Raw genomic sequence first — 57,671 nt, forward strand, 5'->3', positions numbered from 1 at the left:
CGTGGCATGCGTCGCAGCCACGACGCCCTGACCGTCGAGGCGCACGCAGAGTGCTCGAACTGTGGCGAACTGAAGCGTCCGCACCACGTTTGCAGCCATTGCGGTCACTATGACGGCCGTGAAGTGGTCGCTGCTGGCAACAGCGGCAAGGGCCTGAAGACCGCCGTCCGCGCCTGATCCCTACCTGCGGGTCCGTCGCCTCCCAGGAGCGCGGCCCCGCATCTGTGATGCTGTCCGGGAAACTGTCTCAATGACCAATGCGCCTGTCACGCCCGAACGTGACGTCGCGGCCTCCGGGCCTTATGCCCTCGCCGTTGATGCAATGGGTGGTGACAGGGCCCCGGATATCGTCCTTGCCGGACTTGATCTGGCAGCCGACCGGCACCCGAAGGCCCGCATTCTCCTGATCGGAGATGAAGCCGTTCTCAGGGCCGCTCTGGCCAAACACCCCAAAGCCGCAAGCCTGTGTGATATCCGTCACTCAGACGCCAGCATTCCCATGGAAATGAAGCCGACATCCGCGTTGCGTGTGCGGGGTTCGTCCATGCGTATGGCCATGGAAGCCGTGGCGGCAGGCGAAGCCCGCGGCGTTGTTTCTGCGGGCAACAGCGGTGCCATGCTGGCGCTTGCGAAAATCATCGTCAAAGCTCTCCCGGGAATTTCCCGACCTGCCATGGCTGCGGTTCAGCCGTCTGCGCGTGGTGATGTCGTGATGCTTGATCTCGGTGCGAACATCGCCTGCGATGCGCGCAATCTGGTTGAGTTTGCGATCATGGGCGAGGCTTTCGCTCAGGCCGCGCTCGGCCTGCCGTCTCCGACAATCGGCCTTCTTAATGTCGGCTCGGAAGAGCTGAAAGGGGATGACCGTTTGCGAGAAGCTTCTGAGCGCCTGAGAGCCAGCCCTCTGGCACCGCAGTTTCATGGCTTTGTCGAAGGACATGATATTACCGCCGGCACGACCGACGTGATCGTGACGGATGGATTTACCGGCAATATCGCGCTGAAAACCGGCGAAGGCGCGCTGAAACTTGCCTTTGGCCTCCTGCGGCGCGTTTTTGAAACCAATCTCCTGACCCGCCTTGGATATCTGCTGGTTAAGCCCGGACTGGAGCGGATGCGGGAATGGATTGACCCGCGTCGCTACAACGGAGCCCTGTTCGTCGGTTTGAATGGCATTGTCGTGAAATCGCATGGTGGGGCGGACGGCGAGAGCTTTGCCGCAGCCGTCGATGTTGCCATGGATGCCGTTACGCACCATCTGAACGACAAGATCCGTGATCGTCTGGAGCAGTTGGGCATGGGAACGTCCGAACCGACTGAGGCCGTGTCCACCAAGGCTGTTCCTGAACCTGTGAGCTGAAAAAATATGTCCGATCCCATTCGTGTCCGTCTGACGGGTGTCGGGGGCTATCTGCCGCGCGACGTCGTAAGCAATGACGATCTTGCCCTGAAATACGGCATCGAGACTTCGGACGAATGGATCAGGACCCGAACCGGTATTGCCCAGCGGCATATTGCTTCCGGTGACGAAACCACGGCCAGCATGGCGGCTGAAGCAGCCCGACAGGCGCTAGACTACGCTGGCGTTGACGCTTCCGAAGTCGATGCGGTTCTGGTCGCCACAGCCACGCCGGATCAGGTTTTCCCTGCTGTGGCTGTGCAGGTTCAGGCTTTGCTCGGCATGACGACGGGTTTCGGCTTCGACCTTAGCGCCGCGTGCTCAGGTTTTGTCTATGCGCTGGCAACGGCACGCGCGTTGATGCAGGCAGGTCAGGCGAAGAAAATCCTTGTGATCGGGAGCGAGGTGTTCTCGCGTCTGCTGGACTGGACAGACCGTTCCACCTGCGTCCTTTTCGGGGATGGTGCGGGTGCGGTTCTGTTGGAAGCCAGTCATGAAGGCGAGGAGGGCATTCTCTCCACTCATCTGCACTCCGATGGCCGGACGGGCGATATTCTTTATGTGGACGGTGCCGCAGGCTGTGTGTCCGCAACGCAGAAACTGCGCATGCAGGGACGGGAGGTGTTCCGCCATGCCGTGGTCAAGCTCTCGCAGGCCGTGGATGAGGCGCTGGCGGCCAATAATCTGACGGGTCAGGATATTCAGTGGATGGTGCCGCATCAGGCTAATCTGCGGATTATCGAAGGTATGGCGAAGAAATTGGCGCTGCCGTCGGATCGGGTCGTCGTGACCGTGGACCGTCATGCCAACACGTCTGCGGCCTCCATTCCGTTGGCCCTGAACGAGGCCGTGCGGGATGGACGGATCCGGAAGGGCGATCTCGTCCTTATGGAGGCATTGGGCGGTGGTCTGACATGGGGATCCGCTCTCGTCCGGATGTAGTCAGTTTCCTGTTTAGAGCAGGTTAATGATTGATTCCTTTGACTGTTCTGAACGTCATGATACGCAAGTGACATGAGCACAGTCACGCGCGCGAATCTTGTCGAGCATCTCTATAGTCGTGTCGGTCTTTCCCGGCACGATTCCTCCATGATTCTCGAGAGCCTTCTGGATGCGATCTCCAACCGGCTCGAGGCGGGCGAATCCGTGAAGCTGAGCGGGTTCGGAACTTTTTCCGTCCGCCAGAAGGGAGAGCGCATCGGACGCAATCCCAAAACGGGCGTGGAAGTCCCCATCCTCCCCAGAGCCGTACTGGTGTTCAGGCCCTCCCAACTGTTGAGGGATCGCATGAACGGCTCCGAGACGGTCGCTGCCGAGGCGTCGTCCCATGACAGGTAAGTCTATGTCCGAAGCCGTCGTGTTGCCGCCGAATGACGATATTCCGGCTGGCGCTGAAAAGGTCAGGAAGGCTCCGGATGCGTACCGGACCATCAGCGAGGTTGCCGAGGAACTGCATATTCCCCAGCACCGTCTGCGCTCATGGGAAACCATCTATCCGGGTGTAAAGCCGTTTCGTGGGGAAAGTGGACGACGCTATTACAGCCCCGAGCATATCGAGACGCTTCGGCTGATTTCAGACCTGCTTTATGTGCAGGGATACAAGGGGCAGGGGGTTCTGCGCGTGCTGCGGGAACGCCGTGCGCAGAAAGCACGGGCGGGTCAGAAGACTGTTGAAGAGGTAGTTCCAGAAGCAGTACCTGAAATTTCAGCAGACTCCGCAGAATGGGTTTCTATGCCCGTCGTTATCGCCGAGCCGACTGAGGACGAGCAGCCATCTGCGGAAGAATCGCTGCTTACGGAGGCTGTCCGCGATGAGAACTTGGATATCGCATCTGCAACCGAAGCTGACGACGAAATCATTTTCCCGGAACTTCCCGCTGAAGCTCACACTGTCATCGTGACTGAGGTTGTTGACATTCCGGCAGAAGAGCAGACGCCCGAAGCCGAAGCCGAAGCCGAAGCCGAAGCCGAAGCCGAAGCCGAAGCCGAAGCTCACGATTCTGCTCTTCTCATAACCCTGCGTGACGAGAACGAGCTTCTGTTCAGCACCCTAGAAAAGACAGAAGCCGAGAACGGTCTGTTGCGGGCGGAACTGCGCGAAATTCTCGAAGAGCTTCAGAATTTGCGAAATCTTCTGCCAGTTTAGTCACAATCCCCCATTGCGGTGAGGGTGGGACACTGCTAAACCACCGCCACCGCAGGACGACGGGCAGTAGCGCAGCCTGGTAGCGCACCAGTCTGGGGGACTGGGGGTCGTGGGTTCGAATCCCGCCTGCCCGACCAGTCCTGCGGTAATAATTCTTCCTTAATATTCAGTGTCTTTTGCATAGATCCCTTTGCGGGGATTTGTCTCTGTCCAGATCGTCCACAGCAGATGCAGGGCGGACATGATGGCCGGACCAAGGAAGAGACCCAGCAGACCCCAGGTCTCAGCACCCCCAAGAATTCCCAGCAGAACCCACAGGAACGGCATTTTTGTGCTGCCACCAATCAGGGCGGGGCGGATAAAATGGTCCGCGATGAAGATCACGACGGAGCCGATGGCGGCTACGACGATCGCTCCGATCATGCTGCTTTTTGCTAGCAGCAGCAGCGCCACCAGCCCAACCGTCGGCCATGCCAGAAACGGGATCATGGCGGCGACAGCCGTCACCATTGCAAACAGCAGGGGCTGGGGTGCGCCCGTCGACATATAGACGATGCCCATGATTGCCCCTTCACCCAGACCGACCAGAACAAGTCCAGCCAGTGTTCCGTGAACTGACGAAATCATCTGTTTGGCGAGGCTTTCTCCCTGCTCACCGAACAGACGCTGTGATCCCAGAAGGCATTTGCGGATGACGCTGTCGCCATCTTTCAGCAGGAAAAACAGTGTCAGGAGCGAAAAGGCGAACAGCGTGCCCCGGCGGGCGAGCTGAGTGCCCACCTGTCTGGTCATCTGCATTCCGTGTCCGACATCGACGGAATGAAGCAGATGGGAAAGGCGTTGGGGGCTGGTCATGTGGTTCTGCCACCAGTTGGTGGCCTGAGTGGCCATAAAGGGCAGACGAGGCACCCATTCCGGCATCGGAATGCCGTTATTGCGGACGTCATCAATCCATTCCAGCGCGCTTCGTGCCTCATCCGCGACTTTCACGCCAACCAGCGAGACAGGCACTAGAAAGATCAGTGCTACGGCCAGGGTGAAGATCATGGGCAGCCAGTCGCTGCGACCGAAGCGCAGTTCAGCGCGGCGGTAGAGCGGCCAGATCGAAATTGCGAACACGCAGCCCCATAGAAGCGCTGGCAGGAAGCCCTTGAGAGTGTAAAGCCCTATCGCCACGAAAAAGAATGCCAGAAAGCCCCGTGCGCGCCGCTGGATCGTTCCCGTGGAGTCTGAGGCCTCTATCGTGATGGTGTCGGGTGCTGAGGGAGAAGAAAGATCTGTCATGGGACTTCCGGAAGAAAAACATGCCTGAACTGTCGTCCCGTGCAGAGCGATCTGCCTTGACGAGAAAAGTCCGGATGAAGAAGGCGTCAAAAGGACCGGGAAACGCTGTTCCGTAGTGCGGAACTATTCCACGGGAAGGCTTTCAAATGAAGAGCAGCCAGACTGTATGCTGAGTCCAACAGCCTGCTGGTTGAAACGTTTTTGATAGATCTGACGAATGGCTCTCAGATGAGCCTGAAGGCTGCGGTCTGAGGAAGGCGCAACGATCCAGACGATTCGTGATCCTTCTTGAATGACCTTGTGACCAGCAGCATCATACCACTGCCCCTGAGCGTCGATCACGGTAAAACCCGCAGGGAAACGCGGCGTGATTTCGCTGTCCACAAACTGCTGCCAGTCCTGCCTTTCGATGACACTGCCATCAGGGCGGGCCAGGCCGAATGCCAGACGGATCTGCAATCCGTCTTTCGCGCCGATTTCCCGACACAGATTGGGTGTGACGCTGACAGGAACAATGCATCCACCCAGCAGAGGCGTCGTCAGAATCAAGGACGCGACTGCTTTTCTCACGCGGCCTGTCCGGAGAGGGCGCGGCGTAAAATGGCGGCGTCGGCGGGATCGAAAAGACCGCGGCGGAGGAAGAGATCGATCAGGACGAGATTGACGTTGAACTTGAAGTCGTCGGTGTCGCGGACCAGTGCCATGACCTCCTGAATGGGCAGAAGGTGGAAGCTTTCCACTTCTCCGTCCTCCGCTATGGGCACGAAGCCCTCGGGGAGCAGCAGATCGTAACAGTGCAGGACGTCGCGCCGTAACCCTTCAGGTCGCTCAAGAGCATAGTGGATCCGACCGACGGCCTGCGCTTTTGCAGCGAGTTCGGCCGGGATCCCGGCTTCCTCCTGCGCTTCCTTGATCACGGTCGTTTGCGGGTCGAGGCCGGCGCTCATGCCCCCCGCGACCAGATGGTCCAGCTTGCCCGGATCGAGGCGCTTGCTCATGCTGCGCCGTGCGACCCAGAGGAAAAGTCCGTCTGCACGCTCGACCAGTCCGTTCAGATGCACGCCCTCCGCCGCAAGCCCCAGAACCGGAATGGCGCCCCGGTCCACCTGTCCGAGAACCACGCCACTGTCGTCGCGCACGTCAAAGGCTTCGTGATGGGAGGCGTAGAGGCCCATCTCGCAGAGCGTGTGGGACAGCGGAAAGAGCTCTGCTCCGGCGCTGACGCCGAATTTTTCCCCTTCGCGAACACCAAGGGTTTCAAGAGCCTGCACCGTGGGCGGACTGAGCCAGCCGATCTGTGAGTCAGCACAAAAGAACGGAGTGCGACCGCCCGGCAGGACAGCGCTGTTGCAGGCTGCGATATGCCGCAGAAACGGCTCAAGGGTGCGGGAGAAAGATTTATTCGACACAGTACGATATGTCGCATGCAGGACAGTTATTTGCAAAGCGCCGTCAGCACTTCCACATACTCAATCCATGCTCAAAAAAACCGATTCGACGTCTGAAGCGCTTTCCCTTCGTGTTTTATGGCCCCTGATCCGACCGGAGAAGCTCTGGCCGGACGCGACGCGCATCGGGTTTGCGCTGCTCATTCTTCTGGTGGAGAGCGCGACTGCAGTTGCAACGCCCTGGCTTTTCAGTCGCATGGTCAGCAGCCTTTCGCGTCCCGAAACTCTTCTGGCCGTCCCGGTCTGGCTGATCGCCCAGTATGCGGTCATCCGCATTATTTCCGGGCTGGCGAGCCCATTGCGGGAATTTCTGGTCAAGCCGGTCGAAACCGATCTTGAACGTCGTGTCGCCGTCCTTGGCTTGCGGCATCTGCATGATCTGAGCGTCCGGTTCCATCTGGACCGGCAAACAGGCTCCCTGACCCGAACGCTCGATCGTGGGGCCGATGCTGTCGGAACACTGCTCTCACTGGCGCTGTTCAACGTTTTGCCCAACGTCATCGAACTCATTATGACTCTGACTGTCATTCTGAAAATCTTCGACTGGCGTTATGTGGCACTGCTTCTGGTGGCGCTGGGGCTGTATTCCACCGTTTCCTATATTTTTACCCGTTTGAGGATGACGGCCCGTCGGGCGCGGAACCGTGCCAGCAATCAGGCCCAGCACCAGCTTGTGGACAGCATTCTCAACTTCGAGACAGTGCGCAGCTTTGCCAATGAAAGCCACGAGATCGAGCGTTACGACGCGGCGCGCAAGGATCTTCGGAAGGCGGAAATCAGCCTTCAGCGTTATGTCAGCCTGTCCCAGATCAGTCGGGGCTTCCTGATAGCCGCGACGACCACCACGCTTCTGGCTATGGCCGCGCATGATATCGTGTTGCATCGTCTCGCGGTGGCCCAGTTTGTTCTGATCGGCAGTTATCTGAGCGGGCTTTATTCATCCGTCGGTGCCCTGAATTATGTCAGTGCAGGCTGGCGCAATGCCCGCGTTGATCTGGAAAACTATCTCGAACTGCTCGCGATCCGGTCCGAAATTCTTCAGGTTCCACACCCTGTGCATCTTGCTGGAAAACTGTCGGAAGCCGGAGCGGCAGCGGTTGCGTTCCGCCATGTCTCTTTCGGCTACAGCCCCGCACGGCAGATCCTGCATGATGTTTCCATCACCGTGCCTGCAGGGACGTCTCTGGCCATTGTCGGCCATACAGGCTCTGGGAAATCTACGCTCGGGCGTCTGCTGACCCGCGCCTATGATCCCACGGAGGGCTCGGTCTGCATTGATGGGCACGACCTGCGTGAGATCGCGCCGACCGACATTCAGAACATTATCGGGACGGTCCCGCAGGATACAGTGCTCTTCAATTCCAGCATTGGCGACAATATTGCCTATGGCGATCTGTCGGCCTCCCGCGAAGACATTGAAAACGCGGCCCGCAGCGCGCAGATCGACGCCTTCATCCGGGAACTGCCTGACGGGTATGAGACTGTTGTCGGGGAGCGTGGGCTGAAGCTCTCAGGGGGCGAGAAACAGCGTGTCGCTATTGCCCGCGTTATCCTCAAAGACCCGCGTATCCTGCTGCTGGACGAGGCCACAAGTGCGCTTGATACCCGCACCGAGGTCGCCATTCAGAAGGAGCTGGCGATCCTCTCTCAGGCGCGCACGACGATCATTGTCGCGCATCGTCTGTCCACCGTGCAGGATGCCGATCTCATCGTCGTGCTTGACGCAGGGCGCGTGGTGGAGCAGGGAAGCCATCTGGAACTGCTGTCCGCAGGTGGCCATTATGCCGCAATGTGGGCCGCGCAGGCCGGGGAAAACGCCGCTTGAACGTCTCCGGGGGTTGACGAAGCCCCCAACCATACGTCATAAGCCGCGCCTGATTTACGGAACACGCCGGGCCTCGCTGTCCTGCGTCATCCAGCATCGAGGAAAGTATCACCATGTCTCGCCGTTGCCAGATCACGGGCAAGGGCGTGCTGACGGGCAACAACGTCAGCCACGCCAATAACAAGTCCCGCCGTCGTTTTCTCCCGAACCTGCAGGAGACCACGCTGATCTCCGATATTCTCGGTGCTTCGGTGCGTATGCGCCTGTCCACCAACGGTATCCGCACGGTTGAGCACAACGGTGGACTGGATTCGTTCCTGCTGGGTACGCCGAACCGCAAGCTTCCGACGGAAGCCCAGGTCATCAAGCGCCGTATCCTGCGCGTTCAGGAACGCAAGGCTGCCCAGACCGCCTGAGGAATCTTTGCCGAACTTTGTTTGGTAATAAGATTGCTCTTGAAAACCATGGCGGTCTGGGTCATTCAGCCGCCACTGGGATAAATCAGGTTCGGTCCTTTCACAGGGCCGCAGCGGAGGTGTTTCGGTCCAGGCTGAAACACCTTTCATTGTATTTTGGAGGTTCTCCGTGTCCGAAAGCGTTCAGGAAGCCAAGTCGGCTCTCTCGAAGATTCGCAACATCGGTATTACCGCGCACATCGATGCCGGTAAGACCACGACGACCGAGCGTATCCTGTATTACACGGGTGTCTCTCACAAGATCGGTGAGGTCCACGAAGGCAACACCACCACCGACTACATGGCGCAGGAGCGTGAGCGTGGCATCACGATCACCTCGGCTGCCGTGACGTGTGAGTGGAACGACCACCGCATCAACATCATCGACACCCCGGGCCACATTGACTTCAACATCGAAGTCAACCGTTCGCTCCGCGTGCTCGATGGCGCGATCTTCGTGATCGAAGGCGTGGCTGGCGTGCAGCCGCAGTCCGAAACGAACTGGCGCCTTGCTGACCGTTACAACGTTCCGCGCGTCATCTTCATCAACAAGCTCGACCGTACCGGCGCCGACTTCTACTACGCTTTCAGCACGCTGAAAGAGAAGCTGGATATCGTGGCCGTTCCGCTGCAGCTCCCGATCGGCGCCGAAGAAAACTTCGTTGGCGTGGTCGATCTGGTCGAGATGCGCGCCATCGTGTGGGAAGGCGGCGAACTCGGCGCCAAGTTCCACTACGAAGAGATCCCGGCTGACCTGAAGGAAAAGGCTGACGAAGCCCGCCAGGTCCTGCTCGACACGGCTCTCGCCGTCGACGACGCAGCCATGGAAGAGTACTTCGAGAAGGGCGACGTGGATGTCGCAACCCTGAAGAAGTGCATCAAGAAGGGTGCGATCTCCGGTGAATTCCGTCCCGTCATGTGCGGTACGGCGTTCAAGAACAAGGGCGTGCAGCCCCTGCTCGACGCGGTCATCGACTACCTGCCGGCTCCTGACGAAGTCGAAGGCATCCGTATTGCTCCGCCGGAAGGTGAAGAAGTCGACGAAGACTTCCTGCCGATCGTTCCGGTCGATCCGGATGGCAAGTTCGCTGGCCTTGCGTTCAAGATCATCTCCGACAAGTACGGCACGCTGACCTTCGTTCGCGTTTATCGTGGCGTCCTGAACTCCGGTGACACCATCCTGAACACGACGAAGGGTCACAAGGAACGCGTCGGCCGCATGTTCCAGATGCACGCCGACAAGCGTCAGGAAGTGAAGTCCGTTGGTGCCGGTGACATCGCCGCATTCGTGGGCCTTAAGGACACCGTCACGGGTGACACGCTTGCCGATGCCTCCGATCCGGTGGTTCTGGAGCGTATGCAGTTCCCGGTTCCGGTGATCGACATCTCCGTCGAGCCGAAGACCAAGGACGGCGTCGAGAAGATGACGCTGGCGCTGCAGAAGCTGACGGCTGAAGATCCGTCCCTGCATCTCAAGACCGATCAGGAAACGGGTCAGACCATCCTGTCCGGCATGGGCGAGCTTCACCTGGACATCATCGTTGACCGTCTGCGTCGTGAATACGGCGTCGATGCCAACATCGGCGCACCGCAGGTGGCTTATCGTGAGACGATCACGCGGCCGCATGTCGAGACCTACACCCACAAGAAGCAGTCTGGTGGTTCGGGTCAGTACGCTGAGGTCAAGATCGAGTTTGCTCCGTCCGACAAGCCGGATGAGATCATCTTCGAGAACAAGGTCGTCGGTGGTACGGTTCCGAAGGAATACATCCCGGCTGTCGAAAAGGGCATCCGCATGCAGAGCACCACGGGTGTTCTCGCCGGCTTCCCGACGGTGGACTTCAAGTTCACGTTGCTCGACGGTAAGTACCATGACGTTGACTCGTCGGCTCTGGCCTTCGAAATTGCCGCCAAGGCCTGCTTCCGTGAAGGCATGAAGAACGCTGGTCCGGTGATCCTCGAGCCGATCATGGACGTGGAAGTCACGACCCCGAACGACCATGTTGGTGACGTTGTGGGCGATCTCAACCGTCGTCGCGGCATCATCCAGAACCAGGAAACCTCTGGTTCGACCGTGATGATCCGTGCACAGGTGCCGCTGAAGGAAATGTTCGGCTACATCTCGCACCTGCGTTCTGCCACGAAGGGCCGTGCGTCCTTCACCATGCAGTTCCACCACTACGAAGCCGTTCCCCGGAACGTGGCCGACGAAATCATCGCGAAGTCCGCCTGATTTTTTCAGCCTGGCTGAAACATCGAACCCCGCCAGAGCAATCTGGCGGGGTTTTTTTGTGTCTGATCTGTTGTCGGGTGAGATCGCTTTCCCGGTTCCTGCGTCTCAGTAACGCATAAAAAAAGCGGCGGAAGGTTTCCCTTCCGCCGCCTTTTCCGCTCCTCCCGTCAGGGATCAGTGCAGATTGTCTGTCCGGCGAATGAAGGCCGCGACATTGTCGTGCAACTGCTGGAGGGTTGCCGGGTCCACATAGACCATGTGGCCGGAAGGATACTGTGCGTATTCAATGTTCTTTTGCAGGCTCTTGGCCATCGGCAGGTGCTTCATCTCGTAAATGCCTTCAAAGTACGGCGTTGCGAGATCGTAGTAGCCCGCGTTGAGCATCACATGCAGGTTCGGGTTGGTCTTCATTGCCATGGCCAGATCGGTCATGACGTTAGGCTCGCCCTTGGGCTGGTAGCCGTGACCGGGCTGACGGTGGTGATTGTCCCAGTGCCCTTGGCTGTTATAGAGGCGATAATCCTCGTCCGTGCCGTATTTGAGCGTATTGCGGACATAGTCGTTGAAGGCTGTAACATAGGCCGAGCTGATGGCGCTGGACTGCGGATCGTAATCCACTTCCTGGCTCATCGGATCGATCGTCGGGCTTGAATAGCGTGTATCCAGACGGCCCGTCGCCATGCCGGTCTTGGCCTGAAGCTGTTGGTCGAACTCGCCGCCATTGACGCGCAGATCCGCCCGCAGGATGTAATCGACGGGCAGGCCCGTATAGTCATGCAGCTTTGCCGCAATCGCCTGACGCTGGTCTTCCGGCAGATCAGCACCCTGACGCAGGGCCAGTGTGTAGTCGGTCATCGCAAAATGCTCGACTTCGTGCAGGAACGCCTTCAGGTCCGGATGTTCGGCGGGCAGGCAGTGGTGATACCACGCTGTTGCCGCATAGGTTGGCAGCGCCAGCACATACGGGTCGTCCATGCCAGCGTTGAACTCCGGGCCATCATCGCTGTTGTCGTAGTTCAGGATCTGCGACAGCAGGATCACGCCGTTGAAGTCGATGTTCTCGTCCTGCTCAAGGTCGTTGATGACCACAGCCGAGCGCATCGTGCCGTAGCTCTCGCCGAACAGGTATTTGGGCGAGTTGTAGCGGTGATATTTGGCGAGGAACTTTGAGATGAAATGCGTGAACGCCTCGCCGTCGCCATCAACGCCCAGAAATTCCTTGGCGGCATCCTTGCCCGCGATCCGCGAAAAACCTGTTCCTGGTGCATCGACGAACACCACGTCCGACACGTCCATCAGAGATTGCGGGTTGTTGATGAGCGCATAAGGGGCAGCGGGCAGATGGGTGTCGCCCGGCGTATTGACGCGACGTGGACCGAACGTGCCCATATGGACCCAGACCGAAGCTGATCCCGGACCGCCATTATACAGGAACGTGATCGGACGCTTTTCCGACGGAACGCCTTCCTTGAAATAGGCGGTGTAGAACATGGACGCGACCGGCGCGTTCTTGCTGTCATCGTCCTTGCCAGCATCAATCTTCGTGCCGCGTTTGGCCAGAACATCGCTGGAATCGTTATAGTCGGCGCCATGAACCAGAATGGTTCCCGCAACGGCCCGGTAAGGGATTGTGGCGCCATTGACCGTCACGGTCCCGTTCGTCACGCTGTCAGCATTGGGTGCCGGTGTGGCGGGACCTGCGGCCAAAGCAGGCACAGCCATCATGGCTGCACCCAGAAGAAGGGCCTTGCGAAGCATGCAGAGGAACTTTCTGTTAAGGTTTGTTACGAGAGCTTTCTAAACGGACGAGGCCGTTACCGACAAGGGTTGCGGCCGCGTATCATTCCTCAGCCGAACGCCCGGTTGGCATGCATGATCGCGATCCCGACCTCCCGCAGTAGCGCAAAACAGTGCGATAGCGGCTCGAAAATCTCCTGATGTTCCCGTGCAAAGCCGCCAGCTTCCGCCGCATCGCCCGGCTCTGCGAAATCGAGATTGGCAACGCTGGGAACGGTGAGGGGGAACAGGTCGTCCAGAAGATGAAGTGCGCGCGGTACATCCAGACAGAGGATGAGGTTCGTGATCGATTCCCGTGTCAGGCTGTTGCGAGGGCCAAAATAGGGAATGCGCGTCGAGAGGCCCCACAGACGGTCGATGAGGGCAAAGCGGATCGCATGGAGCAGCTTTTCACGCGCCGCCATACGCGGTGCATCGGGCCATGCGGCGCGCAGGGCGATGTGGTCCGCCTGAATACGCCGGAACATCGCGGGTCCGCTGGTCCAGAAGCGCAGCAGTTCCAGCCCGTGCGAAATGCTCAGCAGGCTCTGCCGTTCTTCGTCGCTTTGGGCGTTGGCTGCACGATCCAGCCAGGTTCCGGGGTCGAGTTGATGGATCGTTGTCCGCAAAACATCCAGATCGGAATGAGCCAGTGCCTGACGGGCAAAATCCATGGCTTCGCGGAAGCGCGATGATTCTGTTGCGAACTGCTCGAACGTCTCGGGATGGCGTTGCGCCGCATTGCCCAGCCCGTGCAGAACATTCGCCCACCAGCCAAGCTGCTGGAGGATCGCATTGTTGGGGATGGCCCGAAGTTGGCCGGGATGGGTGATGCGCGTCACGGTCGCCGCGTCAGACTGACGGGCGGAGGGGCGGGAGCCCGTCTTGTCGATCAGTGACGGCCCGAATGCGCTGAGCAGGGCCGCATAGCCCGGGTCATCGACCAGCGCACCCATGTCGAGCGCGATGGTGGAGAAGAAGTCCGCTGCGAAGTCCGGGCGCGTATAGACCGGATCTTTCGTGTCCTGCGGAATTTCAGCCGTATGCTCGGCAAGAGTGGCAATCGTGGAGGCCGCAAGAGCCTTCGTTCCGAACAGCGTGTAGCCGTCGCCACCCTGAAACGCGGTTTCAACGCGGCAGCCGATCCCGGCTTCGCGCATGGCCAGTCGTGTGCGGGCCGGGGAGAAATAATCCAGACGCTGACGCAGGCTGAAAGGATGGGCCCCACGTCCGATGCTTTCGCCATGCGTATCGAACAGGGTGAGGGAAACATCCTCCAGCCCATGTTCTGCTAGCAGAGAGAGAGTCCGCATCCGCAGACGCTCGACCAGATTGGTGGCGGCAAGCTGTCCGACATAGCGTCCCGAATCGGAGTAGCCGAACTGAAGCGACAGCCGTCCGTTTGCCTTCAGGTAATCACGCCAGTGGCTTGAACGAAACGCTTCTTCCAGAATGGTCTCGCCATTTTCCAGCGCGCTTTCCGTCTCAAAGAGCGGCGAAATCTCGATCTGGTGGTCTTTGATTCCGAACAGTCGTGCCAGCCAGAGCGTCGCCAGCAGCGTGTAGCCACTTTCCGTCTCGGCGATGAGGAAGCGGATGGGCGATCCTGAATCGATGTGTTTCAGGATCTGCGCCATGGTCATCATTAGCCGCGCGGCTGATGCAGGTTCCACCAGCAGCGACCCGAAATCCACGGCGCGGGGCGTCAGGTCCGACAGAGCCTCGTCGATTTTCGTCAACAGGACGCGTCGGCGCGAGGGAAGGGCGGGGTCATCCGTCAGGCCAAGTCGTGTGCGCGCCACATTATAGATCTGTGCCGCATTCAGTCGGGTATGGATACGCGCGATCCCGAGGCCGTGGCTCATGAAGCCAGCGCGGAGCGTCCGTAGATGCAGCAGACTGTCTTCATCCAGACCGGCGGCGGCATCCTGAAAGAGCGGCAGAAGTTCAGCCGCGTCCAGAAGTGCTTTGTCACGGTGCGAAATCAGCGTCTGGGCAAAATCGCGGATCGTTTCGGGTGCCGCATCCCGTCCGGTCGGGCAGGCGGCGTGCTGTGTTTTGACGGCTTCGATGGCCCGGCGGGTACGCATGGCCAGCGCACTTTCCTGTAGCCCCAGCCGCTCCAGCCCGTCCGTCAGGCGGTGAAGCTGGGAGGACTTCAGCTCAAGCCGGATACGAAGAGTGTCCCACCAGCCGATATCGTTGCGTCCATCCGTATCGAAACCGACCCAGCTTGCCAGAACGACAGGGGCAGGATCGACATGGCTGTTCTCTCCCGACCAGCGCTGGGACATTTCCCGCAGGAGCGCTGTTGTGAGGTCATCAAGCGCATCACGGCCCCGCAGAATGGCTGCCAGTGCGAGAGCCTGCTCCTGTGCCAGTGTCGGCGGACCTGGACGACGATGCGTTTTGAGGCACGGGATCGGCATGTCGGGATTTTCGGCCCGTTGCGTCAGGATGTCATACACACCGTCTGCCAGTGCGAAGGTCGGATGCGCGGTGAAAACCGCGGCAATCTTCGGCACGGTCAGGGACACCGCATCAGGAGCCTGATCCACCAGACGCTTTGCAACGGCTTCGAGACGCTCCTGCGGGGCCGCGTCATCAAGGCCGACATAGGCGCGCAGATGGGCGGCGCGATCGACGAAATGCTCGTCACGCAGGGCACGTACGACATTCCCGATCTCGGTCAGCCGCGTCTTGCACGTCTCCGGATCGTCGTTGGACAGATCCTGCCCGATGGACGCAATCAGGTCTTCAAGACCGTCGCGTTCGTGGAGCAGCCGGGACGTCATCGCGTCAATACGGTCGTGGAGAGACGGATCGAGCCGGGAGGCGCAGTCAGACATCGGGAGCAGTCTCGCTTCTGCGAAAAAAGAAAAATGGACCGAAAAACGGGCCGTAATACTTTTCACGCCCTGCCGCCAAGCGCAACCTTGCTCTGGACGCGACAGCCCGTCAGGATGATGCTATCCGTGTGCGGATGCACGCGGACACGCCTCATCCCGTTTCACGAAAATCCGGCCCTTCAGGTCTGTCGCCACGGTTCATGGCCGGGGGGCTGCTTGTGGGCATGGGGGTGCTTGCCGCAGGCACGACGCTGGCGGCGGCCCATCATATCGGCGACAGTAGTCTGGCGTTTGGGCTTCTGAGAGCGGGCTCAAGAGCAGGCGTCGTTGGTGGTCTGGCCGACTGGTTTGCCGTGACCGCGCTATTTCGCCATCCGCTGGGCCTCCCCATTCCGCACACGGCCATTCTGCCGCGTCAGAAAGAGCGCCTCGGACAGGCGCTGGGCCGTTTCATTTCTGGGCAGTTCTTCACCGAAGACGACGTTCGACGCGCTTTGTCAAAAATCGATCTCTCCAGCCTGATCGCCGATATGCTGAGCGAGCCCGCGACGCGCCAGACCCTCGTCAACAGCATGCGCTCCGCCATTCCCCTGATGTTCGACCATCTTGAAGACGGGCGGGCCAAAGCTGCCATTTCACGCGCCCTTCCGGTCCTGCTCAATGGAGAGGAAATGGCGCCTCTCGTCTCCCGTGGCATGCGTGCCATGGTGGATAGTGAGATGCATCAGGAGGTCCTGTCCTTCCTGCTTGAGCGCATCAAGACCACCGTAACGTCCCGGGAGTCGGACCTGCGACATTTTGTTGAGGAGCGTGTGCGGGAACAGGGCGGTCGTTTTCTGGGGTGGGCGATTGGGGGTTCCGTCGCCAGTCGTGTTCTTATGGCGCTTCATGCCGAGTTCGAACGGGTCGACCCGATGGACTCGGACCTGCGGCACGGCTTCACGACATGGGTTCGCGGCGAAATCGACCGGATCGAACATGATCCCGTCCGCCGCAAGGATATGGCCGACACCATCACCTCCGTCCTGACCCATACCAGTCTCAAGGGATGGAGTTCGGAGCTGTGGGACCGTCTACGGCGCATGGTGGAGGAAGACAGTAATCGGGAAGAAGGCTGGAGTGCCACGGTCATTGATGCGGCGATCGTCCAGCTCGCGACGGCCCTGCGCTCCAACGATGTTCTGCGTCTGAAAGTCAATCAGGCTGTGGAAAGTACGGTCCAGCGGATCCTGCCGGGGCTGCGCGAGAAGCTGTCCGGGTTCATCGCCGCCGTCATGGCAGGATGGGACGGAAACGATCTGGCAATGCGGCTGGAGTCGCGTGTCGGGCGTGACCTCGCATACATCCGTATCAATGGCACGGTGGTCGGTTTTCTCGCTGGAGCGGCGCTTGACGGCGTTTCCCGACTGTTTTTTGGTGTGTGACATTCCATGTCAAGCAAAGGTCGGGCACAGAAGCCTTGACCTTTGCATCGGTATGGGTCATTTGGAACAAATCAGGACTTAGCAAGTCTTGAATTAGAATAAGATGCGAGTGTGCAAGCGATGCTGAGGCTCTCCAAACTGGCCGACTACGCCACTGTCCTTCTGGTCCATCTCGGTCGTCATGAAGGACTGGCAACAGCCGCAGCCCTTGCAGTAGAAACCGGCGTTCCCGAACCCACCGTGGCCAAGCTCCTCAAGGGGTTGGCCTCCAGCGGTCTGGTTCTGTCCCATCGCGGCGCACGGGGCGGCTATCGTCTCGCGGGCGAGCTTGAAAAGATAACCGTTGCCGCCGTTATCGCAGCCGTGGACGGCCCAATCGCCATTACCGCCTGTTGTGACGGACGCGAGTGCGAACATAGCTCTCTGTGCGGCCTGTCGGGTCAATGGGACGTTGTGAACGACGCCATCCTCAGCACACTCAACAACATTACACTGGCCGATATGGGCCGACATGCGGAGCGCCTGACAAGGCGCGGTCCCGCTCGGGCTCCTGTCGCCACCGTTGGAGCGGAGGCCCCCTCCGTGACCGAAGCGGTCAGTTAAGGACAACACACCATGCCAGCCGTGACGGAAACCCGCGAGACAGTCGAAAAACTCGCGAAATCCAGCTACGAATGGGGCTTTGAGACCGATATCGAAATGGATATCGCGCCCAAGGGTCTCAATGAGGAAACGGTCCGCCTGATCTCCGAACGCAAGGGCGAGCCGCAATGGATGCTGGACTGGCGTCTCAAGGCTTTTCGTGCGTGGCTGGAAATGGAAGAGCCGACCTGGGCTCATATCCATCATCCGCCGATCGATTATCAGGACGCGCATTACTTCGCCCAGCCGAAAAAGAAGCCCGGCCCCAAAAGTCTTGACGAAGTCGATCCCGAACTTCTCAAAACCTACGCCAAACTGGGCATTCCCCTGCACGAGCAGGCTCTTCTGGCCGGTGTGGAAGGTGCTGAAGAAGCGCGCCTGCCGGTTGCCGTGGATGCCGTTTTTGACAGCGTGTCCGTCGCGACGACCTTCCGCAAGACGCTTGCGGAGGCTGGCGTCATTTTCTGCCCGATCTCCGAAGCCATCCGCGAACATCCCGAACTGGTCCGGAAATATCTGGGTACGGTCGTGCCGGTGTCTGACAACTTCTTCGGGGCGCTGAATTCCGCTGTCTTTACCGATGGCTCGTTCGTCTACATCCCTGAAGGCGTTCGTTGCCCGATGGAGCTGTCCACCTATTTCCGCATCAATGCGCGTAATACGGGGCAGTTCGAACGCACACTCATCATTGCTGAAGACCGCGCCACCGTCTCCTATCTGGAAGGCTGCACGGCGCCGCAGCGTGATGAGAACCAGCTTCATGCGGCGGTGGTCGAACTGATCGCGATGGAAGATGCCTCGATCAAGTATTCCACCGTCCAGAACTGGTATCCGGGCGATGATGAAGGCCGGGGTGGCATCTACAACTTCGTCACCAAGCGTGGCATCTGCCGTGGCGCACGGTCCAAGATTTCGTGGACGCAGGTTGAAACCGGCTCTGCGATCACATGGAAATATCCGTCCTGCGTGCTGGCGGGTGAGGGATCGGTCGGTGAGTTCTACTCGGTTGCGGTGACGAACAACCACCAGCAGGCCGATACCGGCACAAAAATGATCCATCTGGCGCCGAACACGCGCTCGACGATCATCGCCAAAACGATCTCGGCCGGTCAGTCGGACAGCACCTATCGCGGTCTGGTTCGTATGCAGCCGAAGGCTCGCAATGCGCGCAATTTCACGCAGTGCGACAGTCTTCTGATCGGCGATCAGTGCGGCGCGCATACGGTACCCTATATCGAAAGCCGTAACATGACTGCGCGCGTGGAGCATGAAGCGACCACGTCAAAAATCTCTGAAGACCAGCTCTTCTACTGCCGTTCGCGCGGCCTTTCGGAAGAAGATGCAGTCGGTCTGATCGTCAATGGTTTCTGCCGCGAGGTGCTCAAAGAGCTGCCGATGGAATTCGCGGTCGAGGCGCAGAAGCTTCTGCAGATCAGCCTCGAAGGAAGTGTGGGTTAATATGAGCGATTTTCTGAAAATTCAGGGTCTTCAGGCCCGCATCGACGCCGACGGCACGCCCAAGGATATCCTCAAGGGGCTCGATCTCGAAGTTCCCAAGGGCGAAGTCCACGCTATCATGGGGCCGAACGGCTCGGGCAAATCCACGCTGTCTTATGTGCTTGCCGGTCGTGACGACTACGAAGTCACGGGGGGGGCGGCCACGTTCAAGGGGCAGGATCTGCTGGCTCTTGAACCCGAAGAACGCGCTGCTCTGGGCCTGTTCCTGGCATTCCAGTCGCCCGTCGAACTGCCGGGTGTGAACAACGCGAATTTCCTGCGGACGGCCGTCAACGCGGTTCGCCGGGCGCGTGGTGAAGCTGAACTGGATGCCGTGGCCTTCCTCAAGACTGTCCGTGCCGAGACCAAACACCTGTCCATGTCCGACGACATGCTCAAGCGTGCGGTCAATGTTGGTTTTTCGGGTGGTGAGAAGAAGCGCAACGAAGTGCTCCAGATGCGTCTGCTCCAGCCGTCCTTCGCCATCCTCGACGAAACGGATAGCGGTCTGGACATCGACGCTCTGCGCATCGTCGCGGAAGGCGTGAACTCCCTGCGTAGCCCGGATTTTTCTGCTCTGGTCATCACGCATCATCAGCGTCTGCTCGACTATATCGTGCCGGACCGCGTGCATGTCATGGCGCATGGCCGTATCATCCATAGTGGCGGCCCTGATATTGCCAAGACGCTTGAAAAGCAGGGCTATACCCAGTTTCTCGAGGCGGCAGCGTGAGCGTACAGTCCTCCGTAGCGTCAGACGCTCCAGCTCTGGAGGCGTTCGTCCAGCGCTCGGCTGCGCATGGGGCCGCTCTTGCTGAAATCGGCCTGCCGACACGCCGCGTCGAAGCATGGCGCTATACGCCGCTGCGGGCGATCGCGGACACGGCATGGACACAGGCTGCTCCTCTGGCGGCCGAATCCGTCAGTGCGCTTCTGAACGGTTTGCCGCTGCCGGAAAGCGGCGCGCGCATGGTTTATGGCAATGGCAGGCTGTTAGAGGGGCTGTCTGCTCCTCTGGACGTTGCCCAGCAGGCTTCGGACCATGTTTCCCCGCTCAAGGGGGTCTTTTCCGCGACGCTGAATATGGCGCTGGGCGAAAAAGGGCTTGATCTTCGCATTCCGGCAGGAACTGACGCAGGATTGCTGACCCTTATCAGCCTCTCCAGCGGCGATACTGTTTCGACGCATCTTCAGCATCGTATCGTGCTGGAAGATGGCGCATCACTCACACTGTACGATGTCAATGCAGGCGAAGGGCAGTATATCGCCAATCCGCGTTTCGATATCGTCGTGGGCAAAGGCGCGACGTTGCGTCACATCAAATTGCAGCGCGAGAGCCTGAGCGGTACGCATCTTGCCATCGTGTCCGCGGACGTGTCGGAGAAGGGCGAGTATGACAGCTTCACCCTAAATCAGGGCGGGAGCCTTGCCCGACACGAAGCTGTTGTGACGCTGAATGCGCCACATGCCATGGTTCATGTGAATGGGGTGCAGATCGTGGACGGCCAGCGTCTAAACGACCTGACCTCCATGATCCATCATGCCGCTCCTGATGGCAGTTCGCGCCAGACCGTCAAGACGGTTCTGTCCGACGCCGGGCAGGGTGTTTTTCAGGGCAAGATCCTCGTGGACCGCGTGGCCCAGAAAACCGATGGATATCAGATGAATCAGGCGCTTTTGCTGTCTGAAAAGGCGCAGATCAACAGCAAGCCCGAGCTGGAAATCTATGCCGACGACGTCAAGTGCAGCCACGGCGCGACCGTAGGCGCTCTTGATGACGAACAGCTTTTCTATCTGCGCTCTCGCGGCGTTCCCGAAGCGCAGGCGCGCGATATTCTCGTGCGGGCGTTCCTGATCGATGCACTGGATCTCGTCGCCGATGAGGCCCTGCGTGATCTGTTGGTGCGGAGCATGGCGTCATGACCGGCAGCAGCCCCTCGCCCGGAAAAACCACGGCTGAAATCCGCGCTCATTTTCCGATCCTGAACGAAACCGTTCATGGCCGCCCGCTGGTTTTTCTCGACAGCGCGGCCTCGTCCCAGAAGCCGGATGCCGTGATCGAGGCTATGCGGGATGCGGCGTATCATCAATATGCCAATATTCATCGCGGCCTGCACTGGATGAGCGAGCGCACGACGGAAGCCTATGAGCGCGCCCGTCGTGACGTTGCCCGCTTTCTCAATGCGCCCGATCATCGCGAAATTGTCTTCACCCGCAACAGCACCGAGGCCATCAACCTCGTGGCTCATAGTTTCGGCAGTCTGCTGAAACCGGGGCAGGCGGTTCTGATTTCCGAACTGGAACATCACGCCAATATCGTGCCCTGGCTCATGCTGCGGGACCGGGCGGGGATTGATCTGCGTGTCGCGCCCATCAATGATGCTGGCGACATTGATCTGGATGCCTATGAAGCGCTCCTGTCGGATGGCAAAGTGGCGCTTGTGGCCGTCACGCATATGTCCAATGTGCTTGGAACGATTACCCCGGCCCGCAAGCTGACGGAAATTGCCCACGCTTATGGCGCGCGCATCCTGCTGGATGGGTCGCAGTCCGTCGTGCATCGCAGGATTGATGTGCAGGATCTTGGCGCGGATTTCTTCACGTTTACCGGGCACAAGCTCTATGGCCCCACAGGCATCGGTGTGCTCTGGGGCAAGATGGAGCTTTTGGACGCTATGCCGCCGTTCATGGGCGGCGGTGACATGATCGAGAACGTCTCGTTCGAGCGCGCGACATGGGCGCATGTTCCGCACAAGTTCGAAGCCGGCACACCGGCCATTCTGGAAACAATCGGCCTCGGGGCTGCCGTGCGCTTCGTGGAAGAGATCGGCTATGAGGCGATCTCCCGTCATGAAGCGGAACTTACCCGCTACGCATTGGAAAAAATGCGCGCAATCAACAGTCTGCATGTTCTGGGTGAACCTGCGGAGCGTGGTGGCGTGATTTCCTTCATTATGGATGGTGCACACCCGCATGATCTGGCGACATTGCTCGATCAGCTTGGGATTGCCATCCGTGCGGGACAGCATTGTGCGGAGCCGCTAGTTCGCCGTTTGGGCGTGCAGGCAACAGCGCGCGCCAGTTTTGGCATCTATACCACGACCGATGAAATCGACACGTTTATCGAGGGTCTTGAACGGGCCCGGATGATGCTCACATGAGTGAAGCCATGACCGATATCCCCACCACTGAAGACACAGCCTGCGTTCCGGCCACCCGAACTGCGCCTGATCAGGACGCGGTCATTGCCGCTATTGCCACGGTTTATGACCCGGAAATTCCGGTGAATGTCTATGAACTCGGCCTGATCTACGCCATCGATCTGCATGACGACGGCCGCGTCCATATGGAGATGACGCTGACGGCGCCCAATTGCCCCAGCGCGCAGGAACTTCCCGAGATGGTGCGTGATGCCGTCTCTCATGTGCCGGACGTCAGTCAGGCGACGATCGAAATCGTCTGGGATCCGCCGTGGGACATGAGCCGTATGAGCGATGATGCCCGTCTTGCCCTTAACATGTTCTGATCCGGGGAAAACCATCATGTCCGATGTTGCAACGCGCCGTCCTCTGCCTGCGCTCATGAGCGTTTCTGATCAGGCTGCCAAGCGTCTGAAAGCTCTTTATGAAGGCTCTCATCAGGGACAGCTTCTCCGGATCAGCGTAGGAACGCGTGGATGCTCGGGTCTGTCTTACGAAATGAATTTCGTGACAGAGCCGCAACCCGCCGATGAGCGGGTCGAGGATCAGGGCGTGACCCTGCTGGTGGATCGCAAGGCCACCCTGTTCCTGACTGGTACTGTCATGGACTACGAGGTCAAAGACCTCGAATCCGGTTTTACGTTCAGGAATCCGAACGAGAAGGGTCGTTGCGGTTGCGGCGAGAGCTTTCACGTTTGATCCGCTTCGCATCCCGCGACAGCACAACAACCGCTTCGACTTCTGTGGACCACAGGAACTGGTCCACAATTGTCAGGCCAATGACTGAAAAACCTGCGTTCCAAAGCACTCTGCCGTCTTTTTCAAGGGCAGCAGGGTTGCAGCTTACATAAACGATGTCCGGGACGGCAGATTTTGCCAGAGGCACAGTCTGTGCGCCCGCACCTGCATAAGGCGGATCGAGCACAACAGCCCGTGTTGATTTCAGATCATGCGGCAGAAGTGGCTGGCGCCCCAGATCCCGATGAAAACCATCCACGCGTCGGCCACCCGCTGCCGTCTTGAGGCAGTTTGCGGCGGCCAGATTACCCTCATAAGCCATGACGCGCCCTTTTTCCGACATCGGAAAGGTGAGCGTTCCACAGCCGGCAAACAGTTCGACCGTTACGTCTTTTTTGTTCAGCGACGGCAGACCATCCAGAACGGCCGTGACAATGGCCTTTTCGGCATCCGCCGTTGCCTGAAGGAATGCAGAAGGTGGTGGCGAGACGGCTACCCCGCCAAACTCTTCCCGCACGGCTCCAGAATGGGCGACGGTCTCGATTCCCTGATCTTTCGGGTCCTGCCAGGAAATGCGGGACAGATGATGTTCGCGTGCGAAGGCCGCCAGTTTGGTGCGGTCTGCGCTGGTCAGTGGGGCAGGGGTCTGAAGTGTCAGATCCGGTCCGCTGTCGAGCAGGTTGATCATCAGGCTTCCGCGACTCGTCAGGGCTCCCAGACTTCCAAGAACTTCACGCAATGGCGTCAGAAGCTCGAAAATCGCAGGGTGCAGGACGTGACATTCCGTCATGTCCACAGGGTCACCGTTGCGGCGATGCAGCCCGATAATCACGCCACCCGGCACGCGCTGAATAGCAAAATCCATCCGCCGCCGTGTTTCAGGCACGGTCTGGAACATCCGTGCAGGTGGCAGATCGGTGAAACCTGCGGCCGTCAGGGCATGGAGGACGCGCTGCGATTTCCGCTCCAGCAGAGCCGGGAGGGAAAGATGCTGCAACGCACAGCCGCCACATTCCCCAAACAGGTCGCAGGGCGGCGTTACGCGCTCAGGAGATGAATGAACGATATCAATCAGTTCAGGATGGCCGGAAGCAAGGCGGACCCGAACCTCTTCTCCGGGCAATGTGCCCGGAATGAAGACGCTCTGGCCATCAAGATGCGCAACGCCGTCGCCTGCCGCACCCAGTCCTTCAATCCGGAGTTCTGCAACTCCGGTCAAGGTTTCACTCATTACCGTAATGGCGTCCATCATGCTGAACAGGAGCAGCGAGATCGGTGTCACCGGACACCGTGATTTTTCGACGGCGCGGAACCAGCATGAAGGCGGGTGTATCTCCACCAAAGCCGGTCTTCGGGCCATCGTTTTCGAAGGCGGGCGCCAGCTCAACCGAGCGATGGCTCACAGGAGCTTCGATCACGGAGACGGAAGGCGGGACGACAACAGGAGTTGCCTGCTGAATGCTCTCGTTTTCCTCACGGTCGCCACGGTTGCGTTTGCGACCACCCCGACGACGCTTGCGTGCACGGTGTTCGCCGTCTTCTGAGGATTCCTGCGGCGCAGGAGTGGCTTCTGTCGGGCGGCGTTCGCCGTCTTCCGGAGCCCAGTCAACAGTTGTGATCCCTTCGAGCGCAGGGCGTGCAATGACCTTACCTGTCAGGGTCTCAATCGCCTCAAGGAGTCTGCGATCGCGCGGCGATGCCAGACTGAAAGCGTGGCCTTCCTTGCCCGCCCGCCCGGTGCGTCCGATCCGGTGGACGTAATCTTCGGCATTGAACGGAAGGTCGTAATTGAAAACATGTGACAGGCCGCCGATGTCGATACCGCGGGCGGCCACATCCGAGCAGATCAGAAACTTCAGTTCCCCGGAACGAAAACGCTCCAGCGTCGAGAAGCGCAGCGACTGAGCCAGATCTCCGTGCAGATGTCCGGCTTCTATGCCGTGCTTGGTCAGATACTGCTGGATCATGTCCACATCGCGCTTGCGGTTGCAGAACACGATCGCGCTCTGGACGTTCTCACGACGGAGCAGCTTTTTGAGGGTGCGACGTTTTTCGTCCTCTGGCACGATCACCAGAGCTTCTTCGATGGTCGCAGCGACGGACGACTGGCGTGAGACCGTAATTTCAGCCGGGTGACGCAGGAAAGCATCTGCCAGACGGCGGATTTCCGGAGCCATTGTGGCGGAGAAGAACAGTGTCTGGCGATGGGGCGGCAGAAGCCCGACGATTTTCTCGATATCAGGGATAAAGCCCATATCCAGCATACGGTCGGCTTCGTCGATCACAAGCGTGCTGGTCTGCGTCAGGAGCAGGCCGCCCCGTCCGAACAGGTCGAGCAGGCGTCCCGGCGTTGCGATCAGTACGTCGACGCCCCGGTTCAGGACATCGCGCTGTTCGGCCATGCTTTCGCCGCCGATCAGCAGCGCATGCGTCAGGCGCAGGTGTTTGCCATAGAGCTTGAAATTCTCCGCGACCTGCAAAGCCAGTTCACGCGTCGGCTCAAGGATCAGCGAACGCGGCATCCGGGCGCGGGCACGCGATCCGGAGAGCTTCTGAAGCATCGGCAGTGTGAAAGAAGCGGTCTTTCCGGTGCCGGTCTGTGCGACGCCCAGAACGTCATGGCCTTTCAGGACTTCGGGAATGGCCTGTGCCTGGATTGGGGTAGGGTGCTCGTACCCCAGTTCCTCAATCGCCCGCATGATCGGCTCGCCAAGACCCAGATCGGCAAAGCGGGGCTTTCCGGAAGAAGCCTCGGCGATCACGACAGTCTCAGCGACGGCAGGAAGTGCGACAATGTCTTCAGCGGCGAAGGTGGGTTCTGTAACAACAGCCTTGGTGCGACGACGCCGGACCGGAGTTTTTTCGCTCTTGGTCGGTTCGGCGGCCTTTTCTTCGACGATGGGCGCAGCGATTTTTTCAACCGGAGCAGAGGCCTTGCGGCGGGTCGTGCGGGCTTTCTTCTCTGTCTTTTCGGCGTCAGGTTTTTCCACGGGAGCGGCCGTGGCGACTACGTCTGTTTTGCGGGGCCGACCGCGGCGACGCGGAGCCTCGACGGGCTTCGGAGTTTCTTCCGCCACCACTTCCAGTTCAGGCTGCTCGACAGGAATGACCTTGCGCGGGCGACCACGACGTTTGGGTGCCACCTCAGCTACCGTCTCATCCGCAACTTTCGTGGAACGCTTACGGCGGGGGGCAGGGGGTGTTTCACTGATTGCCTCAGGTTCAGCAGCAGTCTTCTTGCGGCGAACGGTAGATTTGGCAACAGGCGTTTCGGCCTCGGCTACAGTCTCAACAACCGGAGATGTCACCTTGCGGGCGCGGCGCGTGACGGGCTTTGCAGAATCCGTCTTATCCGCGATTGCGGGAGCTGCGGTTTTTGAGCGTCGGGTTCGCGGGGCCTTGGCAGCAGGGGCTTCCGGTGTCGCAGACGTGTCGCCGTCATCGGCAGGCGTCGGGGAAACCTCGGCTGCGGCACTGCGCGAAGCGGGAGGGCGACCACGTTTGGGTGTGGCAGTCGTACGGGATTTGGAAGGACCGGAGGTCGTTTTCGCGCTCAAATGACTCTCGAGACTCTCGTTGACGGTGCGCACCCCAACAGGTGCGGGCCGGAGTTGAGGGCGGGGCAGTGACCCGCAGCTATAATCTGGTGCGTTATCGATAAACGGCAGAAATGGCAAGCGATACGGCCCTAAAAGCACCGTATCGCATACGATTTCAGATGCCGCGTGCCATTGCTGCGACAAGGATGGTCAGAACACCCAATCCCGCCATGATCGCGGTGCGACTGCGCAGCGTGTCGAACAGGGCCTGCTGGGGACGCATGGCCCGGCGTGCCCGACGGAATGGCCCCTGAACGGTCAGGATGAATACCACCGCCATGACCAGTCCCAGAAGCTGCATGGCATTGACGGGCCAGGCCACAGCGCCAAATCCACCTTCATGAAAAACCAGCCCCCAGCCGCTCAGCAGCGAAAACGGCACCACCTGATATAATCCGCGAAAAAAGCGCGTATAGCCCTGAAGCAGAACTGAATTGCGCGGGCCAGGATCAAGCAGTCCGACCGTGGAACGGACAACCAGTGTCGAATAGATCGACCCGCCAACCCAGTAAGTCATGCACAGCACATGAATTGCGAGCACGAGGCTCCAGATAATCGATCCTGTCATTGATTCTCGTCAGGGTTGAAAATTGAAAGAGAGGGAAAGATCATTCCCGAAATACGTTTGCCTTGAATACCCGACGCAGCCCTCTTTGCGCCAGAGTGATTGCAAAAGTGTCATCGTAAACCGCGCGGCGCAAAATGTGGTTCGGTCTTTGCGTTCCGAGTTCGGCAGGAGATTGCCCCGATATGTCCCGACATCCTTTTGCACTGCTTCTTCCAGACGAAAGTGACCGGATGGATCGGGCGGCGGCCACCATGCTGTCCGTCACGCTTCTGATGGAAAATGCCGGATGGGCTGTTGCCCGCGTGATCCAGAGCCGTTTTTCGCCCTGTCGTGTCACCGTCGCCTGCGGGCCAGGCAATAATGGCGGCGATGGTTATGTCGTTGCGCGTCATCTTGCGCGTCAGGGCTGGCCGGTCCGTGTGGCTGTGCTCTCCAGCCCCAAGGCAGGAACCCCGGCGGCGGAAATGGCTGCGCGATGGACGGGCCTTACGGTTCCATTTTCGGTTGAAGAAATGGAGCGGGCGGATCTGGTGGTGGATGCGGTCTTCGGTTCCGGACTGAAACGACCGGTTTCGGACGAGATCGCTTCCGTACTGGCCGCCGCCCGTCAGGTCGTGGCGGTTGATGTGCCCAGCGGCGTTTCGGGTGCGTCGGGTGAAATTCTGGGGCAGGCGCGCGACTGCCTCCTCACCGTGACCTTTGTACGCCCGCGTCCCGGTCACGTCCTGCAACCGGGCGCTGGTCTGTGTGGTGAGGTGATCTGCGCCGATATCGGGATGCCTGAGCTTGCCTGGGACGGAATTGAACCGACCGTGCAGCATAACGATCCTGGCCTGTGGAGCCTGCCGGTTTCGGGTGAGGGCGATTACAAATATCGTCGCGGGGTCGTCAGTCTGTGTGGTGGGGGCCAGATGCCGGGCGCGACCCGTCTTGCAGCGGCAGCGGCTCGACGAAGCGGTGCGGGGCTGGTCCGGATTTCGGCGGGCGAGGGCGCACCAGCCTACCGACTCGGTGACCCCGGTCTGGTTGTGGACGCCGAGCCGCTTGCCGAACTGCTGGAAGACGTTCGGCGCAAAGTGTGGATCTGCGGACCCGGCCTGACCGAAAATGAAGCGGCAGCAACCTTGCCGCAGCTTCTGGAGGCCGGTCGTACGGTAATTGCCGATGCCGGGGCGCTGGCTTGGGGAGCGAAGGATCTGTCCCGTCTGGAAGGGGTTGCAGCCGTCACACCTCATATCGGGGAGTTTCGCAAACTGTTCGGGCCTGTCGAAGGAAGTCGCCTCGACGCGGCGCGTGCTGCGGCAAAACGCCTCAATGCCGTCGTTGTCATGAAAGGGCCGGATACCATTATCGCGGCCCCTGACGGACGGATTGCCATCAATAATCATGCGTCTTCCGCCCTTGCGACCGCAGGGTCGGGAGATACGCTGACGGGTGTGATCGCTGCATTGCTCGCGGCTGGAATGGACGTCTGGGAAGGCTGTTGTGCGGGTGTCTGGCTGCATGGAGAAGCCGGGATCGAGGCCGGAAAAGCTCATGGCGGCTGGCCTGTGGCAGAAGATCTGGACCTGCCTCTTGGTGCGGCCCGTGCCACCGCCACACGCCTTACGCAGGAGGCCGGACGCAAAAAGGCGGTCGGCTCCCTGTTGTGAAGTCGCGTTTCATGCGCTAAAGGCCGCGCTTCCGAGGTTCGGTAACACGAGCCAGGAAGCCGAGCGCTGCGGGCGTGGTGAAATTGGTAGACACGCCAGATTTAGGTTCTGGTGGCGCAAGTCGTGGGGGTTCAAGTCCCTCCGCCCGCACCAACCCGGCTTCCCGAGAAAGAGATTTGACCAACCTACCGACCGAGAGGATCGCCTGGCTCATGCAGGTTACGCCCACGCTCAACGAAGGACTTAAGCGCGCCTTCACCGTCGTTGTCCCGTCTGCTGACCTGCAGGCTCGTCGCGATGCGCGACTCGCTGAAGTCGCCAAGACGATCAAGCTGCCCGGTTTCCGTCCGGGCAAGGTGCCGGCTTCCCTCGTCAAGCAGCGTTACAGCGATTCCGTGAATGCGGAACTGCTGGAAGAAGTCATCAACGACGCCACGACCAAGCTGTTCGCAGAGCAGAACGTCCGTCCGGCGATGCAGCCGAAGGTCGAAGTGGTTTCCGCCATCGAAGACAGCAAGGATCTCGAATTCAAGGTTGAGACCGAAGTTCTCCCGGAAATCGAAGTTCCCGACCTGTCCGGCCTGAAGCTGACGCGCCTTGGCGCCAAGGTCAGCGAAGAGACCGTTGAGAAGGCCCTGAACGACGTTGCCCGTCGCAGCCGCAAGTTCGAGACGATCGAAGAAGACCGCGCAGCTGCTCAGGGCGATGTCGTCTGCGTTGACTTCGTGGGCAAGCTGGACGGCACGCCGTTCGACGGCGGTACGGCTGACGACGTGAATGTCGAAATCGGTGGCGAAGGCTTCATCCCCGGCTTCGCCGAGCAGATGGAAGGCATGAAGGCTGGCGAAGAGCGCGTCATCAACGTGACGTTCCCTGCTGACTATCAGGCCGAAGAGCTGGCCGGCAAGGCGGTGACCTTCGACATCAAGGCGAAGTCCCTGAAAAAGGCCGTTGATCCGGCCATCGACGACGAGCTTGCCAAGACGATCGGTTTCGAGAACCTCGAACAGATCCGCAAGATCATCACGGAACAGGCTGAAGGTGAATACCAGCAGCTTTCGCGTCTGCGCATCAAGCGCGATCTTCTGGACGCCCTGTCCGAGAAGACCGACTTCGAAGCGCCGTCCAGCATGGTTGACGCCGAGTTCAACCAGATCTGGGCCCGCGTCGAGGAAGACCGCAAGGCCGGTCGTCTGGACGAAGAAGATGCTGGCAAGGACGAAGAGACCCTCAAGGCCGACTACCGTCGTATTGCAGAGCGTCGCGTAAAGCTGGGCCTGCTGCTGGCTGAAATCGGCCGCAAGCAGGAAATCCAGGTTTCCCGTGAAGAGCTTCTGGGTGCGATGCAGCAGGAAGCCCAGCGTTATCCGGGTCAGGAACAGATGGTTTTCGAGTTCTTCTCCAAGAACCCGCAGGCCGTTGAAGGGCTCCGTGGCCCGATTCTGGAAAACAAGGTCGTCGATTACCTGATCGAGCTGGCCGACGTCACCGACAAGGACGTGACGCCGGAAGAACTGGCAGAAATCCCGCCCGCCGAACTCTGATCTTTCGGCGTGGGAACCAGCGGGCACTCTTCGGGGTGCCCGTTTTTTCCTGCCTGCTCCCTTTGACGGAACGCCATGTCGGGTCCATGTTAGGGAGTAGAAGAAAGCCCATCGGGCATTGAGGAACAGACAGCATGGCCATTCGGGATCGTGATCCCCTCGAGGTGTTGAGCAACTCTCTGGTGCCGATGGTGGTCGAGCAGACTGCCCGCGGAGAGCGCGCTTTCGACATCTTTTCGCGTCTCCTTCAGGAGCGCATCATTTTCCTGACCGGACCCGTTTACGATCAGGTCTCCTCCCTGATCTGCGCGCAGCTTCTCTATCTTGAGAGCGTCAATCCTACCAAGGAAATCTCGTTTTATATCAACAGCCCGGGCGGCGTCGTTTCCGCCGGTCTCGCAATCTATGACACCATGCAGTACATCCGCTGCCCGGTTAGCACGGTCTGCATCGGCCAGGCCGCATCCATGGGGTCGCTGCTGCTCGCAGGTGGCGAGAAGGGACATCGTTACGCCCTTCCGAATGCGCGCGTGATGGTCCACCAGCCGTCTGGCGGTGCGCAGGGACAGGCTTCGGACATCGAGATCCAGGCCCGCGAAATTCTCATCATCCGTCAGCGGCTGAATGAGATTTATCGCGAGCATACCGGTCAGACACTGGAGCAGATCGAGCAGAAGCTCGAACGTGACAGCTATCTTTCGGCGCATGAAGCCCGCGAATTCGGCCTGATCGACAAGGTCGTCGAGCGTAATCCGCATGAGACGACAGCAGACCCGAGTTAAGGTGTTTCCAGTACGGGGAGCAGTTCTCCTCTTGGAACTGAAAAGCGGCATTTCGATGTGCCGCTTTTCGTGTCTTGGGGCTTTCAGGCTCCGGGGTTGCCGAAGGCTTTGACCTCGGCCTAAAGTTAAAGTTCTTTCGCATGTCTGCTGCGTGAATGCGGCCATGTCGTGCGTAAGGGAAAGGAAGCAGCAGTGAGCAACAAATCCGGCGATTCCAAGAACACCCTGTATTGCTCGTTCTGTGGGAAATCCCAGCACGAAGTCCGTAAGCTGATCGCGGGTCCCACGGTCTTCATCTGCGATGAATGTGTCGAGCTGTGCATGGATATCATCCGTGAAGAGCACAAGACCCATCTTGTGAAGTCGCGTGACGGCGTTCCGACGCCCAAGGAAATCTGCAAGGTTCTTGACGATTATGTGATCGGACAGTTCGAGGCCAAGCGCGCGCTCTCTGTGGCTGTTCACAACCACTACAAGCGCCTCGCCCACGCCGCGAAGAGCACCGATGTCGAGATTGCCAAGTCGAATATCCTGCTGATTGGTCCGACGGGTTCGGGCAAGACCCTGCTCGCCCAGACTCTGGCCCGTATTCTCGACGTTCCTTTCACGATGGCCGACGCCACGACCCTGACCGAAGCCGGTTATGTCGGTGAAGACGTGGAAAACATCATTCTCAAACTGCTCCAGTCCGCCGATTACAATGTGGACAGGGCGCAGCGTGGCATCGTCTATATCGACGAAATCGACAAGATTTCCCGCAAGTCCGACAATCCTTCCATCACGCGTGACGTGTCGGGCGAGGGCGTGCAGCAGGCGCTTCTGAAGCTCATGGAAGGCACAGTCGCTTCCGTGCCGCCGCAGGGTGGTCGCAAGCATCCGCAGCAGGAGTTCCTGCAGGTCGACACGACCAATATGCTCTTCATCTGCGGTGGAGCGTTCTCCGGTCTGGACAAGATCATCTCGGCCCGCGGCAAGGGTTCGGGGATCGGGTTCGGCGCGGATGTGCGTTCCGAGGACGAGAGGCGTCTGGGAGCCATCCTTCAGAGTGTTGAGCCGGAAGATCTGCTGAAATTCGGCCTTATTCCCGAATTTATCGGCCGTCTGCCGGTCATTGCTGCGCTGAATGATCTGGATGAAGCCGCGCTGATCCAGATCCTGAGCAAGCCTAAGAACGCTCTGGTGAAGCAGTACGGTCGTCTGTTCGAAATGGAAGGCGTCAAGCTGACCTTCACGGATGACGCACTGGCAGCCATCGCCAAGCGTGCCATTGAGCGTAAAACCGGTGCGCGTGGACTACGCTCGATTCTGGAAAACATCCTGCTTGGCACGATGTTCGATCTTCCCGGCCTTGAAGGGGTGGAGGAAGTCGTCATCAACCGCGAAGTGGCTGAAAGCAAGGCTCAGCCCGTGTATGTTTATGGGAAAGGTAAGTCCGAGCCCGCCGAACAGTCTGCGTAAAAATGGTTTCGGCTCTTGTGCCGGAGCCTTCGGGTTTCGACATAACTGACTGAGGTTGTCCCAATTTATGCCTCACAGGCATGAAAGAGATGCGATACCGACGCTGCAAAGCAGGTTGGTATCGCAAGATCGTCCCTCTGGAGATCAAGTGAATGACTGACGATACCAAGCCGAAGACCCGTCGCCGGACAAAAAAAACGGATGACGTGGTTGTTGCCGAAACACCCGTAACGTCGCCCAAAAAGGTCGTTCGTAAGCCTCGCAAGGCTGCTGCACCCACTGTTGTGGAACCCGTTGAGGAGCCTGTGCGTCACGATGTGATGGCCGTTCTGCCATTGCGCAATATCGTGGTCTTCCCCCACATGATCGTGCCGCTGTTTGTCGGGCGTGAAAAATCGGTCAAGGCGCTGGAAACCGTGACGCGTGAAAGCAAGCAGATCCTGCTTGTGGCGCAGAAAGACGTCTCTCTGGACGATCCTTCGGTTGATGACATCTACCGTTATGGTACGGTCTCGACCATTCTGCAGCTTCTGAAGCTGCCGGATGGGACCGTGAAGGTTCTGGTCGAGGGGACGCGTCGTGTGCATATCACGCGTCTTTTCGATGTGGACGGACATTTCGAAGCGGAAATCGAGGAAATTCCTGAAGAAGCCGTCGATGCGGCTCCGGGAAGCGAAATTGAAGCGCTGAGTCGTTCAACGGTTTCGCAGTTCGAACAGTATATCAAGCTCAACAAGAAAATTCCGCCGGAAGTCATGGTCTCGATCAACCAGATCGAGGGTATTTCGAAGCTGGCCGACACGATTGCGAGCCACCTGAACCTCAAGATTTCCGAGAAGCAGGACATTCTGGAAACGGCGTCTCCCGCACGGCGTCTGGAGCAGGTGTTCGCGCATATCGAAACGGAAATTGGCGTTCTTCAGGTCGAGAAGCGCATCCGCAACCGCGTGAAGCGGCAGATGGAAAAAACCCAGCGCGAATATTATCTGAACGAGCAGCTTAAGGCGATCCAGAAGGAACTCGGCGAGGGTGAGGACGGCAAGGACGAAAATTCCGAGCTTGAAGAGAAGATCAACAAGACCCGCCTGAGCCGTGAAGCCAAGGAAAAGGCGCATGCCGAGCTGAAGAAGCTGCGTGGCATGAGCCCGATGTCGGCCGAAAGCACGGTGGTCCGCAACTATCTGGACTGGCTGCTGGGTATTCCCTGGAAGAAGCGCTCGAAGATCACACGCGAGTTCCAGCATGCCGAAGACGTGCTCGAAGCCGAGCATTACGGTCTGGAAAAGGTCAAGGAACGTATTCTCGAATATCTGGCTGTGCAGACGCGTTCGCAGAAGCTCAAAGGACCGATCCTGTGCCTTGTCGGACCTCCGGGTGTGGGCAAGACCTCTCTGGCGCGTTCCATCGCCAAAGCAACCGGCCGGAACTACATCCGTATGTCACTGGGTGGCGTTCGGGACGAATCCGAAATCCGTGGTCACCGGCGGACCTATATCGGCTCCATGCCGGGCAAGATCATTCAGGGCATGAAGAAGGCACGGACGTCTAATCCGCTGTTTCTTCTCGACGAAATCGACAAGCTGGGTGCTGACTGGCGCGGTGATCCGTCTTCGGCGCTGCTTGAGGTGCTGGATCCGGAACAGAACGCCACGTTTGCCGATCATTATCTTGAAGTGGATTATGATCTGTCGGACGTGATGTTCGTCACGACGGCCAACAGTCTGAACATGCCCCAGCCGCTGCTGGATCGCATGGAGATCATTAACCTCTCTGGCTATACAGAAGATGAGAAAGTGCAGATTGCCCGCCGTCATCTTCTGGGCAAGCAGGCTGAGGCACATAATCTCAAGCCGGATGAGTGGACCGTCACGGACGATACGATCCGCGAACTGATCCGGGCCTATACCCGGGAAGCCGGTGTGCGAAATCTTGAGCGCGAACTTGCAAAACTGGCGCGCAAGACGGTCAAGGAAATCATCACGACCGGCGTCAAGCATGTCGAGATCACGCCAAAAAACCTCGAGAAATATGCGGGCGTCCGTCGTTTCCGTCATGGTGAGACCGAGACGGAGGATATGGTTGGCGTCGTGACAGGTCTGGCCTGGACGCAGGTTGGCGGCGAGATCCTGACGATCGAAAGCGTGATGGTTCCCGGCAAGGGGAACGTCAAGCAGACCGGCAAGCTTGGCGAAGTTATGCAGGAAAGTATTTCTGCTGCGCTCTCCTATGTCCGTTCGCGGGCTCAGGAATTCGGAATCCGGCCGCCCCTGTTCGAGAAGAGGGATATCCATATCCATCTTCCAGAAGGGGCAACGCCCAAGGACGGTCCGTCCGCTGGTATTGCGCTTGCGACGTCTCTGGTGAGCATCATGACGCAGATCCCCATCCGCAGGGATGTGGCCATGACGGGTGAGATCACCCTCAGGGGCCGGGTTCTGGAGATCGGGGGGCTCAAGGAGAAGCTTCTGGCGGCCCTGCGGGCAGGAATCAAGACGGTTCTGATCCCCAAGGATAACGAGAAGGATCTGGCGGAGGTGCCGGACAATGTCCGTCACGCACTCAAGATCATTCCCGTGAGCCATGTGGACGAAGTGCTCAAGATTGCGCTGACTCGTATGCCGGAAGCCATTGAATGGGATGAAAATGTTGATCCCATCAGTGAAATAACGGTGGATAAAGCGGCTCCACAGGCACTTCCCCACTAACACGGACGATCTTCTGCGATTCTGGCAGTTGACGCCGGAAAAATCCGCTTCATAGTGCGGCCGCAGATCGAACAAGGCGCCTGAGCCAGAAGGGACTCATTTGAGCCCGGCTCAGGCGCTCTAACACCAGAAAGGCACATCATGGAGAAGCCCCTCAACAAGCAGGAACTGATCGCCGCCGTTGCAGACGCTGCCGATCTTCCGAAGGCAAAGGCCAGCGAAGTTGTCGATGCGGTGTTCAGCACGATCGAAGCGACGCTTGCCAAGAAGCAGGAAGTCCGTCTCGTCGGCTTCGGCAGCTTCGTGACCGCAACGCGTAAGGCCGCCAAGGGCCGTAACCCGCGTACGGGCGAAGAGATCGACATTCCGGCATCCACCTCTGTCCGCTTCAAGCCGGGCAAGGGTCTGAAGGACGCCGTGAGCTGAGAAAGCTCACAAAACGGTTTCGGGTGGCTTTACCGCCATCCGGAACCGTGTATATAGACCTCACAAACATTCTGAGGGCGATTAGCTCAGCGGTAGAGCGTCTCGTTTACACCGAGAGGGTCGGCGGTTCAATCCCGTCATCGCCCACCATTATGAATACAATGCAGCCATGAACTGGCGTTTCGAATACTATGAAACGCTCGGCTCCACTTCCGATCTGTGCAAAATCAGAGCTGAGGCTGGCGAGCCCGAACATCTGGCTATTCAAGCCTTTTCCCAGACATCAGGCCGTGGTACGCGCGGACGAACTTGGACTGATCCAGGGGGAAACCTTGCGATCTCTCTCCTGTTCCGGCCTGCTGAGCCTGCGCCGTTCATAGAAGCTCTTCCATTCCTCACTGCAGTGGCTCTTTACGAGACGGCCGCGCATTTCTGTCCTGCCGCTGTGGGGCCGACGCCTCTCATGGTGAAGTGGCCCAATGATCTGCTGTTGGATGGCCGGAAGATGGCTGGTGTCCTGATCGAGACGGGCGGACCACAGGGCAGGCCGTGGGTTGTCGTGGGAATCGGCGCCAATCTGACGCAGGCTCCCGAGATCCCCGGACGTCGTCTTGCGGCGCTTTCCGAAAAAACGGCTGCGCCATCCGCAAAGGCATTTGGCGAAATTCTGGTCGCGCAGATCGAGCGTTGGACCAACATTCTGGCGGTGCAGGGCTTTGCACCGATCCGGGCTGCCTGGCTGGCCCGCGCACACCCCGTTGGGTCGCGGCTTGCGGTTCAGGGTTGTGAAACCTATATTACAGGTTCGTTTTCAGGGCTCGACGCGCAGGGACGCCTGCTGCTCACCCTTCCCAACGGTGAAACCATTCCGGTTGTAACCGGCGATATCCTGCTGGACTGAAGGACCGGACCACAACGTGCTTCTCGTCATTGATGCTGGAAACACCAACATCGTGTTCGCTGTACACGACGGAGAGTCGTGGCTCGGGCAATGGCGAATCTCGACGAACGAAGCACGGACGGCGGATGAATATGCGGCCTGGCTTCTGACGCTTTTTGACCGGCGCGGTCTGGATGCGACAAAAATCAGTCGCGCCATTATCGGGACCGTGGTTCCTGTCGCGCTGTATGAACTGCGCCGTTTCTGTCGTGAATGGCTGGATGTCGTGCCTCTTGTCGCCAATGCAAGGCTGGACTGGGGCATTGATGTTCTTGTGGACAATCCGAACGAACTGGGTGCGGACCGGCGTCTGAATGGTCTGGCAGGGCGTGAGTTTTATGGCACACCCCTGATCGTTGTTGATTTCGGAACCGCGACGACATTCGATGTGGTCAACACGGCGGGTCAGTTTTGTGGGGGGGCGATTGCTCCGGGTGTGAACCTGTCGATCGACGCGCTGCACCGGGCCGCCGCACGATTGCCCCGTATGAGCATTGGCCGTCCTTCCACGGCGATTGGCCGCAATACGAGTGTTGCGATGCGCTCCGGTCTGTTCTGGGGCTATGTCGGCCTCGTCGAGGGACTGATCCGTCGTATTTCCGACGAAATGGACGCAAAGCCAACAGTGATCGCAACAGGCGGTCTGGCTCCACTGTTCTCTGAGGGAACGCCGCTTTTTGATGTGCTGGCGCCCGATCTGACGCTGGATGGCCTGCGCCTTCTGGCGGACCGCAATACGGGTCCGCCGCTTTCTTATTCCCCTGAGCGCCCGCAGGGCGTTGGGCAATGACTCACGTTTTAATTTTATATCGTATCTGCAAGGAACCATCATGACGGAAAAACCGGACGGTCTGTCTTTCCTGCCCTTGGGCGGGACGGGCGAGATCGGCATGAATTTCAATCTCTACTGCCTGACAAAGAATGGTCGCGACACCTGGCTTGCCATCGATTGCGGCATCGGATTTTCGGGCAACGACACACCCGAAGCTGAAGTGCTGATGCCGGACCCGACCTTCATCGCGGATCGCGCGCGGGACCTGTGCGGTCTGGTAATTACGCACGCGCATGAAGACCATCTGGGTGCCGTGGCGCATCTGTGGCCGTATCTGCGCTGCCCGGTTTATGCAACGCCGTTTGCGGCGGCTGTGCTGCGGCGCAAATTGCAGGAAGCGCATCTGAACAATCAGGTGAAGATCCATGTCATTCGTCCGGCTTCGCGTTTTGAAGTTGGACCGTTCGATCTTCAGTTTGTGTCCGTCACGCATTCCGTCGCCGAGGCTCAGGCCGTGGCACTGCGGACGCCGCATGGCCTGATCGTGCATACGGGTGACTGGAAGCTGGACGAGAACCCGCTGGTCGGGCCGGTGACGGACCTTGAGACGTTCGGCAAGCTGGGCGACGAAGGCGTTCTGGCCATGGTCGGCGACAGTACCAATGTGCTCAAGCCGGGCAAGTCCGAGTCTGAAGCGGATGTGCGCAAGGGCCTGACGGATCTGATCATGGGGCTGGAAGGCCGCATTGCCGTGACGTGCTTTGCCAGTAACGTGGCGCGCGTCGAGAGCATCGCCAAGGCGGCTCAGGCGTCGGGGCGTGTGGTCATGATCGTCGGACGCTCGCTGCGTAACCTTGAGACGGCCGCACGTGAATGCGGCTATTTTCAGGACCTGCCGCCGTTCCTGACCGAGCAGGACGCGCGGGATGTGGATGATGACAGCCTGTTGATGATCATCACGGGCAGTCAGGGCGAGCCGCGCTCGGCCTTGTCCCGAATTGCGTCTGACACGCATCCGAACATTGCCCTCGGTGAGGGTGATACGGTGATCTACAGTTCGCGGATGATCCCGGGCAACGAGCAGGCCGTTATGGCCGTGCAGGACAATCTGTCGCGCCGTGGCGTGACGGTCCTGACGGACAAGGACGCCAAGGTCCACACGTCCGGCCATGCCACCAGCGAAGACATTCGCACGCTCTATCGGATTGTCCGTCCGAAATACAGCATTCCGACCCACGGCGAATGGCGTCACCTGACGGCTCATGCCGCGCTGGCGCATGAAATGGGTTCCGAGCCGATCCTGCTGGAAGACGGCGATATCCTGAATCTGTCCCCGGGTGAGGTGAAGGTTGTTGATACGGCGCCGACGGGCCGTCTGGCCTTGGACGGGGGTCGTCTGCTGCCCATGACGGGTGGTGTTCTGGCTGCGCGTCGCAAGATGCTGTTCAACGGCATCGTGCTGGCGAGTTTTGCCGTCGATGACGAAGGTTATGTCATTGGTGAGCCCAAGATCAGTGCGCCGGGCCTGCTGGAATCCGACGATCCCGAAAGCATCCGGATTCAGGAAGAGTTTGCCGACTCTATCGATCAGATCCCCGATGAACTGCGTCAGGACGATGCAGCCTTCCGGGATGCGGCCAAAACGGCCCTGCGTCGTGCTCTGGGGCGCAAGCTTCAGAAGCGTCCGCTTGTCGATGTTCATCTGCTGCGCGTCTGAGAGAAGTAACACATGCGTTTGACGAAAGCCTTTCAGCCAACGCTGAAGGAAATTCCGGCCGAGGCGCAGATCGCGTCTCATCGCCTGATGCTGCGGGCTGGCCTTGTGCGCCAGACCTCTTCGGGCATCTATGCCTGGCTGCCGGCAGGCCTGCGGGTTCTGCGCAATATCGAGCAGATCGTCCGCGAAGAGCAGGACGCGATTGGCGCACAGGAAGTCCTGATGCCGACGCTCCAGTCCGCCGATCTGTGGCGCCGCTCTGGGCGTTATGACGCTTATGGTCCGGAAATGCTCCGGATTCAGGATCGTCATGGCCGTGATCTGCTGTACGGGCCGACGAACGAGGAAATGATCACGGATATCTTCGGAGCGTCCGTGAAATCCTACAAGGATCTACCCAAGGCGCTTTATCACATCCAGTGGAAGTTCCGTGACGAGGTGCGTCCCCGTTTCGGCGTGATGCGCGGGCGTGAGTTCCTCATGAAGGATGCCTATTCCTTCGATGCGACATACGAGGATGCCGTCGCCAGCTACCGCCGGATGATGCTGTCTTATCTGCGTATCTTCCAGCGTCTGGGTGTTCGGGCTGTTCCGATGGTCGCCGATACGGGGCCGATCGGTGGCGATCTGAGCCACGAATTCCTCGTTCTTGCCCCGACGGGTGAAAGCGGGGTTTTCTTTGACGCGGCTCTTGAGGAACAGGACTGGCTGGGTCGTCCGGTCGATTGTGACGATCACGAAAGTCTCGCCACATTCTTCTCAACCGTGACCGATCATTATGCGGCCACGGATGAGAAGCACGACGAGGCCGAATGGGCTAAAATCCCGGAGGAGCGCAAGCGCGAAGGCCGCGGGATCGAAGTCGGTCACATCTTCTATTTCGGTACGAAGTACACGGAATCGATGGGTATTGAAGTGATCGGCTCTGACGGGGCGTCGTTCCATCCGCAGATGGGGTCCTACGGCATTGGTGTGTCGCGTCTGGTCGGTGCGATTATTGAGGCATCGCATGACGAGGCCGGTATCATCTGGCCCGCATCGGTCGCGCCATATCGTGCTGCAATCCTGAATCTGCGTCAGGGTGATGAGGCCTGCGATGCGATTTGTGAGAGCATTTACGGCACCGATCCTGAAAACCTGTTGTATGATGACCGCTCGGACCGTGCGGGTGTGAAATTCAACGATGCGGATCTGATGGGACATCCCTGGCAGATCATCGTCGGACCGCGCGGCGCCAAGGAAGGCAAGGTCGAGCTCAAGCAGCGCGTCACGGGCGAGCGGTTTGAACTGTCCGTTGAGGATGCTCTGGCCAAAATCGGGGCCGCCTGATGTTCGGCCGCTTCGAGCGCATGGTGGCGGGACGGTATCTCCGTGCCCGCCGTGGCGAGCGTTTCGCTTCGATCATCGCCATTTTCTCCCTGATCGGGATTGCGCTCGGAGTGGCGACTCTCATCATCGTCATGTCGGTGATGAACGGCTTCAAGGCCGATCTGATGGGACGCATCCTCGGTCTGCACGGTGATCTGACCGTGTATGGCTACGGACGTCCTATCGAAGTTTATGAAAACGACGTGGCCGCCATCCGGCAGGTTCCGGGTGTAAAATCCGTCATTCCCATGGCGCAGGGAACCGTGCTGGTGGAGGCGGGACGTTTTTCGTCCGGAGCGGAAATGCAGGGTGTGTCTCAGCAGTCGCTCCGGGACTGGACGGCGCTGAGTAGCGGGATCATCGCGGGAAGTCTGAACAATTTCATGGGCGATGACGCGGTTGCGATCGGAACGACGATGGCCGACCGGGCCGGGCTGACAATCGGCTCTCCGATCACGCTGCTCTCGCCAGACGGGCAGGCAACGCCGTTCGGAACGATGCCACGGGTGAAAACCTATCATGTGGCCGTCATTTTCGACGCCAACTGGAACGATTACAATTCCAGCATCGTCCTGATGCCGCTTCCTGCCGCACAGAAATTCCTGATGCTGGGGTCTTCGGCGGTTTCCCTCATTCAGGTTTCGACGGATGATCCGTCCAACGTTCAGCCGACGCGCAAGGCGATTGTCGAGCGTCTGGAAGATCCGCGTTTGAGGGTGCTGGACTGGACGCAGAGCGCCAATGGTTTTCTGGATGCGGTCACGGTCGAGCAGAACGTCATGTTCCTGATCCTGACGCTTATCATTCTTGTAGCGGCGTTCAATGTGATTTCGTCGTTGATCATGATGGTCAAGGATAAGACGCGCGATATCGCGGTGCTGCGGACGCTTGGTGCGAGCAGAGGCGCGATCATGCGGATTTTCCTTATGTGCGGCGCATCTGTCGGAATTGTCGGAACCGTAGCTGGGTCCGCGCTGGGGATTGCTTTTGCGCTGAACATTGAGCGGATTAGACAGTGGCTTCAGTCTCTGACGGGAACCAATCTGTTCAACCCGGAAGTCTATTTTCTAGAGCGTCTGCCAGCGAAACTGGTGTGGTCTCAGGTGTGGGAAGTGATCGGAATGTCTCTGGCGCTCTCACTTCTGGCGACGCTTTATCCATCCTGGCGCGCGGCCAGAACCGATCCGATTGAGGCCCTGCGTCATGAATGACCGTTCAGTCGGGGCGAGTGCCCTGCGTCTTGAAGGACTGAAACGCCGTTTCCGGTCGGGCGAAGAGACGCTTGAAATCCTGAGCGGTGCCGAATTCGAGCTTCGGGCTGGCGAAATCGTGGCTCTCGTTGCACCGAGCGGCACTGGAAAATCTACACTTCTGCACCTTGCAGGTCTGCTGGAAGCGCCGTCTGAAGGGACAGTTTTCGTGGCCGATCGCCCGGCAAGCGGATTGAGCGATACATTACGTACGGCGATCCGGCGGGATCAGATTGGGTTTGTGTATCAGTTTCATCATCTTCTGGGTGAGTTCACGGCCTGCGAAAACGTCATGCTGCCGCAGCTCATTGCTGGCGTTTCTCCGAAGCAGGCTCGCGCACGCGCCAAGGATCTTCTGGGGCGCTTTGGGCTCTCTCATCGCCTTGAGTCGCTGCCCGGTCGTCTGTCTGGTGGGGAGCAACAGCGGACTGCGATTGCGCGTGCGCTGGCCAATCAGCCTAAACTGCTTCTGGCAGACGAACCGACCGGTAATCTGGATATCGGCACGGCGGATCATGTGTTCGGAGAGCTTCTACGCGTTGTACGAGAAGAGGGCGCAGCGGCGTTGATTGCCACGCATAACGACGAACTGGCCTCACGGATGGATCGGACCGTGACATTGCGGGATGGGAAACTGGTTTCGCTGTAGGGCGCTGAATTGGAGCGACAGGTCTCAAAAACCCCTGCATCCGATGTCCGTCCCTGATAGACTTGCGGCATGTCTCATGCCGATTTTGTTCATCTCAGAAATCACTCTGCCTATTCCTTGAGCCAAGGTGCGATCCGGATTCCGGAGCTCGTGAGTCTGGCCGCTAAACATGCTATGCCTGCCGTTGCCCTTACGGATAGTGGCAATCTCTTCGGAGCGCTTGAGTTCTCGCTCTATTGTCGAAGCAACGGTGTGCAGCCGATCGTGGGCTGCCAGATTTCGCTTCCACCCCGCTCGACCAAGCCAGGGGCTGTTTCAGAGCCTCTCGTTATTCTGGCGCGGAACGAAGAAGGTCTCGCCAATCTTCAGATCCTGTCTTCCGAAGGATTCCTGAACGGAGATCCTGCCGATCCCTCCATAGCGGTCGAATTTCTTTGCCAGCACGCGGCAGGACTGTTTCTGCTGACTGGCGGCAATCGCGGACCGGTCAACAGACTGTTTCTTGAAGAGCAGAAGTCTGAGGCAAAAGCACTTCTGACACGGTTGGAAGAGGCTTTCCGGGGAAATATCGCAGTCGAGCTAAACCGGCTTGGAGAGCCTGGGGAGCAGGAGGTCGAGAGTGTTCTGATCCCGATGGCGGATGAGATGAACATTCCGCTGGTGGCGACCAATGAGTGCTTCTTCCCCAAGCCTGAAATGCACGAGGCCCATGATGCGCTGCTGTGCATCGCGCAGGGACGGACCATTGCAGAAGACGATCGCTGGCATGTGTCTCCGCAGGCGTGGTTCAAGACCCCGGCGGAAATGCGGGCTGTTTTTCATGATCTGCCAGAGGCCTGCGACAACACGCTGATTATTGCGCAAAAATGCGCCGTGGCAGCCTGTACGCGCAAGCCGCTTCTGCCAATCTGCCCGAAGGTTCGGGAAGGCTCGACGGAAGAAGAGACCCTGCGCGCCATGGCTTGGGAAGGGCTGGAAAAACGTCTGGAAGCAGTGAGTGCAGATGAAGAAAAACGTAAGCTTTACTCCGAACGTCTGCAGGTTGAACTCGATATTATCGCGGGAATGGGTTTCCCCGGTTACTTCCTGATCGTTGCCGACTTTATTCAGTGGGCGAAAGCGCACGACATTCCGGTCGGCCCGGGGCGTGGGTCAGGCGCAGGGTCGCTTGTGGCCTATGCGCTGACGATTACGGATATTGATCCCATTCCGTTTGGATTGCTGTTTGAGAGGTTTCTAAACCCCGAGCGTGTGTCCATGCCGGATTTCGATATCGACTTCTGTCAGGACCGTCGCGATGAGGTGATCCGTTATGTGCGCGAGGAATACGGCGGAAGCCGTGTGGCGCAGATCATTACCTTCGGAAAACTCCAAGCCAAGGCAGCGGTGCGGGACGTGGGCCGTGTGTTGGGACTGCCTTATGGCATGGTCAACCGGGTTGCCGAACTAATCCCGAACAACCCCGCCAAGCCTGTATCGCTTTCGGACGCGATTGACGGAGAACCACGGCTTCAGGAAATGCGCGACAGTGATGAGTCGCTCAAACGCCTGATGGAAATCGCGTTGCAGCTCGAAGGGCTGTACCGTCACGCCTCCACCCATGCCGCGGGTGTGGTGATTGGTGATCGGGAACTGGTGGAACTTGTCCCCCTGTATCGCGACCCGAAGAGCGACATGCTCGTGACGCAGTACAATATGAAGTATGTCGAGCAGGCCGGTCTGGTGAAGTTCGACTTCCTCGGCCTGACCACGCTTACGATCCTCAAGCGTGGTCTGGATTTCCTTAAGGAACAGGGCATTACAGTCGATCTCTCACGGATTCCGCTGGATGATGCCAAAACCTTCGAGATGCTGGCCAAAGGCGATACCGCCGGTGTGTTCCAGTTTGAAGGCGCCGGCATGCGGGATATGCTTAAGCAGATGGCGGCCAGCAGGCTCGAAGATCTGATTGCGGGCGTGTCGCTGTACCGTCCGGGACCAATGGCCAATATTCCGGATTACTGCCGACGCAAACACGGCGAGCACTGGGAGCCTCCGCACGAGGAAATCCGGGACATTCTTGAAGAGACCTATGGCATCATGGTCTATCAGGAACAGGTCATGCAGATCGCACAGAAGATGGCTGGCTACAGTCTGGGCGGCGCTGACCTGCTGCGGCGCGCGATGGGCAAGAAGATTGCCTCTGAAATGGAAAAACAGCGCGCGATTTTCACTGAAGGTGCCACAGCTCGCGGTATTCCGCAGGATAAGGCAGTCGAAGTCTTTGATCTTATGGCTCGTTTTGCCGATTACGGCTTCAACAAGTCGCATGCGGCTGCCTATGCGCTGGTGTCCTATCAGACGGCCTGGATGAAAGCGAACCATCCTGTTGCGTTTCTTGCCGGCTGCATGTCTTTGGCGCGGGAAAAAACGGACAAGCTGGCGGCACTGTGTCAGGAAGCGCGCCGGATGAAGATTCCCGTGTTACCCGTTGATATCAATAAATCTATGGCAGATTTTTCCATCGAGATGATGGAGGATGGGCAGCAGGGTATTCGCTATGCGCTTTCCGCGATCAAGCGTGTGGGAGCCGTGGCAATGGAAAGCGTTGTTGCCTCGCGCGGGGAGCGTCCGTTTCAGGATCTGACGGATTTCTCGGAACGCTGTGATCCGAAGAGCCTGAACAAAATCCAGATCGAAAGTCTTGCAAAAGCAGGGGCTTTCGACAGTCTTCTCAAAGAGAGACATATTGTTTTTGCCAGTGCTGACATTCTCCTGCGGCGGGCTCAGGCGCGTGCGCAGGAAGAAAAAGTAGGCCAGACGGGTCTGTTTGGCGGCGCTGGGCAGGAACGTGAAATCCTGCGCCTGAACGAAGGGCGTCCATGGCCGGATTTCGAGCGTCTTTCGCTCGAAGCATCGGCTATCGGCTTTCACATGAGTGCTCATCCGCTCGATGCCTATCGCAGCGTGTTGCGCAGGCTTGGAGTCACCCCATCTAATGCTCTGGAAAATGCTGCAAAAACAGGCACTACGCGCGTCAAGATCGCAGGTTGCGTCGTCGATCGTAAAGAGCGTCCGACCCGGACTGGCAAGAAAATGGCCTGGGTCAATCTGTCCGATAGCGGCGGAGGATGCGAGGTCACGCTCTTCTCAGAAACGCTGATTTCCTGCCGGGATCTGCTGGTGGCCGGACAGGCCATTCTGGTGAACGCCGAACTCAAGATTGATGGGGATGCCCTGCGAATTACGGCCCAGAGCGTCATTGATCTTGAGGCCGCGGCGGCGGCAGAGCGGTCGGAAATTCGGGTCTGGCTAAAGCAGGAAAGTGCTTTGTCCGAACTTACGGCGCTTCTGGAAGAAGTTCAGGGCGGTTTTGGTCGGGTGAAGCTCCTGCCGTCCGTTGAGGAAACGCAGGACGTGGAAATCTCCATTCCGGGACTGTATCGCGTGACCCCCCGTCTGGCGGAGCGGCTGCGAACGATCCGTGGCGTGGAAAAGGCGCAGCAGGTCTGATCCTGCGTGTGGATATTGTGTGAAATCCTGCGGACAGACCTTGCGTCCGTAGGGATTTTCCGCCATATCGCGACCGTTCTTTGTCGGGATCTGTCCTGACGGGAGCAATCCGCACGCATGGCTCTCGGGTTTTCTGGTGTCCTTATAAGGGGACGTTGCCATGCGGAGGTTCAACCAGACGCAAGGAATTCTGAATCATGGCAATGCCTGATTTCACCATGCGCCAGCTGCTCGAAGCCGGCGTTCATTTCGGTCACCACACCCGTCGCTGGAACCCGGCCATGGCGCCGTACCTGTTCGGTGTGCGCAACCAGGTTCACATCATCGACCTGCAGCAGACGGTTCCGATGCTGGACCGCGCCCTGAAGGTTGTCCGTGACACCGTTGCCAATGGTGGCCGCGTTCTGTTCGTTGGCACCAAGCGCGCTGCGGCTGACCATGTTGCTGAAGCTGCACAGCGTTGCGGCCAGTACTACGTCAACCATCGTTGGCTCGGCGGCATGCTGACCAACTGGAAGACCATCACGGGCTCCATCAAGCGTCTGCGCCAGATCGACGAAATGCTGTCCGGTGGCACGGCTGGCCTGACGAAGAAGGAAGTTCTCGACATCACGCGTGACCGCGAGAAGCTCGAGCGTTCCCTCGGCGGCATCAAGGAAATGGGTGGCCTGCCCGACCTGCTGTTCGTGATCGACACGAACAAGGAAAAGCTGGCGATCGAAGAAGCCACGAAGCTTGGCATTCCGGTCATCGGCGTTCTGGACAGCAACTCCAACCCTGCTGGCGTGACCTATCCGATCCCGGGCAACGATGACGCCATCCGCGCCATCACCCTGTATTGCGATCTGGTTTCCGGTGCGGTTCTCGACGGTATTTCCGCCGAACTGGCTGCTTCGGGTCAGGACATCGGTGCTGCCGAAGAACTGCCGGCTGAGACGGCTGTTCTTGAAGCTGCCGCTGCTGAAGGCGCAGAAGCTCCCGCTTCCGCAGGCTGAACAGACTGCCGGGGTCCGGTCATGGAAAACGGCAACTGAAACATGGCATGCGGCCGGGCGAGTTCGTCCGGCCGCATGATCTTTTTTGAGGGATGAGATAAATGGCAGAAATCACAGCAGCCCTGGTTCGCGAACTGCGCGAAGCCACTGGCGCAGGCATGATGGATTGCAAGAAGGCCCTGACGGAAGCTGCAGGCGACATGGACGCCGCCATCGACTGGCTGCGCACGAAGGGTCTGTCCCAGGCTGCGAAGAAGTCCGGCCGTACGACGGCTGAAGGTCTGGTCGGCGTTGTGTCCGGCAAGAACCGCGCCGCTATGGTCGAAGTCAACGCCGAGACGGACTTCGTGGGCCGTAACGAAGCGTTCCAGGCATTCGTCGAGCAGGTTGCTCATGTTGCTCTCGAAGTCGGTGACGATCTGGACACCATCAAGGCTGCCAAGGTTCCGTCTGGCCGTACGGTTGCTGACGAACTGACGCACCTGATCGCCACGATTGGCGAGAACATGGCCATCCGTCGCGCTAAGGTCCTGTCGGTCGAGTCCGGCGTTGTTGCCAGCTACGTTCACAGCGCCCTGCGTCCGGGCATCGGCAAGATCGGCGTTCTCGCGGCTCTTGAGGCTCCGTCCGAGTCCGACGCGCTGCTGACACTGGGTCGCCAGATTGGCATGCATGTTGCAGCAACCCGTCCGGCTGCACTGGATGTTGCCAGCGTCGATCCGGAGTCCCTGGAGCGCGAGCGTGCTGTTCTGATCGAGCAGGCTCGTGAGTCCGGCAAGCCGGAAGCCATCATTGAGAAGATGGTCGAAGGTCGTATCCGCAAGTTCTATGAAGAAGTCGTTCTTCTGGAGCAGGTGTGGGTTCTGGATGGCGAAAGCCGCGTGTCCAAGGTTGTCGAGAAGGCTGGCGCAAAGCTGGCTGGTTTCGAGCGCTTCCAGCTCGGTGAAGGCATCGAGAAGGAAGAGAGCGACTTCGCTGCTGAAGTCGCTGCTGCCGCTGGCACCAAGTAAGATTTTCCGTTTCTGCCCTGAGCCGGGTCTGTCTGGTTCAGATCGGACGTGAAAGTCTGTAAAAAGGCTCCCGTGCGCTCTGGCGTGCGGGGGCCTTTTTGTTTTTGGCCAGTGCGGAGGGATTAGGGATGGAATGGGAAGCGGCAGCTCTGGTTCTGTCGGTTCGGCCTTATGGCGAAGGCAGTGCGCTGGTCCATCTGTTCAGCGAGGAACACGGCGTTTCGCACGGAATGGTGCGGGGCGGGGCGTCACGTCGGCAGGCCTCCCTGTGGCAGACTGGCAATCTGGTTATGGCGCGCTGGAGGGCACGGCTGGCGGATCAGCTCGGCACACTGACAGCCGAGCCTGTTCAGTGCGTAGCGGGGCGTATTCTGGATGCGCCGCTCCAGCTTGAGATGGTGAGCAGTGCGTGCGCTCTGGTGGACGGAGCACTGCCGCAGGGTGAGGCGCATCCGGAACTGTTTATGCGGCTGGTGCGGCTTTTGACGCTGATCAGTGTGGCTCCCGATCCGGCCCCGATGGGCGCCTATCTGCGCTGGGAAAGCCAGCTTCTCGCCGGGCTCGGCTATGGGCTTGATCTGTCGGATTGCGCTGTAACGGGTTTGCGCGACGATCTGGTGTATGTGTCTCCCCGTTCAGGTCATGCTGTGAGTCAGAACGGCGCGGGAGAGTGGCGGGACCGTCTGTTGCCGTTGCCCGCGTTGATGATGAATGAAGCAGATGACGGGACGCCTGAAGATTGGAAAAACGGCCTTGCGCTGACAGGACATTTCCTGTCGCGCTGGGTGTTTGGTGTGCGGCACCAGCCTTTGCCGGCAGCGCGGGAGCGGCTGGTTGATTATGTCCAACGGCTTCAGGTCGCTCCCCCGGACAATGCAGTGGACTCCGTTCAGTAGAAAACGTGACTGGGACCGGGACGCAGGCCGCTGACGACATCCACGTCGGCCGTACTCGCCCAGACGGACCAGTCCCAGCCGGGATGCTGATTGATTTCGGCGGTCATGCGCTGTTCCTGCGCAAGATCGACCGGATGGCTGGCTCTGTAGGCGGCGTAGGCATTCTTGTCGCCCATATAGACGCAGCCACACGCGATGGGGTCAGCATAGAGCAGGACAGGCTGTCCGTTCTGCATGCGATAGGCCAGCGTGTCGGGGGGCAGGAGGTTCATCATGGCCCAGCGTGCCGTTGTGTCGGCCGGGTGTGCTGTAAAGCCTGCTAGCGCGAGAGACATCTCGGCTTTCTGGATCGGACGGTATGGTGAACAGGCGGCCGTGCCGACAAGGAGGACGCTGGACAGAAGGGCACGCCAGTGTCTAAGTCCTGCTCGAAAAAGGGGAGCGCTATGGGAACGGATCTGGCTGGTCATATCGAGGATACCAAGCTCGCTGAGGCTCTGAGCGAGCGATATATTGCGTATGCGATGTCGACAATCATGTCGCGTTCCCTTCCGGACGTGCGTGATGGCCTGAAGCCGGTCCACCGCCGCCTCCTTTATGCGATGCAGCAGTTACGCCTTGATCCCACATCAGGGTTTAAAAAGTGTGCACGTGTCGTCGGTGATGTGATTGGTAAGTTCCATCCGCATGGCGATGCGTCCGTTTACGAGGCGCTGGTGCGTTTGGCGCAGGATTTCGCGGTCCGATACCCGCTGGTCGAGGGGCAGGGTAATTTCGGTTCCATCGACGGCGATGGCGCGGCAGCCATGCGATATACCGAAAGCCGCCTGACGGAAGTTGCGCAGGCGCTTTTGGACGGTATTCAGGACGATGCAGTCGATTTCCGTGCGACGTACGATAATGAAGATCATGAACCGATCGTACTTCCGGGAATGTTCCCGAACCTGCTGGCCAATGGCGCGGCAGGCATTGCCGTGGGTATGGCGACGAGCATTCCGCCGCATAATGCCGCCGAAATCTGCCGAGCCGCCAAACTCCTGATCGAAAATCCGGATGTGACGATCGCCGAACTGGTGGAACTGATCCCGGGGCCGGACTTCCCCACGGGCGGCATTCTGGTGGAAGAGCGCGACTCCATTATTCGCTCTTATGAAACAGGACGCGGCAGTTTCAGAACGCGCGCGCGCTGGGAAGTGGAACAAGGTCGTTTCGGCACTTGGATGATTATCGTCACCGAGATCCCCTATCAGGTGCAGAAATCGCGCCTGATCGAGCAGATCGCGGACCTGATGGAGCAGCGCAAACTGCCGCTTCTGGGCGATGTGCGGGACGAGAGCACGACCGATATCCGCCTTGTGCTGGAGCCAAAGACCAAGGGTGTCGAGCCTGAAGTCCTGATGGAGACGCTGTTCCGCAATACGGCGCTTGAGAACCGTTTCAGTCTGAACATGAATGTTCTGGGCGGTGATCGCGTTCCGGGCGTGCTGTCATTGAAAGAGGTTTTGCGGGCTTGGCTGGACCATGTTCACGAAGTACTGGTGCGGCGGTCGAATCATCGTCTGGCGGCGGTTCTGCGGCGGCTGGAAATTCTTGATGGTTTCCTTGCAGTCTATCTGAACCTTGATGAAGTGATCCGCATCATCCGCGAGGAAGACGAGCCCAAGGCCAGCCTGATGGACACGTTCAGCCTGACGGATATTCAGGCTGAAGCCGTGCTGAACATGCGGCTGCGCTCTTTGCGGCGGCTTGAGGAAATGGAAATTCGGCGCGAGCGGGACAAGCTTGCTGACGAGCAGAAGGCGCTTGAAACGCTGCTGGGTTCGGAGCGTCGTCGCTGGACGCGGATCTGTAAGGATCTGGATGGCACGATCAAGAAGTTCGGCTCCGGCCCGCTTGGGGACCGGCGGACGCTGATTGCTGCGGCACCGGAACCCATTGATATTTCCGCAGCATTGGAAATCGACCGTGAACCGCTCACGGTTTTGCTGTCTCGCGAAGGGTGGATCCGGGCGATGAAGGGCCATGGGCTTGATCCGCAGGGACATCGCTTCAAGGAAGGCGATGAAGGCTGGCTGTCGGTGGAATGTCAGAGCACGGACCGGCTGTGCCTGATCTCCAGCAGTGGCAAGGCCTACACCATCAAGGCGGCTGACCTGCCGCGCGGGCGCGGGTTCGGCCAGCCGTTCCGGACCGTCGTGGAGGTGCCGCAGGAAGATCGGGTTGTGACCCTGTTCCCAGTTTTGGACGAGGGACGTCGCCTGATCGCCTCCGCATCGGGGCGTGGGATGATCGTGTCCGAAGACGGGCTCGTGGCGGAAAAGCGGACGGGTAAGCAGGTTTTCAACGTCAAGGAGGGGGATGAGGTGTTTGCCTGTATTCCGGTAAGCGGTACGCATGTCCTGACGCTGGGGCAGAACAAGCGGGCACTGATTTTCCCGCTGGAACAGGTGCCAGAAATGACCCGTGGCGCCGGTGTCGCATTCCAGAAACTGGGCGACAGCACATTGCGTGACATGCGGACCTTGACCCTGTCCGAGGGGCTGTTGTGGCAGGAAGGGCAGCGTGTTCGTGCGACGGCCGATCTGACGCCACTGGAAGGTCGTCGGGGAGCCGTGGGCCGCGCGGCACCACAATGGATGCTGCGTAAGGGCTAAGGGCATTTAGGCCGGGAGTGTCCCGGCCAGCAGGCTCCAGTGCCCGTCCCGAAAAACTTCGGCAGGCCCGAAGGCGGCTTTATAAGCCATCTTTGGGCTGCCGGGGACGTAATAGCCCAGATACAGGTGCTCCAGTCCCATTCGGGCGGTCTGTTCGATCAGCCACAGGATGGAAAATGTCCCCCAAGATGCCGTCAGATCGTTAACGTCATAGAACGTATAGACGGCGGACAGCCCATCCGAGAGACGGTCAATCAGGCTGACGCAGACAAGCGTTCCATCGGGGCGACGGAACTCGGCCAGAAACGTTTCGACCGGCGTATTGGCGATCAGTTCCACATAATCGCGCCAGCACATATGGGCCATGTCGCCATCGGGGTGGCGGACAGCCTGATACATCTCAAACAGGCGGAACTGCTCGTCCGTGGGAACCGGAGGCACCATGTTGACGATAAGATCACTATGGCGACTGCTGATTTTTTTCTGGGTCCGGGTCGGGGCAAAGGTTGCGACTGGAATACGCATGGGCGTGCAGGCGCGGCAGCCGACACAGACGGGCGCATACGCGATGGCATGGCTGCGGCGGAACCCGGCCTGTGACAAACGGTTATGTAAGGCAACGGCATCGGGGCCAGCCAGTTCGGTCAGAACCTTGCGCTCTGTCCGGTCGGGCAGGTAGGGGCAGGGAGCCGGAGCCGTCGTATAGAAGAGCTGTGGGCGGTGCTGCATGGAACGCTCTCCTTTTCAGATGACGGGCTGAAAGATGATCCTATCGCAAGGAGAGGGGATGGCGCATCTACGATCTTTGCGAAAGGATGACGAAAGATGATCCGCACGGATCGTCCATAACAGGGAAATTTATGCTGCACTGGACTGTTTTCCATTTTCTCGTGCAGATCCTGCGCTGGGTTCTTCCTCTTTTCGTGACGGTTCATGCCCTCGTTCACAAGCGGAACACGGCGTCCTGCACGGGATGGATCGGTGTCTGCTGGATTGCGCCGTTTCTGGGTACGGTTCTGTATCTGATGTTCGGCATCAATCGCGTCCGGCGCCGGGCGCAGAAAATGGTCAACCGTCATTTGTGGGAGGGGCGCGACCCGCTAGCGCAGTACCGGCAGACCGTGGACGGAACTCTGGCGCCCCTTTCAAAAATGCTGGGACGTCTGACGGAACGCCCCCTGATGCGGGGCAACTCCATCACCTGCCTGCATGACGGAGACAATGCCTATCCCGTGATGCTGGAGGCGATCGGGCAGGCGAAGACGTCGGTCATCCTGTGCTCTTATATTTTCCGTGACGACAAAGTCGGTCAGCGTTTTGCGGAGGCACTGGTGGCGGCCAAACGGCGGGGCGTGGAGGTCCGTGTTCTGGTGGACGGGATCGGGAGCGGCTATTTCCGCTGCGGCATCGAACGTCGCCTGCGACGTGAGGGTGTGGCCTGCGCGCGCTTTATGCACTCGGTCTGGCCGTGGCGCATGCCGTTCATCAACCTGCGCAACCATCGCAAGATTCTCGTAGTGGACGGCACTATCGGCTTCATGGGCGGCCTGAACATCGGCGAGGAGAACATGCTCCGCCTGCGGACGAAACTGCCGGTGGCGGATACGCATTTCCGTCTGCAAGGGCCGATCGTGCATCAGCTTGCAGTCGCGTTCGCTTGGGACTGGTCGTTCACCACGGGCGAAGAACTTCAGGGCGAGCGTTATCTGCCTGAGCCGCAGCCGGTGGGTGATGTGCCGATGCGGATCGTCACGTCAGGTCCGGATACGGATCTGGAAAAGATCGAATATGGGATGTTGCAGGCTTTCTCACTGGCGCGGAGCCATATCTGGGTAATGACGCCCTATTTCCTGACGGATGACCGCTTCTCGACAGAACTTGTTCTCGCGGCCCTTCGGGGCGTGGTGATTGATATTGTCGTGCCCAAGAGCAGCAATCATGCCCTGATCGATCATGCGCGGGACGCCAATCTGAGGCAGTTTCTGGACGCGGGCTGCCGCATCTGGATGGCGGACCCGCCGTTCAATCATTCCAAGCTGATGGTCGTGGATGATGAATGGAGCTTTGTCGGAAGTGCGAATATCGACATGCGCTCCCTGCGACTGAATTTCGAGATCAATCTGGAAATCTATGATCGGGACGTGGCGAAAGAACTGGCCACATTCATGGAAACGCATCGCCGCAACCGGCTGACCCATCATGATCTGGACAGCAAGCCGTTCCTGATCCGGATGCGCAATAACGCCGTCAGGCTTCTGTTGCCGTATCTCTAAGACGTCTCAGGCGCCCAGCCTGAGCGTGACGCAGATGGGGCGATGATCTGAGCCGAAGCGTGGCAGAGCGCGAGCTTCCATCCGCGCTAGCCCACGCACGAGGCATCGGTCCAGCCGCAGCGGAAGATGGTTCAACATCCGATGCGTCTTTTCCTGCGGACCGACATCGAGAAATCCGGGAAGCAGGACAGGGCCGACCAGATTGAAATCGCCCATGATGACGGCGCGGTGGCGCATATTGGTGCTGATGCTGCGAAGCTGCCGCCGGTTGAGCAACTGGCCGTGAGACAGATGGACGTTGGCAAGGGAAAAGCTGCCGAAATCAATAAGCTGTGCCGTACGTTTGACCAGCAGGCCACGCGGCAGGCGGCAGAATGACGGCGGACGGGTGAAGGGCAGGCGGCTCCAGCAGGCCGTACCATGCGGACGGCCGGGAAGCGGGATGCGGTCGTAATAGCCGCCGAGGATTTCGGGGAGTTCGTCCACGGCCTCCTGCGCTTCCTGCATCACGACGATGTCCGGATTTTCCGCGCGGATGACGGTCAGAACGTCCTCAAGCGAAGCGCCTTCCCAGCGATAGAGGTTCCAACTCAGGATCTTGAAAGAGGCTCCGGATTGAGGAAATGCCGTCATTTCGGAGGCTCCGATAGATAGAGAGGGTTACGCCCGCGGTGATGGGGACCGGCGGCAAATTCGCTGGTCAGGGTATAGCCGACCGCCAGCAGGACTGGGCCGAGGAAGATACCGACGCCGCCAAAGGTCACGATGCCCCCCAGAACGCCGAGGACGGTCAGCAGGTAGGGAAGCTGGGCACCGCGGGCGATGAAGGCGGGACGGATGATGTGATCGGCGCCGGAGATGATGAGAACGCCATAAGTCGCAAGAAAAAGCCCGTGCCCGACATGATGCGTCATGCCCAGCCAGATAGCGGCTGGCACCCAGACCAGAGGCGCACCGATCGGAAAGACCGCAACGAAAGCGGTGATGCCCGCCAGCAGAACGGGAGACGGCACTCCTGCCAGCATCAGGCCAATTCCTGTCAGCACGCCCTGAATCAGCGCCGTGCCGAGGATGCCATAGACCGTCCCGCGCACGGTGCGGCCAATGATGTTGATGAGCCTTGGTGTGGTCTGCGGACCGGCGATACGGTCGATCAGGGCCGCAATGGTATTGCCCAGCGTATCGCCGTTCAGCCAGAGGAAGAATGCGACGAACAGCGCCATGACGAGTTCGGCGAGGCCGCTTGCGAGCCGCAGCAGAACTGTCAGGGTGAGATGCGCGATCTGCCCGGCATAAGGGCGCAGGACTTCGGTCGCAAAAGCACCGACGTCATGGCTGAAATGATGCCACGCATTCACGAGATGCGGGCCTGCCATGGGGATGCGGTTGATCCATTCCGGGGGCGGGTTCGCGCTGGTGACATGCAGGATCAGGGTGTCGATTTCCGAGATCGTGCCGGGAATATCGTTGATGCCCGCGCTGGTCAGCACCGTCATCGGGACCAGAATGAACAAGGCGCTCAGGGCCATCATGGCAAGGGCTGCCAGAACGGGGCGGACATGGCGGCGCATACGCCGATAGATTGGCCATGTCGTAAAGGCGAGAATTGCCGCCCACAGAATGGCCGAGAGAAACGGCCATAGGATAATGCCGCATCCATAGGCGATTCCCGCTAGGACCAGGCCTAGGATAATCCGTTCGGTCGTCATGCGCGGATGCGCTCCTGTCTGAAAAGAGACGAACGACACGGATGGCATGACGGTGTGGGCTGCGTGCTCATGGAACGACACATTGGCACGCTCTGGCGCCGGACGCATCCCTCGACCTATGGTGTGGTCATGACGATCTCGCCACTTGTTGATGCCGCGACCTTGATCTCCGAGGTCGGCCGGTTCATTCCCCTTGATGCCAGCGTGCTTTTGCCGGGGCAGAAGGGCGATCCCGATTCCGCATTTGTCGCGCAGCACCTGCCGGATGCGCGACGATTCGATATCGACGTCTTTGCCGATCCAGAGAGTCCGCTCCCTCATACGGTGCCGGGTACGGCACGGTTTGCCCGGTTGATGGGTGAACTGGGCGTGAACGAGGAGACGCCGATCGTGTTCTACGACGGCCGTGGAAGCGTGGGCGCCTGTCGTGGATGGTGGCTTGCACGGCTCTTTGGGCATCGGAATGCGCGGATTCTGGATGGCGGTCTTGAGGCTTGGGTGAAGGCGGGCGGTCCGGTTGAAAGTGGTGCACCCCCCGCAATCGAACCGGCAAGTTTTCGCCCCCGTCCTCGTTACGAGCTTCTGGCTGGCACGGGCGATGTGCGTCACGCGCTGAACCGGACCGATGCACTGGTGTTGGACGCAAGAAGTGCGGGCCGCTTCGCCGCAACGGTGCCGGAGCCCCGTCCGGGCGTACGGGGTGGTCACATGCCGGGCGCGCAGAGCATGGACTGGACGCGCCTTGTGGACAGAAATGGCCGTTTTCTGCCGCCGTCTGAACTTAAAGAGATTCTGGCAGCTGCCGAAGGACACTCCGTTATTGCAAGCTGTGGGTCCGGCCTCACGGCTGCAACGATCGTGGCGGCACTGGCAATCGCAGGTTATGACGACGCGGCTTTATATGATGGGTCCTGGGCGGAATGGGGGAGCGATCCCGACGCGCCGGTTGTGACGGGAGAGGCATGAGCATGAGTGATCTGGAGCAGCGGGTGAGCGCGGGATGGGGCCGGATGGCATCCATGCTGGTACGGGAGGGACGCTCGCATGATCTTCCCGAAACGGGGGAGTTCGTAAACGCGCCGGTCAGCCGGGGTTCGACGGTCCTGTTTCCGACGCTGGAAGCCATGAATAGGACGGACGGACGCAGCCACGCGCACAAGGCGGTGTATGGGGCGATGGGATCGCCGATCCAGCACCAGCTTGAAGAAATGCTCAGCCTGATCGAAGGCGGGACGCATACGCAGGTCGTCAATTCAGGTTTGGCGGCGTGTACGATGCCGCTTCTGGCGTTTCTCGGCTGTGGTGATCACCTGCTTCTGCCCGATTCGGTTTACGGTCCCACGCGACGTTTTGCAGGGACGATGCTTCAGCGGCTGGGCGTCGTGACAACCTATTATCCGCCCATAGCCTCACGCGCCGAAATCAAGGCGCTCATCCGCCCCGAGACGAAGATTCTGTTTGCCGAAAGCCCGGGCAGCCATACGTTTGAGGTGCAGGATGTGCCGATGCTGGCCGAAGTGGCGCATGAGGCAGGGGCGTTGCTCATGCTGGACAACACCTGGGGGATCGGCGTGTTTCAGCCCTTCGTTCATGGTGTGGACGTGTCGGTTCAGGCCCTGACGAAATATCCTGCCGGGCATTCGGACGTCATCATGGGGTCGGTCACGGTCAATGACGAAGCGCACTGGAAAACGCTGCGGGATGCAGCAATCCAGCTCGGACAATGTGCGGGGCCAGATGACTGCTGGCTGACGCTGCGCGGTCTGCGAACGATGGGCGTGCGGCTGGCGCATCAGGCGCGCTCGGCTCTGGACATCGCGCAATGGCTCAAAACGCGCCCAGAAGTCGCGCGGGTTTTGCATCCGGCGCTTGAAGACTGCCCGGGGCATGAGTTCTGGAAACGCGACTTTACGGGCGCCTGCGGGTTGTTCGGGGTGGAGCTTCAGCCGGGCATTTCCGTTGAGGCGACCGAACGTATGATCGACGGACTGAGCCTGTTCGGAATCGGGGCGTCGTGGGGCGGTTATGAAAGCCTTGTCCTGCCAACGACCGGGCATATCCGGCGCGTCACGGGTGAGGGGGGCCCGACATCGGCAACCTTCCGCCTCCATATCGGGCTTGAAGACGTTGAGGACCTGAAAATCGATCTCGCGCGCGGACTGGATGGCCTTCAGTTCTGAACCTTAGCGGCGGCGGAACGTCAGGGCTTCGGCGACGTGATGGCGCTGGATGCTCTGCGTCCCTTCCAGATCGGCAATGGTGCGGGAGACGCGGATCAGGCGCGTGATGCCACGGT

49 protein-coding genes and 3 tRNA genes (2 of these 52 running past the window's edge) are annotated in these 57,671 nt (G+C 59.3%); 39 read left to right on the forward strand and 13 right to left on the reverse strand.

The window, feature by feature from the left end:
- From rpmF to JK176_RS02790, 6 genes are all read left to right on the forward strand, one after another.
- Positions 1-177, forward strand: partial view of a 50S ribosomal protein L32 gene (gene rpmF / locus JK176_RS02765; protein WP_062026921.1) — the 3' portion only. Its footprint begins 36 nt before the window's first position; the window shows 177 of its 213 coding nt (coding positions 37-213); the start codon falls outside the window, past its left edge; it ends in the stop codon at positions 175-177.
- A 73-nt stretch (positions 178-250) separates the two neighbouring features.
- A complete protein-coding gene (gene plsX / locus JK176_RS02770; protein ID WP_211586303.1) occupies positions 251-1,360 on the forward strand; it encodes a phosphate acyltransferase PlsX in 1,110 nt (369 codons plus the stop codon).
- A 6-nt stretch (positions 1,361-1,366) separates the two neighbouring features.
- Positions 1,367-2,341: a beta-ketoacyl-ACP synthase III gene (locus JK176_RS02775; RefSeq protein WP_211586304.1), complete on the forward strand. Its 975-nt coding sequence runs from the start codon at positions 1,367-1,369 to the stop codon at positions 2,339-2,341.
- Between the two features lie 72 nt (positions 2,342-2,413).
- On the forward strand, positions 2,414-2,737 hold the full coding sequence (locus JK176_RS02780) for an integration host factor subunit alpha (RefSeq protein WP_194262106.1): 324 nt from the start codon (positions 2,414-2,416) through the stop codon (positions 2,735-2,737).
- Positions 2,727-3,545: a MerR family transcriptional regulator gene (locus JK176_RS02785; RefSeq protein WP_211586305.1), complete on the forward strand. Its 819-nt coding sequence runs from the start codon at positions 2,727-2,729 to the stop codon at positions 3,543-3,545. Before JK176_RS02780 ends, JK176_RS02785 begins: the two co-directional genes overlap by 11 nt.
- A 60-nt stretch (positions 3,546-3,605) precedes the next feature.
- Positions 3,606-3,682, forward strand: a tRNA-Pro gene (locus tag JK176_RS02790).
- Between the two features lie 22 nt (positions 3,683-3,704).
- Here JK176_RS02790 and JK176_RS02795 read toward each other — a convergent pair.
- From JK176_RS02795 to JK176_RS02805, 3 genes are all read right to left on the reverse strand, one after another.
- Positions 3,705-4,829: an AI-2E family transporter gene (locus tag JK176_RS02795; protein WP_211586306.1), complete on the reverse strand. Its 1,125-nt coding sequence runs from the start codon at positions 4,827-4,829 to the stop codon at positions 3,705-3,707.
- Positions 4,830-4,952: 123 nt separating this feature from the next.
- Positions 4,953-5,399, reverse strand: a complete 447-nt coding sequence (locus JK176_RS02800; protein WP_211586307.1) for a DUF3574 domain-containing protein — start codon at positions 5,397-5,399, stop codon at positions 4,953-4,955.
- Positions 5,396-6,238: an NUDIX domain-containing protein gene (locus JK176_RS02805; protein WP_349291893.1), complete on the reverse strand. Its 843-nt coding sequence runs from the start codon at positions 6,236-6,238 to the stop codon at positions 5,396-5,398. Before JK176_RS02805 ends, JK176_RS02800 begins: the two co-directional genes overlap by 4 nt.
- A 67-nt stretch (positions 6,239-6,305) precedes the next feature.
- Between JK176_RS02805 and JK176_RS02810 the strand changes: the two genes are divergently transcribed.
- The 3 genes from JK176_RS02810 to fusA all read left to right on the forward strand — a co-directional run bounded on the left by JK176_RS02810 (position 6,306) and on the right by fusA (position 10,790).
- Entirely contained in the window at positions 6,306-8,102 is a 1,797-nt protein-coding gene (locus tag JK176_RS02810; protein WP_211586309.1) for an ABC transporter ATP-binding protein/permease, read from the forward strand.
- A 113-nt stretch (positions 8,103-8,215) separates the two neighbouring features.
- Positions 8,216-8,518: a 50S ribosomal protein L28 gene (gene rpmB / locus JK176_RS02815; RefSeq protein WP_041110511.1), complete on the forward strand. Its 303-nt coding sequence runs from the start codon at positions 8,216-8,218 to the stop codon at positions 8,516-8,518.
- 169 nt (positions 8,519-8,687) lie between these two features.
- Complete coding sequence (gene fusA, locus JK176_RS02820; RefSeq protein WP_099286467.1) at positions 8,688-10,790, forward strand: elongation factor G; 2,103 nt, start codon at positions 8,688-8,690, stop codon at positions 10,788-10,790.
- A 174-nt stretch (positions 10,791-10,964) separates the two neighbouring features.
- Here the strand turns inward: fusA and JK176_RS02825 are convergent, their stop codons facing one another.
- Positions 10,965-12,548, reverse strand: coding sequence for a S10 family peptidase (locus tag JK176_RS02825; RefSeq protein ID WP_211586310.1), 1,584 nt, complete (start codon positions 12,546-12,548; stop codon positions 10,965-10,967).
- Positions 12,549-12,637: 89 nt separating this feature from the next.
- Entirely contained in the window at positions 12,638-15,415 is a 2,778-nt protein-coding gene (locus JK176_RS02830) for a phosphoenolpyruvate carboxylase (protein WP_211586311.1), read from the reverse strand.
- Positions 15,416-15,549: 134 nt separating this feature from the next.
- Here JK176_RS02830 and JK176_RS02835 point away from each other — a divergent pair, with 134 nt between their 5' ends.
- From JK176_RS02835 to JK176_RS02870, 8 genes are all read left to right on the forward strand, one after another.
- On the forward strand, positions 15,550-16,839 hold the full coding sequence (locus JK176_RS02835; protein ID WP_211586395.1) for a DUF445 domain-containing protein: 1,290 nt from the start codon (positions 15,550-15,552) through the stop codon (positions 16,837-16,839).
- Positions 16,840-16,959: 120 nt separating this feature from the next.
- Positions 16,960-17,442 (forward strand): SUF system Fe-S cluster assembly regulator, encoded by a 483-nt coding sequence (locus JK176_RS02840; RefSeq protein ID WP_211586313.1) that lies wholly within the window; start codon positions 16,960-16,962, stop codon positions 17,440-17,442.
- 12 nt (positions 17,443-17,454) lie between these two features.
- Positions 17,455-18,939 (forward strand): Fe-S cluster assembly protein SufB, encoded by a 1,485-nt coding sequence (gene sufB, locus JK176_RS02845; protein ID WP_062029656.1) that lies wholly within the window; start codon positions 17,455-17,457, stop codon positions 18,937-18,939.
- A gap of 1 nt (position 18,940) precedes the next feature.
- Positions 18,941-19,711 carry a Fe-S cluster assembly ATPase SufC gene (gene sufC / locus JK176_RS02850; RefSeq protein WP_211586314.1) on the forward strand — a complete coding sequence of 257 codons (771 nt, stop codon included), beginning with the start codon at positions 18,941-18,943 and terminating at the stop codon, positions 19,709-19,711.
- Entirely contained in the window at positions 19,708-20,901 is a 1,194-nt protein-coding gene (sufD, locus tag JK176_RS02855) for a Fe-S cluster assembly protein SufD (RefSeq protein ID WP_211586315.1), read from the forward strand. The genes sufC and sufD overlap by 4 nt, the downstream gene beginning before the upstream one ends.
- Positions 20,898-22,139, forward strand: a complete 1,242-nt coding sequence (locus tag JK176_RS02860; protein ID WP_211586316.1) for a cysteine desulfurase — start codon at positions 20,898-20,900, stop codon at positions 22,137-22,139. Before sufD ends, JK176_RS02860 begins: the two co-directional genes overlap by 4 nt.
- The gene (locus JK176_RS02865; RefSeq protein ID WP_194267763.1) at positions 22,136-22,504 is read left to right on the forward strand and encodes an SUF system Fe-S cluster assembly protein; all 369 of its coding nucleotides are present in this window, start codon (positions 22,136-22,138) and stop codon (positions 22,502-22,504) included. The genes JK176_RS02860 and JK176_RS02865 overlap by 4 nt, the downstream gene beginning before the upstream one ends.
- A gap of 16 nt (positions 22,505-22,520) precedes the next feature.
- Positions 22,521-22,877 carry an iron-sulfur cluster assembly accessory protein gene (locus JK176_RS02870; RefSeq protein WP_099286457.1) on the forward strand — a complete coding sequence of 119 codons (357 nt, stop codon included), beginning with the start codon at positions 22,521-22,523 and terminating at the stop codon, positions 22,875-22,877.
- Here the strand turns inward: JK176_RS02870 and JK176_RS02875 are convergent.
- The 3 genes from JK176_RS02875 to JK176_RS02885 all read right to left on the reverse strand — a co-directional run bounded on the left by JK176_RS02875 (position 22,822) and on the right by JK176_RS02885 (position 27,083).
- Positions 22,822-24,147 carry a class I SAM-dependent RNA methyltransferase gene (locus JK176_RS02875; RefSeq protein WP_249194135.1) on the reverse strand — a complete coding sequence of 442 codons (1,326 nt, stop codon included), beginning with the start codon at positions 24,145-24,147 and terminating at the stop codon, positions 22,822-22,824. The two genes, JK176_RS02870 and JK176_RS02875, sit on opposite strands and share 56 nt — an antisense overlap.
- Positions 24,140-25,906, reverse strand: a complete 1,767-nt coding sequence (locus JK176_RS14915; RefSeq protein ID WP_408874179.1) for a DEAD/DEAH box helicase — start codon at positions 25,904-25,906, stop codon at positions 24,140-24,142. The genes JK176_RS02875 and JK176_RS14915 overlap by 8 nt, the downstream gene beginning before the upstream one ends.
- Before the next feature lie 724 nt (positions 25,907-26,630).
- A complete protein-coding gene (locus JK176_RS02885) occupies positions 26,631-27,083 on the reverse strand; it encodes a hypothetical protein (RefSeq protein WP_194262091.1) in 453 nt (150 codons plus the stop codon).
- Between the two features lie 182 nt (positions 27,084-27,265).
- Here JK176_RS02885 and JK176_RS02890 point away from each other — a divergent pair, with 182 nt between their 5' ends.
- From JK176_RS02890 to recO, 18 genes are all read left to right on the forward strand, one after another.
- Complete coding sequence (locus JK176_RS02890; RefSeq protein WP_211586317.1) at positions 27,266-28,735, forward strand: NAD(P)H-hydrate dehydratase; 1,470 nt, start codon at positions 27,266-27,268, stop codon at positions 28,733-28,735.
- A 68-nt stretch (positions 28,736-28,803) separates the two neighbouring features.
- Positions 28,804-28,888: transfer RNA gene (locus tag JK176_RS02895), tRNA-Leu, on the forward strand.
- Between the two features lie 59 nt (positions 28,889-28,947).
- Positions 28,948-30,279: a trigger factor gene (gene tig / locus JK176_RS02900; protein ID WP_211586318.1), complete on the forward strand. Its 1,332-nt coding sequence runs from the start codon at positions 28,948-28,950 to the stop codon at positions 30,277-30,279.
- Positions 30,280-30,413: 134 nt separating this feature from the next.
- The gene (locus JK176_RS02905) at positions 30,414-31,061 is read left to right on the forward strand and encodes an ATP-dependent Clp protease proteolytic subunit (protein WP_062029672.1); all 648 of its coding nucleotides are present in this window, start codon (positions 30,414-30,416) and stop codon (positions 31,059-31,061) included.
- A 192-nt stretch (positions 31,062-31,253) separates the two neighbouring features.
- Positions 31,254-32,519 carry an ATP-dependent Clp protease ATP-binding subunit ClpX gene (gene clpX / locus JK176_RS02910; protein ID WP_194267759.1) on the forward strand — a complete coding sequence of 422 codons (1,266 nt, stop codon included), beginning with the start codon at positions 31,254-31,256 and terminating at the stop codon, positions 32,517-32,519.
- A 152-nt stretch (positions 32,520-32,671) separates the two neighbouring features.
- Positions 32,672-35,224, forward strand: coding sequence for an endopeptidase La (gene lon, locus JK176_RS02915; protein WP_211586319.1), 2,553 nt, complete (start codon positions 32,672-32,674; stop codon positions 35,222-35,224).
- Between the two features lie 141 nt (positions 35,225-35,365).
- Positions 35,366-35,650 (forward strand): HU family DNA-binding protein, encoded by a 285-nt coding sequence (locus JK176_RS02920; RefSeq protein WP_011251684.1) that lies wholly within the window; start codon positions 35,366-35,368, stop codon positions 35,648-35,650.
- A gap of 75 nt (positions 35,651-35,725) precedes the next feature.
- A tRNA-Val gene (locus JK176_RS02925) sits at positions 35,726-35,800 on the forward strand.
- 19 nt (positions 35,801-35,819) lie between these two features.
- Positions 35,820-36,551: a biotin--[acetyl-CoA-carboxylase] ligase gene (locus tag JK176_RS02930; protein WP_211586320.1), complete on the forward strand. Its 732-nt coding sequence runs from the start codon at positions 35,820-35,822 to the stop codon at positions 36,549-36,551.
- A gap of 16 nt (positions 36,552-36,567) precedes the next feature.
- Positions 36,568-37,380 (forward strand): type III pantothenate kinase, encoded by an 813-nt coding sequence (locus tag JK176_RS02935; RefSeq protein ID WP_194262085.1) that lies wholly within the window; start codon positions 36,568-36,570, stop codon positions 37,378-37,380.
- A 40-nt stretch (positions 37,381-37,420) separates the two neighbouring features.
- On the forward strand, positions 37,421-39,079 hold the full coding sequence (locus JK176_RS02940; RefSeq protein WP_062029683.1) for a ribonuclease J: 1,659 nt from the start codon (positions 37,421-37,423) through the stop codon (positions 39,077-39,079).
- A gap of 12 nt (positions 39,080-39,091) precedes the next feature.
- Positions 39,092-40,408 (forward strand): proline--tRNA ligase, encoded by a 1,317-nt coding sequence (gene proS, locus JK176_RS02945; RefSeq protein WP_211586322.1) that lies wholly within the window; start codon positions 39,092-39,094, stop codon positions 40,406-40,408.
- The gene (locus JK176_RS02950) at positions 40,408-41,658 is read left to right on the forward strand and encodes a lipoprotein-releasing ABC transporter permease subunit (RefSeq protein WP_211586324.1); all 1,251 of its coding nucleotides are present in this window, start codon (positions 40,408-40,410) and stop codon (positions 41,656-41,658) included. Before proS ends, JK176_RS02950 begins: the two co-directional genes overlap by 1 nt.
- Positions 41,651-42,346, forward strand: a complete 696-nt coding sequence (locus JK176_RS02955) for an ABC transporter ATP-binding protein (protein ID WP_211574498.1) — start codon at positions 41,651-41,653, stop codon at positions 42,344-42,346. Before JK176_RS02950 ends, JK176_RS02955 begins: the two co-directional genes overlap by 8 nt.
- Positions 42,347-42,415: 69 nt before the next feature.
- Positions 42,416-45,838 carry a DNA polymerase III subunit alpha gene (dnaE, locus tag JK176_RS02960; protein ID WP_211586325.1) on the forward strand — a complete coding sequence of 1,141 codons (3,423 nt, stop codon included), beginning with the start codon at positions 42,416-42,418 and terminating at the stop codon, positions 45,836-45,838.
- Between the two features lie 197 nt (positions 45,839-46,035).
- Positions 46,036-46,833: a 30S ribosomal protein S2 gene (rpsB, locus tag JK176_RS02965; protein WP_194267751.1), complete on the forward strand. Its 798-nt coding sequence runs from the start codon at positions 46,036-46,038 to the stop codon at positions 46,831-46,833.
- Between the two features lie 101 nt (positions 46,834-46,934).
- On the forward strand, positions 46,935-47,843 hold the full coding sequence (tsf, locus tag JK176_RS02970) for a translation elongation factor Ts (RefSeq protein ID WP_099286442.1): 909 nt from the start codon (positions 46,935-46,937) through the stop codon (positions 47,841-47,843).
- 128 nt (positions 47,844-47,971) lie between these two features.
- Positions 47,972-48,739: a DNA repair protein RecO gene (gene recO / locus JK176_RS02975; RefSeq protein WP_211586326.1), complete on the forward strand. Its 768-nt coding sequence runs from the start codon at positions 47,972-47,974 to the stop codon at positions 48,737-48,739.
- On the opposite strand, the gene JK176_RS02980 is transcribed toward recO, so the two are convergent.
- Positions 48,733-49,209 (reverse strand): hypothetical protein, encoded by a 477-nt coding sequence (locus tag JK176_RS02980; RefSeq protein ID WP_211586327.1) that lies wholly within the window; start codon positions 49,207-49,209, stop codon positions 48,733-48,735. The two genes, recO and JK176_RS02980, sit on opposite strands and share 7 nt — an antisense overlap.
- On the opposite strand from JK176_RS02980, the gene parC reads away from it, so the two are divergent.
- Positions 49,186-51,393: a DNA topoisomerase IV subunit A gene (gene parC / locus JK176_RS02985; RefSeq protein ID WP_211586328.1), complete on the forward strand. Its 2,208-nt coding sequence runs from the start codon at positions 49,186-49,188 to the stop codon at positions 51,391-51,393. The two genes, JK176_RS02980 and parC, sit on opposite strands and share 24 nt — an antisense overlap.
- 6 nt (positions 51,394-51,399) lie before the next feature.
- On the opposite strand, the gene JK176_RS02990 is transcribed toward parC, so the two are convergent.
- Positions 51,400-52,122 carry an arginyltransferase gene (locus JK176_RS02990; RefSeq protein ID WP_211586329.1) on the reverse strand — a complete coding sequence of 241 codons (723 nt, stop codon included), beginning with the start codon at positions 52,120-52,122 and terminating at the stop codon, positions 51,400-51,402.
- 131 nt (positions 52,123-52,253) lie between these two features.
- On the opposite strand from JK176_RS02990, the gene cls reads away from it, so the two are divergent.
- Positions 52,254-53,666: a cardiolipin synthase gene (gene cls / locus JK176_RS02995; protein ID WP_211586331.1), complete on the forward strand. Its 1,413-nt coding sequence runs from the start codon at positions 52,254-52,256 to the stop codon at positions 53,664-53,666.
- A gap of 6 nt (positions 53,667-53,672) precedes the next feature.
- Here the strand turns inward: cls and JK176_RS03000 are convergent, their stop codons facing one another.
- The gene (locus tag JK176_RS03000) at positions 53,673-54,299 is read right to left on the reverse strand and encodes an endonuclease/exonuclease/phosphatase family protein (RefSeq protein ID WP_062029707.1); all 627 of its coding nucleotides are present in this window, start codon (positions 54,297-54,299) and stop codon (positions 53,673-53,675) included.
- Positions 54,296-55,375 carry an AI-2E family transporter gene (locus tag JK176_RS03005; protein ID WP_099286437.1) on the reverse strand — a complete coding sequence of 360 codons (1,080 nt, stop codon included), beginning with the start codon at positions 55,373-55,375 and terminating at the stop codon, positions 54,296-54,298. The genes JK176_RS03000 and JK176_RS03005 overlap by 4 nt, the downstream gene beginning before the upstream one ends.
- A 69-nt stretch (positions 55,376-55,444) precedes the next feature.
- Here JK176_RS03005 and JK176_RS03010 point away from each other — a divergent pair, with 69 nt between their 5' ends.
- Both JK176_RS03010 and metC read left to right on the forward strand, forming a co-directional pair.
- Positions 55,445-56,341: a sulfurtransferase gene (locus JK176_RS03010; RefSeq protein ID WP_249194138.1), complete on the forward strand. Its 897-nt coding sequence runs from the start codon at positions 55,445-55,447 to the stop codon at positions 56,339-56,341.
- A gap of 2 nt (positions 56,342-56,343) precedes the next feature.
- The gene (gene metC / locus JK176_RS03015) at positions 56,344-57,555 is read left to right on the forward strand and encodes a cystathionine beta-lyase (protein WP_211586332.1); all 1,212 of its coding nucleotides are present in this window, start codon (positions 56,344-56,346) and stop codon (positions 57,553-57,555) included.
- A 3-nt stretch (positions 57,556-57,558) separates the two neighbouring features.
- On the opposite strand, the gene JK176_RS03020 is transcribed toward metC, so the two are convergent.
- A protein-coding gene (locus tag JK176_RS03020) for a YifB family Mg chelatase-like AAA ATPase (protein ID WP_211586333.1) crosses the window boundary here: on the reverse strand, positions 57,559-57,671 show its end. The gene runs 1,390 nt beyond the window's last position; only the last 113 of its 1,503 coding nucleotides appear in the window; the start codon falls outside the window, past its right edge; it ends in the stop codon at positions 57,559-57,561.

The organism is Gluconobacter sp. Dm-73 (assembly GCF_018256215.1).
Classification (GTDB): domain Bacteria; phylum Pseudomonadota; class Alphaproteobacteria; order Acetobacterales; family Acetobacteraceae; genus Gluconobacter; species Gluconobacter cadivus.

Bases quoted from the DNA above. Each gene is read 5' to 3' on its own strand.
- plsX (WP_211586303.1), top strand. From the start codon at position 251: ATGACCAATGCGCCTGTCACGCCCGAACGTGACGTCGCGGCCTCCGGG.
- JK176_RS02775 (WP_211586304.1), top strand. From the start codon at position 1,367: ATGTCCGATCCCATTCGTGTCCGTCTGACGGGTGTCGGGGGCTATCTG.
- JK176_RS02780 (WP_194262106.1), top strand. From the start codon at position 2,414: ATGAGCACAGTCACGCGCGCGAATCTTGTCGAGCATCTCTATAGTCGT.
- JK176_RS02785 (WP_211586305.1), top strand. From the start codon at position 2,727: ATGACAGGTAAGTCTATGTCCGAAGCCGTCGTGTTGCCGCCGAATGAC.
- JK176_RS02795 (WP_211586306.1), bottom strand. From the start codon at position 4,829: ATGACAGATCTTTCTTCTCCCTCAGCACCCGACACCATCACGATAGAG.
- JK176_RS02810 (WP_211586309.1), top strand. From the start codon at position 6,306: ATGCTCAAAAAAACCGATTCGACGTCTGAAGCGCTTTCCCTTCGTGTT.
- rpmB (WP_041110511.1), top strand. From the start codon at position 8,216: ATGTCTCGCCGTTGCCAGATCACGGGCAAGGGCGTGCTGACGGGCAAC.
- JK176_RS02825 (WP_211586310.1), bottom strand. From the start codon at position 12,548: ATGCTTCGCAAGGCCCTTCTTCTGGGTGCAGCCATGATGGCTGTGCCT.
- JK176_RS02830 (WP_211586311.1), bottom strand. From the start codon at position 15,415: ATGTCTGACTGCGCCTCCCGGCTCGATCCGTCTCTCCACGACCGTATT.
- JK176_RS02835 (WP_211586395.1), top strand. From the start codon at position 15,550: ATGCACGCGGACACGCCTCATCCCGTTTCACGAAAATCCGGCCCTTCA.
- JK176_RS02840 (WP_211586313.1), top strand. From the start codon at position 16,960: ATGCTGAGGCTCTCCAAACTGGCCGACTACGCCACTGTCCTTCTGGTC.
- sufB (WP_062029656.1), top strand. From the start codon at position 17,455: ATGCCAGCCGTGACGGAAACCCGCGAGACAGTCGAAAAACTCGCGAAA.
- sufC (WP_211586314.1), top strand. From the start codon at position 18,941: ATGAGCGATTTTCTGAAAATTCAGGGTCTTCAGGCCCGCATCGACGCC.
- JK176_RS02860 (WP_211586316.1), top strand. From the start codon at position 20,898: ATGACCGGCAGCAGCCCCTCGCCCGGAAAAACCACGGCTGAAATCCGC.
- JK176_RS02865 (WP_194267763.1), top strand. From the start codon at position 22,136: ATGAGTGAAGCCATGACCGATATCCCCACCACTGAAGACACAGCCTGC.
- JK176_RS02870 (WP_099286457.1), top strand. From the start codon at position 22,521: ATGTCCGATGTTGCAACGCGCCGTCCTCTGCCTGCGCTCATGAGCGTT.
- JK176_RS02875 (WP_249194135.1), bottom strand. From the start codon at position 24,147: ATGAGTGAAACCTTGACCGGAGTTGCAGAACTCCGGATTGAAGGACTG.
- JK176_RS02885 (WP_194262091.1), bottom strand. From the start codon at position 27,083: ATGACAGGATCGATTATCTGGAGCCTCGTGCTCGCAATTCATGTGCTG.
- JK176_RS02890 (WP_211586317.1), top strand. From the start codon at position 27,266: ATGTCCCGACATCCTTTTGCACTGCTTCTTCCAGACGAAAGTGACCGG.
- tig (WP_211586318.1), top strand. From the start codon at position 28,948: ATGCAGGTTACGCCCACGCTCAACGAAGGACTTAAGCGCGCCTTCACC.
- JK176_RS02905 (WP_062029672.1), top strand. From the start codon at position 30,414: ATGGCCATTCGGGATCGTGATCCCCTCGAGGTGTTGAGCAACTCTCTG.
- lon (WP_211586319.1), top strand. From the start codon at position 32,672: ATGACTGACGATACCAAGCCGAAGACCCGTCGCCGGACAAAAAAAACG.
- JK176_RS02920 (WP_011251684.1), top strand. From the start codon at position 35,366: ATGGAGAAGCCCCTCAACAAGCAGGAACTGATCGCCGCCGTTGCAGAC.
- JK176_RS02930 (WP_211586320.1), top strand. From the start codon at position 35,820: ATGAACTGGCGTTTCGAATACTATGAAACGCTCGGCTCCACTTCCGAT.
- JK176_RS02940 (WP_062029683.1), top strand. From the start codon at position 37,421: ATGACGGAAAAACCGGACGGTCTGTCTTTCCTGCCCTTGGGCGGGACG.
- proS (WP_211586322.1), top strand. From the start codon at position 39,092: ATGCGTTTGACGAAAGCCTTTCAGCCAACGCTGAAGGAAATTCCGGCC.
- JK176_RS02950 (WP_211586324.1), top strand. From the start codon at position 40,408: ATGTTCGGCCGCTTCGAGCGCATGGTGGCGGGACGGTATCTCCGTGCC.
- JK176_RS02955 (WP_211574498.1), top strand. From the start codon at position 41,651: ATGAATGACCGTTCAGTCGGGGCGAGTGCCCTGCGTCTTGAAGGACTG.
- dnaE (WP_211586325.1), top strand. From the start codon at position 42,416: ATGTCTCATGCCGATTTTGTTCATCTCAGAAATCACTCTGCCTATTCC.
- rpsB (WP_194267751.1), top strand. From the start codon at position 46,036: ATGGCAATGCCTGATTTCACCATGCGCCAGCTGCTCGAAGCCGGCGTT.
- tsf (WP_099286442.1), top strand. From the start codon at position 46,935: ATGGCAGAAATCACAGCAGCCCTGGTTCGCGAACTGCGCGAAGCCACT.
- recO (WP_211586326.1), top strand. From the start codon at position 47,972: ATGGAATGGGAAGCGGCAGCTCTGGTTCTGTCGGTTCGGCCTTATGGC.
- parC (WP_211586328.1), top strand. From the start codon at position 49,186: ATGGGAACGGATCTGGCTGGTCATATCGAGGATACCAAGCTCGCTGAG.
- JK176_RS02980 (WP_211586327.1), bottom strand. From the start codon at position 49,209: ATGACCAGCCAGATCCGTTCCCATAGCGCTCCCCTTTTTCGAGCAGGA.
- JK176_RS02990 (WP_211586329.1), bottom strand. From the start codon at position 52,122: ATGCAGCACCGCCCACAGCTCTTCTATACGACGGCTCCGGCTCCCTGC.
- cls (WP_211586331.1), top strand. From the start codon at position 52,254: ATGCTGCACTGGACTGTTTTCCATTTTCTCGTGCAGATCCTGCGCTGG.
- JK176_RS03000 (WP_062029707.1), bottom strand. From the start codon at position 54,299: ATGACGGCATTTCCTCAATCCGGAGCCTCTTTCAAGATCCTGAGTTGG.
- JK176_RS03005 (WP_099286437.1), bottom strand. From the start codon at position 55,375: ATGACGACCGAACGGATTATCCTAGGCCTGGTCCTAGCGGGAATCGCC.
- JK176_RS03010 (WP_249194138.1), top strand. From the start codon at position 55,445: ATGGAACGACACATTGGCACGCTCTGGCGCCGGACGCATCCCTCGACC.
- metC (WP_211586332.1), top strand. From the start codon at position 56,344: ATGAGTGATCTGGAGCAGCGGGTGAGCGCGGGATGGGGCCGGATGGCA.